The following is a 56,488-nucleotide window of genomic DNA, read 5'->3' as shown; positions in this document are numbered from 1 at the left end:
TCCAGGGACTCCAACGGGCGTCCACGGTCCGGGGTGAAGCCGGTCAGCAGGATCCTGTCCAGCGTGCGCAGGTCCCGCCCCAGGGCCGCACAGGCGTCCGTGAGCTTCTCCAGCTGGCCGCGGAGGGCCTGCACCGACTGTTCCGGGGTGCCGCTCTCGTACAGCTTGGGGTCGCCGGTGGTCACCCATGCCTGACCGTGGCGGGCCGCCAGCTTCAGCCCGCGCGGCCCGGTGGCGGCTACGGCGAAGGGCAGACGCGGACGCTGGACGCAGCCGGGGATGTTGCGCGCCTCGTGCGCGGCGTAGAAGTCGCCTTCGTACGACACGGAGTCCTCGCTGAGCAGCCGGTCGAGCAGTGGCACGAACTCGGCGAAACGGTCGGCCCGCTCGCGCGGGGTCCACGGCTCCTGGCCGAGAGCGGTGGCGTCGAAGCCGGTGCCCCCGGCGCCGATGCCGAGAGTGACGCGGCCGCCGGAGACGTCGTCGAGCGAGATCAGTTCCTTGGCGAGCGTCACCGGGTGGCGGAAGTTCGGCGAGGTCACGAGGGTGCCCAAGCGCAGCCGGTCGGTGACGGCCGCGGCGGCGGTCAGTGTGGGGATCGCGCCGAACCACGGGCCGTCACGGAAGGAACGCCAGGACAGGTGGTCGTAGGTGTACGCGGTGTGGAAGCCGAGCTGCTCGGCGCGCGTCCAGGCCGAACGGCCGCCGTCGTGCCAGCGGCGGTACGGGAGGATCACGGTGCTCAGTCGCAGACTCATGTCATCGAGCGTATGCGGCCGACCGTGTTTCACGTGAAACGGTCACCGGACGCGGTCGGTCAGCCACGGACCGAGGCCGACCAGGATGAACTCCTTGTGCACCAGGTCACCGGGCGGCGGCACATCAGGAACTCGCTCGGCGGGAACCAGTGGGTTTCAGTGGGACTCGGGGAAACGCAGGTACTGCGGCGGCACGGCTCGCGTCAGCCACACTCCGTTGGCACTGACGTGGAAGACATGGCCGTCGCGGTGCATGGCGCCCGCGTCCACGGACAGCACCACGGGGCGTCCCCGGCGGGCTCCGACCCGGGTCGCGGTCTCCCGGTCGGCCGAGAGATGTACGTCGTGCCGGTTCATCGGCCGCAGCCCCTCGGCCCGGATCGCGTCCAGAGACCGGGCCACGGTCCCGTGGTAGAGGTACGGCGGCGGAGTCGCCGGGGGCAGACCCAGGTCCACCTCGATGCTGTGGCCCTGGCTGGCACGGATGCGGGTGCCCTCGATCGCGAAGCGTTTCTTGTCGTTTGCGGCGACGACGTGGTCCAGTTCCTCCCGAGTGAAGGGGAACCCGTGCGCCGTGGCGGCGGCGATCAGTGTCTCGATCTCCACCCAGCCACCCTCGTCGAGGGTGAGGCCGATGCGTTCGGGCTGGTGGCGCAGATGCTTCGAGAGGTACTTCGACACCTTCACGGTGCGTCGTTCGTCCATCCGCACAGCATGGCGGGAGAGACACGGATCACGCATTTTCTTTTGCCGCGCATGTTTGATCCACAACCAACTGAGGTTATCCACAGGGCGACTTGGCGTCTCTGTGGACAACGAGCCGCGCGGTCAGGAGTGTTGATCAACCTCCATAAGAATAAAAGGACTTACGTCATCCCTGCCCAAGCATCCGATCGGCGGTGGGTGTTCAAGCATCACAAGCCCGCAAGGTTCAAGTGCGTTCACAGCGGCGGCTTCATGCGTGCCAGTCGCCGCAACACCCCTGGCGCCAGGCGTGACAGAAGATGCGCGCCACGAGCCTCCGGGGTCACCGTGACGACCGCCTCGTCGCGGACCACGGCGCGCAGGACCGCGCGCGCGACCTTCTCCGGTGGGTAGTTGCGCAACCTGTACAGGCGTGCCGAGCTCTGCTGCCGACGTCGCTCCTCCTCCGGATCGACGCCGACGAACGACGCCGTGGACGTGATGTTGGTGTTCACCAGGCCCGGGCAGATGGCGCTCACCCCGATGTCCTGGCCCGCGAGTTCGGCGCGCAGGCACTCGCTCAACATCAGGACCGCCGCCTTCGACGTGCTGTAAGCGGGCAGGGCCCTCGACGGGAGGAAGGCCGCCGCCGAGGCGATGTTGACGATGTGGCCCCCCTGGCCGCGCTCGGCCATCTGCCGGCCGAAGAGGCGGCAACCATGGATGACACCCCACAAGTTGACGTCGAGAACCTTGCGCCAGTCGTCGGGCGTCGTGTCGAAGAAGGGGCCGGAGAGGCCGACGCCCGCGTTGTTGACCAGCACGTCGACCACGCCGTACTCGGCGGCGACCTTCTTCGCGAAATCCTCCATGGCCTGCTCGTCGGAGACGTCGACCGTCGCCGCCCAGGCCGTCCGCGCGCCACTCAGACGGGACAACTCGGCTGTATGGGAGGCGGCTTCGCCGTCCCGGTCGACGGCCACCACGCGCGCGCCGGCCTTCGCGAACGCCAGCGCCGTGGCGCGCCCGATGCCGCTGCCGGCCCCGGTGACCAGCACCAGCTGCCCGCCGAAGCGGTCGGCGTACGGCGCCTTCCGAGCGGAGACCGCGTTCGACTTCACGGCGCCACCCACGGCACCGTTCTCGGGTTCGACCGAGGTGACGAAGTCGGCGATCCAAGCGGAGACTTGGTCGGGACGGGTGCGGGGGATCCAGTGCTTCGCGGCGAGCGTCCGCCGCGTCAACCGCGGCACCCACCGCTCCAGTTCGTCGTACAGCCGCTCCGACAGGAACGCGTCACCCAAGGGTGTGATGAGCTGCACCGGCACGCGCGCGTGGGCGTCGGGGCGTAGACTGCGCAGCCGGGCGCGGACTTTGTCGCGGTACAGCCATGCGCCGTGGGCCGCGTCGGTGGGCAGGGAGGAGGTCGGGTAGTCGCCGCCGGGCACCTTCTCCATACGGCGCAGCATGGCCGGCCAGCGCTTGCCGAGCGGGCCCCGCCAAGCGAGTTCGGGCAGTGCGGGTGTGTGCAGCAGGTAGACGTACCAGGACTTGGCTCCTTGGCCGAGGAGTTGAGCGACCCGGCGTGGAGTGGGGCGCTTGAGGCGCTTGTTGATCCAGTGACCGAAGTGGTCGAGCGACGGTCCGGACATGGAGGTGAAGGACGCGATACGGCCCTCGGTGCGCTCGACCGTGACGAACTCCCATGCCTGCACGGATCCCCAGTCATGGCCGACGAGATGGACCGGGCGGTCCGGACTCACCGCGTCCACGACCGCCAGGAAGTCGTCCGTCAGCTTCTCCAGCGTGAAACCCCCGCGCAGCGGCTGCGGCGCCGACGACCGGCCGTGGCCCCGGACGTCGTACAGCACCACGTGGAAGCGGTCGGCGAGACGGACGGCGATCTCCGACCACACCTCCTTGCTGTCCGGATAGCCGTGCACCAGGACGACGGTCGGCCGCTGCGAATCGCCCAGTTCGGCGACGCACAACTCGATCCCGCCCGTACGCACCCAGCGCTCTCGCGCGCCCTCCAGCACGGTCACTTCCCCTCCGCCCAGCGCCGCACGTGCGGCAGATCGTCGTCCAGCCAGAAGGCGCTCTGCCGTGGACCCCGGGAGTCGGTGACCACGCGGAGCTCCTCGAACGTCGCGCCCGTACCGCGGAAGTCGGGATGGGGTTCGACCGCCCACAGGACCGGCCGCGGCGGATGGTCGGAGAAACGGTACGGCGACCACCGGCACGCGCGAAGGCGAAATACGCGCAGGTCGGCGGAGAGTTCGCGTGTCACTGCCGTTGTCATGGCACCTCGGTCCCGGTGGTCGCGGTACGCGATCGTCAGGTGACTCGCCCGAATCTCGCACTTGTTAGAGAAGGCGTCAATAGGGCGCACCCCAGGCCCGCCGATCACCGCCCGTAACTCTCAAGCAGGGCATCCCCTACGGACCCCTACGTCTGAGGTCTGACCCGAAGACGGCTCTGAGGTCTGACGCATTCCATGGTGTGCGTCACTACCGTCGAAGACGTGACTGTGATCGCGACCGAAAGCCTGAGCAAGCGGTTCCCCCGGGTGACCGCTCTCGACCGGCTGTCCGTGGACATCGGGCCGGGTGTGACCGGACTCGTCGGTGCCAACGGCGCCGGCAAGTCCACCCTGATCAAGATCCTGCTGGGTCTGTCCCCGGCCACGGAGGGCCGAGCCGAGGTGCTCGGCCTCGACGTCGCCACCAAGGGCGCCGCCATCCGCGAGCGCGTGGGCTACATGCCGGAGCACGACTGCCTGCCGCCCGACGTCTCGGCCACCGAGTTCGTCGTGCACATGGCCCGCATGTCCGGCCTGCCGCCCACCGCCGCGCGCGAGCGCACCGCGGACACCCTGCGCCATGTCGGCCTGTACGAGGAGCGCTACCGACCCATCGGCGGCTACTCCACCGGCATGAAGCAGCGCGTGAAGCTCGCCCAGGCCCTGGTGCACGACCCGCAGCTGGTCTTCCTCGATGAGCCGACCAACGGCCTCGACCCGGTCGGCCGCGACGAGATGCTCGGCCTCATCCGCCGTGTCCACACCGACTTCGGCATCTCGGTCCTGGTCACCTCCCACCTGCTGGGCGAACTCGAACGCACCTGCGACCACGTCGTCGTCATCGACGGCGGCAAGCTCCTGCGCTCCAGCTCCACCACCGACTTCACCCAGACCACCACCACCCTCGCGATCGAGGTCACCGACACCGACACCCACCCCGACGGCACCCGCGCGGTCCGCGAGGCGCTCCACGCGCGCGGGGTGGACGTCCTCGACACCGACAGCGGCCTGCCGGGCGCCGGCCACATCCTGCTGCTGACCGCGCAGAGCGAGGACACCTACGACGTGGTGCGGGACGTGGTCGCCGACCTCGGCCTGGGCCTGGTCCGCATGGAGCAGCGCCGGCACCACATCTCGGAGGTCTTCACGGACAGCGACGCGACGAGGAAGGAGGCCGTCGGCCATGGCGGTTGAGCACCCCCTGGCGCCCGCGCAGGGCGACCAGACCCGCATCCACAACATCGGCTACCGCAGCTACGACGGCCCGCGCCTGGGCCGCTCCTACGCCCGCCGCTCCCTCTACTCGCAGTCCCTGCGCGGCGCCTACGGCCTCGGCCGCTCGGTGAAGTCCAAAGTGCTGCCCATGCTGCTCTTCGTGGTGATGTGCGTGCCCGCGGCCATCATGGTCGCCGTCGCGGTCGCCACGAAGGCCAAGGACCTCCCCCTGGACTACACGCGGTACGCGATCGTCATGCAGGCCGTCATCAGCCTGTACGTCGCCTCGCAGGCACCCCAGTCCGTCTCGCGCGACCTGCGCTTCAAGACCGTGCCGCTGTACTTCTCACGGCCGATCGAGACCGCCGACTACGTACGCGCGAAGTTCGCGGCGCTGGCGTCGGCGATGTTCATCCTCACCGCGGCCCCGCTGCTGGTGCTCTACGTGGGCGCCCTGCTGGCCAAGCTCGACTTCTCGGAACAGACCGAGGGATTCGCTCAAGGGCTCGTCTCCGTGGCACTGCTCTCCCTGCTCTTCGCCGGCATCGGCCTGGTCATCGCCTCGGTGACCCCGCGCCGCGGCTTCGGCATCGCGGCCGTCATCGCCGTCCTGACCATCTCCTACGGTGCGGTCTCCACGCTCCAGGCCATCGCCGACGCGCAGGGCAGCACCGACGCCACCCCCTGGATCGGCCTGTTCTCGCCGATCACCCTCATCGACGGAGTGCAGTCCGCGTTCCTGGGCGCCACCTCCGCCTTCCCCGGCGGAATCGGCCCGTCCCAGAGCGAGGGCGTGGTGTATGTCATCGTCGCCCTGGGCCTCGTCGCCGCCAGCTACGGCCTCCTGATGCGCCGCTACCGGAAGGTGGGCCTGTGACCACGCTCTCCCTCGACCACGTCTCGCGCTGGTTCGGCAACGTGGTCGCCGTCAACGACATCACCATGACCATCGGCCCTGGCGTCACCGGCCTGCTCGGTCCCAACGGCGCCGGAAAGTCCACCCTCATCAACATGATGGGCGGCTTCCTCGCCCCCTCCACCGGCACCGTCACCCTCGACGGCCGGCCGGTGTGGCGCAACGAGGCGATCTACAAGCACATCGGCATCGTCCCCGAGCGCGAGGCGATGTACGACTTCCTCACCGGCCGCGAGTTCGTCGTCGCCAACGCCGAACTGCACGGCCTCGGCGCCAAGGCCGCCCAGAGGGCCCTGGCCACGGTCGAGATGGAGTACGCGCAGGACCGCAAGATCTCCACCTACTCCAAGGGCATGCGGCAGCGCGTGAAGATGGCCAGCGCCCTGGTCCACGACCCCTCGCTGCTCCTGCTGGACGAACCCTTCAACGGCATGGACCCGCGCCAGCGCATGCAGCTCATGGAGCTGCTGCGGCGCATGGGCGACGAGGGCCGCACCGTGCTGTTCTCCTCGCACATCCTCGAAGAGGTCGAGCAACTCGCCTGGCACATCGAGGTCGTGGTCGCCGGCCGGCACGCGGCCAGCGGCGACTTCCGCCGGATCCGCCGCCTGATGACCGACCGCCCGCACCGCTACCTGGTGCGCTCCAGCGACGACCGCGCCCTCGCGGCCGCGCTGATCGCCGACCCGTCGACATCCGGCATCGAAGTCGACCTCGCCGAGGGCGCGCTGCGCGTCCAGGCCGTCGACTTCGGCCGCTTCACGACCCTGTTGCCGAGGGTGGCGCGCGACCACGGCATCCGGCTGCTCACGGTCTCGCCGTCCGACGAGTCCCTCGAGTCCGTCTTCTCGTACCTGGTCGCGGCGTAGGAGGCCGAAGATGTACGACCCCACTGTCGCCCGGCTCACCTATCGGGCTCTGCTCGGCCGTCGCCGAGCCCTCATCCTCGGCGCGCTGCCGCTGCTGCTGATCGCGATCTCCGTCGTCGTGCGCGCCCTGACCGGCGCCGACGACCAGACGGCGTCGGACCTGCTGGGCGGATTCGCGATCGCCACCATGGTGCCGATCATCGGCGTCATCGCGGGCACGGGCGCGATCGGCCCGGAGATCGACGACGGCTCCGTGGTCTACCTGCTGTCCAAGCCGGTCAAGCGACCCACGATCATCTACACCAAGCTGATCGTGGCGATCGCGGTGACGATGGTGTTCTCGGCGCTGCCGACCCTGATCGCCGGGTTCATCCTCAACGGCAACGGCCAGCAGATCGCCGTGGCCTACACGGTCGCCGCGCTGGTCTCCTCCATCGCCTATGCCGCGCTCTTCCTGCTGCTGGGCACGGTGTCCCGGCACGCGGTGGTCTTCGGCCTCGTCTACGCCCTTGTCTGGGAGGCCCTGTTCGGCTCCCTGGTGCCGGGCGCGCGGACCCTCAGCGTCCAGCAGTGGTCGCTGGCCGTCGCTCACAAGGTGGCCGGCGGTGACCTGGTCACCTCGGACGTCGGGCTGACCACGGCGACGGTGCTGCTGGTCGCGGTGACGGTCCTGGCCACCTGGTACGCCGGGCAGAAGCTGCGGGCGCTGACGCTGGCGGGCGAGGAGTAGGCGCCGACGAAGGGTTCTTGACGGGGGCTTCACCTCCGTCCGGGCACACTGGGCAAAGCGGATACGACGGGAAGGTCGGCCGGGAGGACGGCGATGGCGGACGAGGCGGCGCGGTACGACGGCCGGGAGCGCGAGGGCGGCGGGCCGTCCGGGGACGGGACCTCGGACCCGGCTGCGGGCCGGGCCTCGGACGGGACCTGGGACGACCTCGTCCTGGACGAGGACTTCATACGGGCCGCCGAGACATCCGAACCGTCCGCCCGGGCCCGGATGCTCGCAGCCCGCTGGCGCGGCAAGGAGCCCGAGCCGCAGCCGTGGCGCTCCGACGAGCCGCCCGCGGGCTGGTTCTTCAGCAAGGCCCGCCGCCGCCGGTGGCGCCGCCGGTAACCCGGCACGGACTCGACGCGGGGACCGCAATTCCGTACGGCGTCGGCGGCGGCGTCCGCATCGGCATCCGAGGGGATGCGGGCGCGGCGTCGACGGGGAAGGGGCGCGGCGTCGGCGGGCGGGGGACTTCGACAAGCGCCCCGCCCCAGCCCCCGAAGCGCCCACAACGCTCAAGCCTGCCGGTGCTCCCCCTGCCGGCCGTCGTCTGTCGGCCGTCATCTCCCGGCCGTCGGGCGGCGTCTGTCGGCCGTCGTCCCCTAAGCCCCCGCACACCCGTTTTATTCGGTGGCGCCCAACTCGTCCGGCGGGCACAGTTGTTGTGTCCGCAGTGCCGGGGAGGAACCGGCGTCACAGACCGGGAGAGGAGCGGGGCGATGCCCATGCACGGCAGTTCGTTCCGCTTCCGTCAGGGCAGCCCGTGGCGGGCTCCGGAGTAGTTACCCCTCCGTCGAGCCCGCCCCGCACGGGGAGCTGCCCGGGGCGGCCGCTTCGAGCACGTGAGCACTGCGCTCGCGTGGGCCGCCTTCCCGACTTCCGCCTCTGAGCAGAGGCGACCCGCGCTGGGGTGGGCGGGCGAGTGTGCGGTGATCCGGCACCTGCGGAGTGCCGCTGCGCCCACCGCCCCCCGCCCCGGCGGCACGACGATCCGCGGTCAGCCCAGCAGGCGCTCCACCACCACGGCGATCCCGTCCTCCTCGTTGGAGGACGTCACCTCGTCGGCCACCGCCTTCAGTTCCGTGTGGGCGTTGGCCATGGCGACGCCGTAGGAGGCCCAGGCGAACATCGGTAGGTCGTTGGGCATGTCGCCGAAGGCGATCGTGTCGGCGGCCTTCAGGCCCAGCCGGCGGGCGGCGAGGGAGAGGCCGGTGGCCTTGGAGAGGCCGAGGGGGAGGAGCTCCACGATGCCCTCGCCGGCCATCGCCACCGTGACGAAGCCGCCCGCGGCCTGGCGGGCCGCCTCGGCCAGCTGGTCGTCGGACAGTTCGGGGTGCTGTATGTAGATCTTGTTCAGCGGGGCCGACCACAGGTCGGACGCGTCCGTGAACGGGGTCGCCGGGAGCCTGCCGGTGACGGCGTAACCGGGGCCGACCAGCACCTCTCCCTCCAGCCCGTCCCGGCTCGCCGCCAGGTACAGCGGACCGACCTCGGCCTCGATCTTGGCCAGGGCCACGCCCGCCAGCTGCCGGTCCAGGGTGACCGAGGTCAGCAGGCGGTGCTCGCCGGCGTCGTAGACCTGGGCGCCCTGGCCGCAGACCGCGAGACCGTCGTAGCCGAGGTCGTCGAGGATGTGACGGGTCCAGGGGACCGCGCGGCCGGTGACGACGATATGGGCGGCCCCCGCCGCGGTGGCCGCGGCGAGGGCGTCACGGGTGCGTCGCGATATCGACTCGTCGGAGCGCAGCAGCGTCCCGTCGAGGTCGGTCGCGATCAGCCGGTAGGGGAATCCCGCGGCGGCCTCGCTCACCGGGCCACCGGCTCCAGGACCTCCCGGCCGCCGAGGTACGGGCGCAGCACCTCGGGCACACGCACGGAACCGTCGGCCTGCTGGTGGTTCTCCAGGATCGCCACGATCGTGCGCGGAACGGCGCACAGGGTGCCGTTGAGCGTGGCCAGCGGGCGGACCTGCTTGCCCTCACGGACGCGGATCTGGAGGCGGCGGGACTGGAACTCGGTGCAGTCCGAGGTCGAGGTCAGCTCGCGGTACTTGCCCTGGGTCGGGATCCACGCCTCGCAGTCGAACTTGCGGGCCGCGGACGAGCCCAGGTCGGCCGACGCGACGTCGATGACCCGGAACGGCAGCTCCAGCGACGTCAGCCACTGCTTCTCCCACTCCAGCAGGCGCTGGTGCTCGGCCTGCGAGTCCTCGGGAGTGACGTACGTGAACATCTCGACCTTGTCGAACTGGTGCACGCGGAAGATGCCCCGGGTGTCCTTGCCGTGCGAGCCGGCCTCGCGGCGGAAGCAGGGGGAGAACCCGGCGTAGCGCAGCGGCAGGCGCTCGGCGTCGATGATCTCGTCCATGTGGTACGCGGCGAGGGGGACCTCGGAGGTGCCGACCAGGTACAGGTCGTCCTTGTCGAGGTGGTAGACGTCCTGGGCCGCCTGGCCGAGGAAGCCGGTGCCGGCCATCGACTGCGGACGCACCAGCGCCGGGGTGAGCATGGGCGTGAAGCCGGCGGCGGTGGCCTGCGCGATCGCCGCGTTCACCAGGGCCAGCTCCAGCAGGGCGCCGACACCGGTGAGGAAGTAGAAGCGGGAGCCGGAGACCTTCGCGCCGCGCTCGACGTCGATCGCGCCGAGGAGCTGGCCCAGCTCCAGGTGGTCCTTGGGCTCGAAGCCCTCGGCGGCGAAGTCGCGGATCTCGCCGTGCGTCTCGAGCGTGGCGAAGTCCTCCTCGCCGCCGACGGGCACGTCGGGGTGGACGAGGTTGCCCAGCTGGAGCAGGAGTTCCTGGGTCTCGGCGTCGGCGGCGTCGCGCTCGGCGTCCGCGGCCTTGACGTCGGCGGCGAGCTGGCTCGCCTTCTTCAGCAGCTCGGCCTTCTCGTCCGCGGAGGCCTTGGGGATGAGCTTGCCGAGGGACTTCTGTTCGGCGCGCAGCTCGTCGAAGCGGACGCCGGACGACCTGCGCCGCTCGTCGGCAGACAGGAGAGCGTCGACGAGCGCGACATCCTCTCCACGGGCGCGCTGGGAGGCGCGCACACGGTCGGGGTCCTCACGGAGCAGGCGAAGGTCAATCACGCGGTCAAGGCTACCCGTGCGGGGTTGCCGCCCACGACTCGCTATTTCAGGCCGCGCCTTACCTGCCGTTATGGGTGAATTGCGTAGCGTGTCAAGGGAAAGTGTCTCACCCCCTGGGACGGAGCAGCGGTGTGGCGCCGAGTTGACCCGTTTCCTATCGCTTCTCGCCGATTCCCTTGTGGAGAAAGGGACTTGGCGGGCCGGTTGTCCACAGGGGTGCACCGCTCCAGAAAAGTTATCCACAGGGTGTGTGGAACATCTGTGGACTTCGGAATTGATCACTCCGGATGGTCTGGCCGGAGTGAGGAATGCCTGGCTCAAACCTGTCTCGCGCCCACTTTCGGTGGAAAGGGGTCATCCCAAAGGATTGTTCAAAGGAAAAGAGTGGACGAAGGGCGAGTGACGGGGTGAGCGCTCCCCTTCCGCCCTGTAGGGCGATTTGTCGACCGACCGACCCTTCCTTGTCGACTTGTCCCCAGGTCGAGAAGCCGCCCTGTGGATAACTTCTGTGGACAAGGAAGATATGCAGGTAGGACCGAAGACATGTACGACCGCAGGGAGGCAGACCTACGGAGCCGAGGACCGGCTAGAAACGGCCGTCCTGGCAGCGCGCCACCCAGTCCGCCGCCGCCACGAACTCCGCGTCCGACGTTCCGGCCGGCGGAGCCTCGACGTCTCCCGCGATCACGCCCGCACGTGGGTAGGAGCCGAGGAACCGCACATCACGGCAGATCCTCTTGAGCCCCATGAGCGCGTCGGCCATGCGCCGGTCGGAGATGTGGCCGGCGGCGTCGATGCAGAAGCAGTAGTTGCCGATACCGGCGCCGGTCGGCCGCGACTGGAGCACCATCAGGTTGATACCGCGCGTGGCGAACTCGGCGAGCAGATCGCGCAGCGCGCCCGGGTGGTCGTCGCGCTGCCACAGCACGACGGACGTCTTGTCCGCGCCGGTCGGCGCGGCGGGCCGGGCCGGACGGCCCACCAACACGAACCGCGTCTGCGCGTTCTTGGCGTCGTGGATCTCGGTCTCCAGGGCCTCCAGGCCGTACCGGGCGGCCGCGAACTCGCCCGCGAAGGCGGCGTCGTAGCGGCCCTCCTGGACCAGGCGGGCGCCCTCGGCGTTCGAGGCGGCCGACTCCCAGACGGCGTCCGGGAGGTTCGCCTTCAGCCAGTTGCGCACTTGCGGCTGTGCGGCCGGGTGGGCGGTGACCGTCTTGACGTCCGACAGCTTGGTGCCGGGCCGGACCAGCAGCGCGAAGGTGATCGACAGCAGCACCTCGCGGTAGATCATCAGCGGCGCGCCCGCGACCAGCTCGTCGAGGGTGGCGGTGATCCCGCCCTCGACGGAGTTCTCGATCGGCACGAACGCGGCCTCGGCCTCGCCTGCGCGTACGGCGTCCAGCGCTGACTGCACGGACACGTACGGGATCAGCTGACGGGTGGCCGTCTCCGGAAGCGTGCGCAGGGCGACCTCCGTGAAGGTGCCCTCGGGGCCGAGATAGGCATAGCTCGCTGGCATGACCTCACCCTAATGGGCCTTGTGAAACCAGGAGCCGTGTTTCCCGCCCACCCCTCACGCGAGTGAACCCGCGTGACCTGAAGCCGCTGCTCGACGTGCCACGGCCGTCCCGTGTGTCTCATCCCTCCAGCAGCCGCTGGCCCACGTACTCCCCTTCCGCCGCCCCGCCCGGCACCGCGAACAGGCCGCTCGCCTCGTGGCGGATGTACTGCGAGAGGGCGTCCCCGCGGTCCAGCTTGCGCTGCACCGTGACGAAGCTTCGCAGCGGGTCGGCCTGCCAGCAGATGAACAGCAGACCGGCGTCCGGGACGCCGTCGGCGTCGATGCCGTCGTGGTAGGAGAACGGCCGCCGCAGCATCGCCGCGCCGCCGTTCTGGTCGGGGCGGGTGATCCGGGCGTGCGCGTTGAGCGGCACGACGAGATCGCCGTCGGCGTCGGTCTTCTCCAGGTCCATCTCGGTCGTCTCGGTGCCCCCGCTCAGCGGCGCCCCGTCGGACTTGCGACGCCCGATGACCTGTTCCTGGGCCTTGACCGACAGGTTCTCCCAGTCGTCGAGGAGCATGCGGATGCGGCGTACGACGGCGTAGGAGCCGTTGGCCATCCAGGCGGGGTCGTTCGAGCCCGAGGCCGGGACGAAGATCCGCTGGTCGAAGTCGGCGTCCGTCGGCTTGGGATTGCGGGTGCCGTCCATCTGGCCCATCAGATTGCGGGCCGTCATGGGATGGGCGGTGGCGCCCGGGGTCCGGTTGAAGCCGTTCATCTGCCAGCGGACCTTCGCCGCGCTGCCCGCGTCCTTCTGGATCGCGCGCAGGGCGTGGAAGGCGACCAGGGCGTCGTTCGCTCCGATCTGCACCCACAGGTCGCCGTCGCTGCGCCTCTTGTCGAGCCGGTCGGAAGAGAAGTCCGGCAGCGGGTCGAGGGCGACCGGGCGCTGCTTCTCCAGGCCGGTACGGGCGAAGAAGCTGTGGCCGAAGCCGAAGGTGATCGTCAAGGACGAGGGGCCGGCGTCCCGGGCCACGTCCGTGTCGTCGTGCGGCGCGGCCTCGCCCGCCATCAGCCGCCGGGCAGTCTCCGACCAGCGGCGCAGCAGGGCGGCGGCCTCCTTGCGGCCCGCGCCGGCGGCGAGGTCGAAGGCGACCAGGTGACCTCGGGCCTGGAGGCCCTGGGTGATGCCGGGCTGATGTTTCACGTGGAACATCACCCGGTCGGCACCGATCGAGGAGAGCGGGGTCGCCTGGGTGGGCGCGGCGGCGTACCCGGCGGCGGCGCCCGCCGCCCCGAGGACGAGGCCGGTGGCGCCGGCGGTGCCGAGCAGCGTGCGCCGGGTCAGCCCCCCGGGAGCGGACGGCTCCCCGGGGACGACCTCGGCGTCAGGGGCCTCAGAAATGGACTGGTCAGGCATGGTGCGGTTCAGCCGATCTGCGCGTTCTTGGAGACGGTCACCTGGTCGATGTCGGAGGTCCGCACGGTGACGGCGATCTTCCACTCGCCGGCCATGGGGATCTGCACTCCGTTCGCCGACCAGTGGCCGGTGGTGATGTGGTCGGGGACGACGGGCAGTGGCCCGATGTCCTTGGTTTCGAGGGTGAAGGCGATCTTCACCTCGGGGACGTCGAAGGCGCGGCCGTTGGGCCGGGTGACGTAGACGTGCATCTCGTTGGCGCCGGTCCGCGCCGGGTCGAGGTCGACGCTGACGACGCCCTTGCCGTCGGTGCCGCCCGTGTCGAACGACATGTCGAGGGTCAGGGCGCCCGAGGCGCCCGTCGACGACGAGGACGACGAGGCAGCCGTGGCCGCCTTGGCCTCCTGCTCGGTACGGCCCGGCTCGGTGGATGTCAGCGCGGTGGTGACGGCGAGCAGCACGACGGCGACACCGGCCTCGGCGAGCACGGAGCGGCGCAGGCCGAGGCGGTGCGGGTCGGCGTCCCGGAGCCGTTTGCGCCGCGCGGTGTCCACGGCGGCACGCTGCCGGGCGAGCTGCGCGGCCCGCTCGGAGTCGGCGGGGTCGGAGCCGTCGGCTGCCTGCCGCGTACCACCGCCCGACGCGGACACCGACGCCGACGCGGACGCCGACGCCGACGCGGACGCTGGCCTCGACCCCGACGCCGGCCCCGCCCCCGCACCCGGGCCTGACACCGAACCCGAGTCCGAGTCCGAACCCGAGTCCGAGCCCAGTGCTGCGGTAGCGGCAGCGATCGTGGCGGCCGACGTCTTGGCCTCGGCCGTCGTCTCCTCGGCTGTCTCTGCCTCGGCCTTGGCCTCTCCAACCGGCTCGGCAGCGGCTGTCTCGGCCTCGGCCCTGGCCTTTCCGACCGGCTCGGCAGCGGCCGTCTCCCCAGCCGGCGTCTCCCCAGCAGCAGCCTCCGCGGCGGTCGTCCGCCCAGCAGCAGCCGCAGCGGCCGGACTCCCAGCAGGCGACTCGACACCCGCCGCCCCCACACCCGCCGACTCGACCGTGGGCACCCCCGTCAGCCGTGCCGTCCACCGACGGGAGATCCAGGCGACGCCGACGAGCAGCGCCACCAATCCGATCTTGACGAGCAGGAGCTGCCCGTAGCGGGTGTCGGTGAACGCCGACCAGGAGCCCAGCTGGCGCCACGACTGGTAGACGCCGGTCGCGACGAGCGCGACGACGCTGCCGAAGGCGACCTGCGAGAACCGGCGGACCGCAGCCGCCTCCACCGGGGGGTTCGCCCGGTAGAGCGCCACGAGCAGCGCGCACAGCCCGCCCAGCCAGGCGGCGACGGCCAGCAGATGCACGACGTCGACCGGCATCGCGATGCCCGCCTGGACTCCGACCGAGGCGTGCTCGGACATCGCCCAGCTGGCGGCGAGCCCGGCGGCCACGACGGTTCCGCCGAGGGAGAGCCCGAAGGTGAGGTCCCGCTTCTCCTCGTCCTCGCGCTTGTCGTAGGCGCCGAAGAGCACGGCGATGAACAGCGCGGCCGCGGCGAGCAGCAGCAGCCGGGAGACCAGCGCGGCGCCCGTCTTGGTCTGGAGCACCTGGCCGAGGAGGTCGAGGTCGAAGATGTCACCGACCTTCCCGGAGCCGGTGTAGGAGCCGCGCAGGAGCAGCAGGAACAGGGTGGCGGCGGTGAGCGCGACCCAGCCGGAGACGACGAGCCGCTGCACGGCCCGCACCCCGGTGCCGCGCGGCCAGCAGGCCAGTACGAAGGCGCCCGCGCCGACCATGACGATGAACCCGCCGTACGACACGTACCGTCCGAACCCGTACAGCCCGCCGACGACACCGCCGCCGGCCTGCTGGTCGGAGACCGAGACGCTGGTCTTGGAGGGGGCGCCGATGGAGAAGGTGTAGGCGCCGGCGACGGGGTGGCTGTCGGCGGAGACCACCTGGTAGGTCACGGTGTAGGTGCCGTCGGGCAGCCCGGAGTGGAGCCGCACGGCGTAGGTGGTGCCGCTGACGTTGGACGGCTCGCCGGTGTCGACGCGGGTGCCCTTGGGATCGAGGACCCGCAGCGAGTCGCCGTTCGTGGAGACCTGCTCGGAGAAGGTCAGCGACACCTGCGCGGGTGCCTTGTCGACCACCGCCCCCTGCGCGGGGTCGCTGCCGGTCAGCGCGGCGTGCGCGGAGGCGGGCGAGGCACCGGCGAGCAGCGCGCCGGTGACCGCCAGGAACAGCAGCAGCAGGATCCGTACGCGGGGGGCGATGGCCTGCGTCAAGGTGGTTCCTCCTCAGTGCCCGGTCTTGGGCGTGTATGTGGCGGATTCCACCGGCATCTCGACCTTGACGGTGCCGGACTCGGCGAAGTGCAGTTCCACGGTCACCTTCTCGCCCTGCTTCGGCTTGCGCTTCAGGTTCTCGAGCATCAGGTGGTTCCCTCCGCTCTCCAGCACCAGCCGGCCGTGCGCCGGGACGTCGAGGGAGTCGACCTCCTCCATCGACCCGCCGGCGGTCCGGTGCACGGTGACGCTGCCCGCGACGGTGCTGGTGACGGAGGTCAGTTCGTCCTTCGTACCGCCCTCGTTGGTGATCGTCAGGAAGCCCGCCGCCATGGAGTCGGAGACCGGCTGCGGTATGTAGGCGGAGCTGACGGACAAGTCGGCGCCGGAGGCCTCGTCGGAGCCGCAGCCCACGAGGACCAGGGCGCCGGTCAGGGCCAGGGCCGCGGGGGCGAACCGCCTCACGGGTTCTGCCCCTTCATGATCTTCGGGAGGTCCTTGGTGTACTGGTCGACCGTGACGCCCTCGCCGTAGAGGAGGTATCCGCCGTTCGTCTTCGGGGAGAAGGCGATGACCTGGGTGCCGTGGGTGGAGACGAGCTTGCCGTTCTTGTCCTTGTGCGGCGGCTCGATGGAGATGCCGACGGTGCGCGCGGCGGTCTGGATAGTGGCGAAGTCGCCGGTGAGACCGACCACCTCGGGATCGATGCCCTTGAGCCAGGTGCCGAGGGCGGCGGCGGTGTCCCGGGCCGGGTCGGTGGTGACGAACACGACGCGCAGCTCGTCCTGCTCCGCCTTGGGCAGCTGCTTCTTCGCGACGGCGATGTTGTTCATCGTCAGCGGGCAGACGTCGGGGCAGTGGGTGTAGCCGAAGTAGAGCAGTGTGGGATGGCCCGCGGTCTCCTTACGGAGGTCGTACTGCTTGCCCTGGGTGTCGGTCAGCACCAGGTTCGGCTTGGTGAAGGGCTGGTCCAGCACGGTCGCGCCCTCTTGTGAGGAACTGCCGCCGGAGACGGCGGCGACCGGGTCGGCGCTGTCGGCTCCGCTGCCGCAGGCGGAGAGGGTGAGGGTGGCCGCGGCGAGCAGGGCGGCCGCGGCGAGCGTCTTCTTGCGCATAGGGAAATGTCCTGGATGTGGGAGATCCGGCGCGTACCGGGTGCGGGGCGCAAGGGCCCCGCACCCGGTACGCGCCCTGGTGGAGCGAGCTTCGGTGGTCAGGAGGCGTCGGCGCGGCGGCGACCCGCGAGCACGCCGTACGCCACTCCGGCGGCGCCGATGACGATGCCGACCACGCCCAGCACACGGGCCGTGGTGTCACTGCTGTCGGTGTCGGAGGCGGCCTCGGTCGTGGCGGAGGCCGCCTTGGCGTCGTCGGAGTCCTCGTGGGAGTCCTCGGCGGCCGTGGAGGCGGTGGAGCCGTGCGCGTGGCCGTCCTCGGCGTCCGACAGCGCGAGCACCGGCGCCGGGTTGTCGGGCTCCTCCGCGCCCTTCTGCTGCACCTCGATCCAGCGCACGACCTCCTTGTTGGAGTACGTCTGGATCGCCTTGAAGACGATCTCGTCGCTGTCCTCGGGCAGCATGCCCAGGGAGACCGGGAACTGCTGGATGAAGCCGGGCTGGATGCCCTTGCCCTCGGCGGTCCAGGTGACCTTGGAGACGGCCTCGGAGATCTGTCGTCCGTGCACCTCGAGCGGCTTGGCGAGCTTGCTCTTGGTGACGGCGATCTTCCAGCCGGGGATCTGCTGCGGCAGGACCGAGGACAGCGGCTGGTCGGTCGGGAAGTTGATCTCCAGCTTGGTGGTCGAGGCGTTGTCGCGCTCGTTGGGCACGCGGAAGTCCACCACCGCGTAGCCGCCCTTGGCGGCGGTGCCCTCCGGCTGCACGGTGACGTGCGCGAAGGCGGGAGCGGACACGAGGAGGACGGTGGAGCCGGCGACGGCAGCGGCGGCGGCGAGACGAGAGATCTTCATTTCAGCGAACACTCCACTGGTTGTTCGAGTGATTCCGACGGTGAGGACGGCGTGGGCACGACGAAGGTGCGCACGCGCGTGTGCCGCACGACGGCGGCCTCTCCCGTGGGTGGTGGAGTGCTGGTCGCGTCGCGTCAGGCAGCGAGGACGAGGGCGGCGGCCGGCGGGCCGCGCCTGATCACCGTGTGCTGGAGTGCGCCCGTGCTGGGCATGGCCGGCGCGAGCAGGGCGGTGCGCGGGGTGCGCGGACCCGCCTCCGGCACGGCAGGCAGCCCCGCGAGCAGCGCCCGCACCAGCGCGAGCGCCCCGCGCAGGGACCGGACGAGGGCCGTCTCGGCGACGCCGTGCGCCGACAGTTCCACCAGCCGCCGCAGAGCCGCGTCGCCGTGCCGCAGCAGCCATCCGACGGCGACGGCCGCGAGGACATGGCCGAGCAGCATCGGCAGGGAGGGCAGCAGGGAGGCCGACAGCGACGTCGACGCGCCGGCGGCGGGGAGGGCGTCCGCAGCGTGGTGCGCGGAGCCCGAGGAAGCCATGTTCATGCCGCCGCCGGCGCCCGGGTTGTAAAGCCGCGCGTCGATGAGGAGTTTCTGCGCCTGGGCTGGGCTGATCGCGGCCGCCGTGGCCCCGCACAGCAGCCGGGCGGCCCGCTCGACCAGCGCGGCGTCGGAGAGGACCGTCGTCGACGAGGCCGACGAGACCGACGAGGCCGCTGCGGCCGACGAGGACACCGCGGCCGCCGTGCCGTGCTGTCCCAGGCCGAACAGCGTGTGCAGCACGGTCTGTCCGACGGCGAGCAGCGCCGCGATGCCCGGCAGTGACCGCTCGCGCCCGGCGAGCGGCACCACGACCGCCAGAACCCCCAGGAACCCGGCGCCGAGGGTCCACAGCGGAACCGTGGCGCAGGAGGCCGTCGTGTGACCGGCCGCAGCCAGCACGACGCAGACCGCGGCGAACACCGCGGCCCGCAGCAGCCGGAGATCACCTCCGGAGCGCGCCGTGCGCTGGTGGGGGTCAGTCATGGCGGGCTCATCATCGCACTGGCCTCACTACACCCATACGGCAGGTCCACAAGATTCCGTGCCGGAGGGAAGATCACTCTCTGGTGGGACTGGTGTGACTGATTCACATCGGTCCCACATACACCCTTTCCGGCCTGCCGTGCATCCCCCATATGGGCGGCATCACGCGGAATTCACGCTTACTCACGGCGTGTGGTGGCAATACGTATCGGTATGTCGAGCCGCGGCCTGGAGGCTGGAGCATGAGCATCTGGTGGTCACTCCATTTGCGGCGCGAGGCCGCGAGCGTGCCGCTCGCCCGGCGCCTGCTGCTCGGCGCCATGGAGACGGCGGGCGTCGACCCCGATGTCTCCTACGACCTCTCGGTGGCCCTGAGCGAGGCCTGCGCCAACGCCGTGGAGCATGGCGGGGACGGCGGGATCGGCGGCTGTTCGGAGGCGTACCGCGTCACCGCCTACCTCGATGGCGAGATGTGCCGCATCGAGGTCGCGGACTCCGGCCCGGGCTTCGACGCCGATCGCCCCGCGCCGGAACCGGTCCGTGTGGGCGCCGACGCCGAGGAGGGGCGCGGCCTGTTCCTCATCCGGGAGCTCGCCGACCATGTGCACGTCGGCAACAAGCCGGGGCGCGGCGGGGCCGTGGTGAGCTTCGACAAGATCCTCAAGTGGCGCAAGGACGCGCCGCTGATGGCGGTGTGACGCGCCGCTGACGGCGGTGCAGGGACGCCTCGCCGGGCCCGCGGCCGATTCGGGTTCCTCACCGATCTCCACGCACGCGTGGAGCCCACGGGGCAGCGCGGGGCTGCTGGCGGGAGCGCTGTTCGTCGCCTCGCCGCTGCCGCTCACGCCACCGGCGAGGCCGGTGGCCTGATGACCGGGCGCCGATGACGGGGCTCCCACTTCAGAGCCCTGTCCGTAGGGCTGGGCCCATCTCAGAGCCCGTCCCTAGCGTGCGGCTTCCGTCCGGAGCCCTCTCACACTGCCCATAGGACCCACCCCCTCCACCCCGACCCCGACCTCGGCCTCCCGCCGCCCCGCCGCCGCCCATCGGGCCGCCGGCCCCACCCCGTACGACGCCGCCAGCGTCACCCCGCCCAGCAGCAGCCAGCCCGGCGTCCCCCACTCGACCAGCAGCCAGGTCAGCATCAGCGGCCCGAGGGTGCGGGCGACCGTGACGCCCGTCCCGAAGAAGCCCTGGTACTCGCCGACCCGGTCGGCCGGGGCCAGCTCGAACGACAGCTGCCAGGAGCCCGCCGACTGCCCCATCTCCGCCACCACCTGAAGCACCGCCCCCAGGACCAGGACGCCCGCCGCGACCCAGGGCGAGGCGCCCGCGGAGAGCGCGAACACCGCGCACGCCGCGGCCATCACCCACCCCGAGCGGCGCAGCACGCGCGAGGCGCTGTCCACACCGGTCACACCCCGTGCCGCCCGGACCTGGAACACGGTCACCGCGGCGGTGTTGAGCACGAACAGCGCGGAGACCAGCCACGCCGGTGCTCCGGTCCGTGATGTGATCCACAGCGGCAGCACCAGGCTGAGCAGCGGCAGCCGCAGCAACAGCACGGTGTTCAGCAGGGCGACGACCGCGTACGGCCGGTCCCGCAGCACGCCCAGCCGCCCACGCGGCCGCACCGGACCCGCCGCCACCGCCGGCAGCCCGGCCAGCAGCAGCGCGCACACCAGGAAGCTCACCGCGTCGGCCACGAACACCGCGAGGTACGCCTCCCGCGTCCCGGCGTGCAGCGCGAGCCCGCCGAGCCCGGCCCCCACCGCGAGACCGGCGTTGAGCGTCGCCTGCAACCACGCCAGCAGCCCCGTCCGCTCCCCGGCGGGCACCAGCCCCGCCAGCAACGCCTGCCGGGCCGCCGCGAGTCCCGACTGCGCGGCCGCGTACCCGCAGGCCACCAGCACGAACGGCAGGAACCCGCGCACGAGCGTGAACGACGCCACCGCGAGCGCGGTCGCCAGCGCCAGCAGCACCGCCGTACCGCGCGGGCCGCGCCGGTCGGCCAGCCGGCCCAGCGGCACCCCGGCCAGTGAGCCGACCGCCCATCCGAGGGTCAGCCCGAGCCCCACGCGCGCGGGGGCGAGTCCGGCGACCTGGGTGAAGTACAGGGCCGACGTCGTGTAGTAGGCGCCGTCCCCGACCGAGTTGCTCAACTGGGCCAGGGCGAGCAGCCGCTGCGGGCGGGTCTTTGTCATGCCTACGACGCTAGGGCCGTATTGGACCCGCCAGAAGCACCAATCACCCGCCCCGCGAATGGCCCAATCACGATCCCTGCGCAGCCCCGTCAGGCCCCGCCCAGCACCTTCACCAGCACGTCCAACGCCTGCGGATAGGCCCGTTCCCGGGGCGTCCCGTAGCCGACCACCAGCCCCTGCGGGCGCCCCGCCGGCCGGTCGCCGTGCCAGTGCTCGCCCAGGTGTCCTACGGCGAGCCCCTCCGCCTCCGCGCGGGCCAGCACCTCCGCCTCGTCGCCGACCTCGACCAGCGCGTGCAGCCCGGCCGCGATCCCGCGCACGCCCCGCCGCGCGCCCAGCCGCTCCAGCAGCAGGTCCCTGCGGCGCCGGTAGCGCAGCCGGCACGCGCGCACATGCCGGTCGTAGGCATGGCTGTCGATCAGTTCGGTGAGGGCGAGCTGCCCGATGGTCTCGGTGTGGTGGTCGCTGTGGAGCTTGGCGTCGGCGACGGCGTCGACGAGCCGTGGCGGCAGCACCATCCAGCCGAGCCGCAGCGCGGGCCCGAGGGTCTTGGAGGCGGTGCCGAGGTAGACGACCTGCCCGGGCGCCATTCCCTGGAGCGCGCCCACCGGCTGCCGGTCGTAACGGAACTCCCCGTCGTAGTCGTCCTCGACGATCAGCGCGTCACGCGCGCGTGCCCAGTCCGTCAGCGCCCGCCGCCGCTCCGGGTGCAGGGTCACCCCGGTCGGGTACTGGTGCGCGGGGGTGACGACGACGGCGGCCGAGTCCCCCAGAGCGTCCACGCACACCCCCCGCCCGTCGACGCCGACGGGCACGACCCGCCCGCCGTTGCGGCGCACGACCTCCCGGTGGAACGGCAGCCCCGGATCCTCCATGGCCACCGGCGCACCCTCCAGCACCCGTGTGAGCAGCGCGAGCCCCTGCACGTACCCGGAGGTGATCACGATCCGCTCCGGCGGCGCGATCACCCCGCGCGCCCGCCCCAGATACCCCGACAGCGCCGTCCGCAGCTCGATCCGCCCGCGCGGATCGCCGTAGTCGTACGCCAGGGAGGGTGCCGTCGCGATGGCGCGGCGCAGCGCCCGCAGCCAGGCCGCCGCCGGGAACGCCCCGACGTCGGGGCTGCCGGGCCGCAGGTCGAACCGGGGCTCACGGGCGCGCGTGGCCGTTCCCGGCGTCTCGGAGGCGACGGACGGCAGCGCGGCGACCCGGGTCCCCGATCCCTGCCGCGCGGTGAGGTATCCCTCGGCGACGAGCTGGTCGTAGGCGGCCTTCACGGTGTTGCGCGAGATGCCCGTCTCGGCCGCGAGTCGCCGGGTGGCCGGCAGCCGCGTCCCGGGCGCGAGCCGCCCGTCGCGCACGGCGTCGCGCAGGGCACGCTCGAGCCCGGCGCGACGCCCTTCTGCGGGGTCCGCCTCCAGGTGCAGGTCCACACCGACGCCCTCGGGGGCGTGATCAGCCATGGACCGCGGCACTCAGCCCTGGGACCCCTTGAGCGAGGCCATCCAGGTCTCGACCTCGTCGGACCGCCTCGGAAGGCCCGCCGACAGGTTCCGGTTCCCGTCGTCCGTCACCAGGATGTCGTCCTCGATCCGCACGCCGATCCCCCGGTACTCCTCCGGGACGGTCAGGTCGTCGGCCTGGAAGTACAGCCCCGGCTCGACCGTCAGGACCATGCCGGGCTCCAGGACTCCGTCCACGTACGACTCCACCCGCGCGGCGGCGCAGTCGTGGACGTCCATGCCGAGCATGTGCCCGGTGCCGTGCAGCGTCCAGCGGCGCTGGAGGCCCAGCTCCAGCACCCGCTCCACCGGTCCCTCGACGAGCCCCCACTCGACGAGCCGCTCGGCCAGCACGCGCTGCGCCGCGTCATGGAAGTCGCGGTACTTCGCGCCCGGCCTGACCGCCGCGATGCCCGCCTCCTGCGCGTCGTACACGGCGTCGTAGATCTTCTTCTGGATGTCGCTGAACCGCCCGTTGACCGGCAGCGTGCGGGTGACGTCCGCGGTGTAGTACGTGTGCGTCTCGACGCCCGCGTCCAGCAGCAGCAGCTCACCCGAACGCACCGGGCCGTCGTTGCGCACCCAGTGCAGGGTGCAGGCGTGCGGGCCGGCGGCGGCGATGGTGCCGTAGCCGACGTCGTTGCCCTCCACGCGCGCGCGGAGGAAGAACGTGCCCTCGATGTAGCGCTCGGAGGTCGCCTCGGCCTTGTCCAGCACCCGTACGACGTCCTCGAAACCGCGCACCGTCGAGTCGACGGCCTTCTGCAGCTCACCGATCTCGAAGTCGTCCTTGACGAGACGGGCCTCGGAGAGGAAGACGCGCAGTTCCTCGTCGCGTTCGGCGGTGACCTTGTCGGTCAGCGCGGCCTCGATGCCGGCGTCGTGGCCCCGCACGACCCGCACCGGGCCGGTCGCCTCGCGCAGCGTGTCGGCCAGCTCGCGCACGTCGGAGGCGGGGATGCCGTACAGCTTCTCGGCCTCGGTGAGCGAGTGCCGGCGGCCGACCCACAGCTCGCCGTGGCCGGAGAGCCAGAACTCGCCGTTCTCACGGTCGGAGCGCGGCAGGAGGTAGATCGTCGCGGCATGGGCGTCGCCCTTGGGCTCCAGGACCAGCACGCCGTCCTCGGTCTGGTTGCCGGTGAGGTAGGCGTACTCGACGGAGGCGCGGAAGGGGTACTCGGTGTCGTTCGAGCGCGTCTTCAGGTTGCCCGCGGGGATCACGAGGCGCTCACCGGGGAAGCGCGCGGAGAGCGCGGCGCGGCGGGCGGCCGTCTCGGCGGCCTGGGCGATCGGCTCCAGGTCACGCAGCTCGGTGTCGGCCCAGCCGGACTTCATGTTCTCGGCCAGCTCGTCGGACACGCCCGGGTACAGGCCGTTCTTGCGCTGCTTGATCGGCTCTTCTTCAGCGGTCTCCGGGGTCTCCGGGAGCTCTTCCGCCACGGTCATCCTCCTCGATACGGCACTGGACCCCCTCCATCGTACGGTCGTGCGTACGGGGAGCCCGGGGCGCGAGACCGCCGCCGTCCTCGGCTCGGAACCGTGCCGTGAGCTACTCGAACCGTGCCGCGAGCAGGACGACGTCCTCCGTGCCGTCGGTCGCGTCCAGCCCCTCCGGCAGCATCGTGCGCAGCACATGGTCGGCGAGCGCGCCCGGGTCGTGGCGGACCGCCTTGGGTACGCCGGCGGCGGCCGCGTGCAGCCGGGCGAAGGCGCGGTCGGTGGGGGCGCCGGTGCGGTGCAGCAGTCCGTCGGTGTACAGCAGGACCGTCTCGCCGGGCTCGGCCTGGAGCTCCACGCTCGGCGCCTCCCAGCAGGCGAGCATTCCCAGCGGCGCGGAGACCGAGGTCTCCACGAACTCCGTGCGCCGCGCGCCGACCAGCAGCGGCGGGCAGTGCCCGGCCCCCGCCAGGGTGATCTTGCGCAGCGCGGGCTCGCAGTAGGCGAACAGGGCGGTGGCGGAACGGGCGGGCTCGGTCAGCCGCAGCAGCAGCTCCAGGTCGGACAGGACGGCGACCGGGTCCTCGCCCTCCATCACCGCGTAGGCGCGCAGGGAGGCGCGCAGCCGGCCCATCGCGGCGATCGCGCTGGCCCCGGAACCGGTGACCGAGCCGACCGCCAGGCCCAGGGCGGCGTCCGGCAGCGGCAGCGCGTCGTACCAGTCGCCACCGCCGCGCGGGCCGGTGCGGTGCCGGGCGGCCAGCTGGACGCCGTAGACGCGGGGGAGCCGGGACGGCAGCAGTTCCTCGGAGATCGTCGCCATGCACGCGCGTGTGCGCTCGATCTCCACGAGGCGGGCGAGGTGCTCGGCGGCGTAGCGGACGTACAGGCCGGCCAGGTGGCGCTGGCGCTCGACCGGCTCGGCGGGATCGTCGTAGAGCCAGACGGCGGCGCCCAGGCGGCCCGCGCCCTCCCCGGCGAGGGGCAGGGCGTAGCTGGCGGCGTAGCCGAGACGGGCGGCGACCTCGCGGTGGCGGGGGTCGAGGCCGTCCTCGGCGAACAGGTCGGGCTCGGCGATCTCGCCGTCGCCGCCGGGCAGTCCGTCGAGGATCCGGCCGTAGGACAGGGCGCTGCGCGGCACGGTCTCGATGTGGCCGAGGTCGGCCCGGCCGAGACCGAGGCCGATGGTGGTGTCCGGGCCGAGTCCGTCGGCCGGTTCCAGGACCACGAGACCGCGCCGGGCGCCCACGAGGGCGGCACCGGCGTGCAGCAGTTCCTGGAGGGCGTCGGCCAGGGTGTCCGTTCGGGCCAGGCGTTCGGTGAGTTCGTGGAGGGTCGTGAGATCGGACACCCAGCCGGCGAGACGGTCCTGGAGGAGGGCTCCTGCGGCGGGAGGGACCGGTGGGGCGGCTGGGGCGGCGGACGCGGGCGCGACAGTGTGTGTGGGCGAGGGAAGCGTTGAATCGATTCCGGCCACTTTCGGGGGGTGCGGGGCGTTCATGGTGTCCGGCTCTCGGACCGGTGCGTATTGCGCAAAAGCATCGCAAACCCCCATGTCGTTCTGCGCCGCTAGCAGTGTCTCCACATGTACACGCACTCGTGATGGGATGTCCAGCATTGTCCTGCGAAGATCGCTGGTGTCCGTGGGGCCTGCGGTGTTGTCGCGCACGATGGTCCGGCTCCCTTGCGAAAAAGCAAAGTTGGCTTAAAACTGCCTCGGGTAACAGGTGATTGCGGTCGACTGGGCTTGCTCCACGGAGCGTCACAGCGGTCGTGATGGGTACGTACTCGGTAAGGACCAGGGGTCGTTGGGAGCCACCCGGAACCTGGTGACCGGCCCGGGCGTCTTAGCCACCGACGACCGTGCCCCATCCTCCCGTGGTGGAGGCGGAGAGAACCACGCGCACGGCAAAACGCCAGACTTCGCCACCCCACGCCAGGCCCACGCACGAGGTGGGCGCAGTATGGACGGAGTGGCCGCGCAAGCAGCCGACGAACGAACCCGAGGGGTTCCCCTTGTCCATGACAGGGGTGTGATGCGCCAACAGGTACGCCCAGTGAAGTGATCGACACATGGTGTGATGTGGCCCACGGTGTTGCCAGCGGTGCAACGGAAAGGAACGAGCGCTCATGCGCGAGATCCTCGGAAGGCGACGCAGGCTCCTGTCCCAGCGCAGCGACGGGGGGCCTGAGTTGATCGACGCGGCCCTGGCCTTCGCGACGGAATGGCAGTGGCCCGTACTCCCGGGCGTGACGGCGGACCCGCAGGGGCGTTCCCGTTGCGGCTGCCCCGACCCGGAGTGCTCGGTGCCCGGTGCCCACCCCTTCGACCCCGGCCTCCTCGCGGCCACCACCGACGCGCGCATGGTGCGCTGGTGGTGGACCAACCGGCCGGCCGCCCCGATCGTCCTGGCCACGGGGGGCAGCGCGCCCTGCGCGGTCAGCCTGCCCGCCCTCGCGGCCTCCCGCGCGCTCACCGCGCTCGACCGCCAGGGCATGCGCCTCGGCCCGGTGGTCGCCGCGCCCACCCGCTGGTCGATCCTCGTGCGGCCGTACGGGATGGAGCAGTTGGGCGAACTGCTGTACGCCAAGGACTTCGTCCCCGGCTCCCTGCGCTTCCACGGCGAGGGCGGCTATCTCGCCCTGCCCCCCTCCGAGACCGGCCAGGGGGAGATCCGCTGGGAGCGGGCGCCGCTGCCCGGCTCGGCCTCGCCCTGGGTGCCCGACGTGGAGGCCGTGGTGGACGCGGTCGTCGACGCCCTCACTCGTACGGGTGTGAGCGCGCCCGAGTTGTAGGGGTGTCGGGCGCGCGCGGGCGGGATACCCGCCCGCGCTCGTTATCTTCCGCCCTATGAACCTTCGTCTCCTCGCCCTCGGGGGCGTCGTGGTGTGCGTGGTCGCACTGCCTCTTGCCATGGCGTCCGCGGGGTCCGTGGACGACGAGAGGCGACCGGACGCGTCCTCGTCCGCGCGCTCGCGGTCCCTGGTCGACACCGTGTTCCCCTCGGCCGCTCCCGGTACGGACCCCAAGGCCCCGTCCGGGCAGCCCGCGCGGCCCTCCGGCTCGCCCGGGCTGCTCGGGCTGGGCCTCGCCACCGCCGCCCGCTGCGGACCCGAACTCACCTCTCCCGACGGCGTCGAGGCGCAGACCTGTGTGCTGACGCAGGGCGAGGAGACCTGGGCGCGCACCTACTACCGCAACGCCACCGGCCGCGCCCTGGAGGCCGTCCTGAGCTTCATGGGGCCCAAGGGGCACACCGTGCGGATGCGCTGCGCCGTGGGCTCCGACGACGAGCCGGCGGCCTGCGAGACGCCCCGTGAGCGCGGCCAGGGCCGGCCGGCCGCGTACACGGCGGTCGCGGAGTTCGCCGAGGCGGGCGGCGACGGGCCGCTGCTGCTGCGCTCCGGCAGCAACTCCGAGGCGGACTCGGGCAGTTGACGTGCGATGTCGGGGCGTGAACGGCGTCCGGCATGAAAAGACCCGGTTGCTGGCGACGGGGGATGCACCAGCAACCGGGCTACTCGAACGGTAACAAGAGATCGGCTCCAAGCAAATTCGATCTCTTGTTTTCATCGGCTTTCCGGACACCGGCAGAAGGTGGCCTTCTGGCTCCGACTCGCCTTGCGCACACGGGAGTTGTGAGCGGAGTCACGCCTTCCGCCGACCCGGAGACTGACCGGTCGGTCAGCCGGAACGGCCCCTCGGGCCGGTCCGTCAGCTGAGCGTCACCTGTCGGTTGGTGAGGCCGCCGCGCGCGCGTCGCTCGTCCGCGGTGAGCGGCGCGTCCGAGGCCAGAGCGGTGGCGAGGCGCTCGGCGAACTCGGCGGCCGGCTTCTCCACGTCCTCCGCCGAGACCCCGCTGGGCAGGTCCCAGACCGGCACCGTCAGGCCGTGCGCCCGGAAGGAGCCCACCAGCCGGGTGCCCTCGCCGAGGCTGGAACGGCCCGCCGCGTGCAGACGCGCCAGCGCGTCCAGAAGCTGCTCCTCCGGGTGCGGCATGACCCAGCGCAGGTGGTTCTTCTCCGGCGTCTCGCACCAGTAGGCGGCGTCCACGCCGGTCAGCTTCACGGTCGGGATCGCCGCCGCGTTGGCCCGCTCCAGGGAAGCGGCCACCTCCGGCGTCGCGTTCTCCGGGTCCGGCACCCAGAACTCGAAACCGCTGTGCACGACTGGCTCGAACGCGCCTTCCGGGTCGAGCAGATCCTGCATGCGCGGGCCGTCGGACGGGGCGCGGCGACCCTGTACGGGCGTGCCCGGCTCCGCCTCCAGGGCCCGCTGGAGGGTGTCGGCCAGATCGCGGCTGATGTCGCCCGAGGCCGTGTCGTTCTGCAGGCCGAGCAGGACCGAGCCGTCGTCGCGGCGCAGGGCGGGCCAGGCCATCGGCAGCACGGTGGCCAGCGTGACCGACGGGACGCCCTCGGGCAGGCCGTCCTTCAGCGTCAGCTCGACCGTGGCCGCCGGGACCAGCTCGCGCAGCGCCACCCAGTCGCACTCGCCCGGCAGGCCCTCGAACGGACGCTGCACCAGCTCGGTCGCGGCATGCGCGGCGGCCCGGCCGTGGCAGGCCTTGTAGCGGCGGCCGCTGCCACAGGGGCAGGGCTCCCGGGCACCGACGACCGGGATCTCACCGTCGGTGATCTGCGGCCGGCCGGCCTTCGTCTGGGATCGCTTCTTGGCCATCTGGGTGTCTCCCGGGTACGGCTCGTCTGGTACGGGCGGGAGCCTAGCCGTTCGTACGAGGAGTCACGGGAACCTGTGGACAACGGCCAGGTTTGTGACGACAGGTCCGTGGGGGGTCGGGCGGGTCTGTGGGTGAGGGGTCTGTGGGGAGTCGGGCGAGTCTGGGGTGAGAGGTCCGTGCGGTGCCGGACGGGTCTGTGTCACGCGGGGGACCGGAAACCGCTCCAGGACCTAGTCCAGGTCGTCGAACGCGTCCGTGAAGTCCAGGTCGGGCATCGACGACACCGCCGGGGCGGTGACCCGGGAGGCGAAGTCGTCGCGTCGGCATCCGGCGTCGGGGTCGTACACGTCCTCGTGCACGACGACCCAGACGGTGACCTCGCCCCGGGCGTCGTCCCGCACGCCCCAGTCGTCGGCCAGCGCCGTGATGATGTTGAGTCCCCGGCCGCCGTGCGCGGTGACCGAGGGGGTGGCCGGGGCCGGGCGGGTCGGGCCGCCGCCGTCGGTCACCTCGACGACCAGCCGGCCGCTCGGGTCCACGCGCCACGCGGCCAGCACCTCACCGTCCCCGGCGAGGCGGTCGCCCAGGGGCCGGCCGTGCTTGCACGCGTTGCTCAAGAGTTCGGAAAGGATCAGTACGGCATCGTCGATGACCGTTTCGGAGACCCCGCCCCTGCGCAACTGGTCGCGCATGCGGTGTCTCGCCTTGCCCACGCCCGCAGGGCCATGGGGTACGGCCATGCTCGACGACGTGGGCACCTCCTGTGCCACCACCAACGCCACCCCCGAGACCTCCTTCGCCCCACGCCACGGTGTGGATGCCCCATTGGCCTGTACCGGAAACCGGCCAATCCAGGTCCGGAGACGCATTCTTACCGTACGAACACGGACCGAACACGCCGGAGCACTCCCCGTGAGGGGACGGCCATTGTGTGGCTGAATTTCTTCGACTTGGCCGAGATCGGAGGATGCTTCAGGTGACCGGTCGGGTCAAGAGGTGTGCATGGGACCAGTGGGACTTCTGTGACTTCCTACGGCTCGGGCCGGGGTGCCGGGGTGCTGCGGCGCCGATGTGCCGGGGGTCTCAGCGGCCCAGCCGGCGCAGCACCGCGCGCGGGCGGTTGGTGATGATCGCGTCGACGCCGAGTCCGACGCACAGGTCGACGTCGTCGATCTCGTTCACCGTCCACACGTGCACCTGGTGGCCGGCCCGCTTCAGCCGCTCCACATATGTGGGGTGGTTGCGCACGATGCGGATCGACGGACCCGCGATGCCCACCCCCTGGGGCAGCCGCCCGTCCCGCAGCCGGGGCGAGACGAACTGCATCAGATAGACCGTCGGCAGGGTCGGCGCGGCGGCACGCACGCGATGCAGCGAACGCGCCGAGAAGCTCATGATCCGCACCGGCGACTCGGCCGCCGTGTCCGGCGCGTCCAGGCCGAACCGCTTCAGGAGCAGCAGCAGCCGCTCCTCCACCTGCCCGGCCCAGCGCGTCGGGTGCTTGGTCTCGATGGCCAGTTCCACACGCCGCCCCGAGTCCGCGACGAGCTCCAGCAGCCGCTCCAGGGTCAGGACGGAGGTCTCCTCGCGGTCCTCGGGCCGGACCTCCCAGTCGGGCTCCTCGTCGCGCCCGCTCCAGGCCTCCTTGGCCTCCCGCGACTTCCACGAGCCGAAGTCCAGGGCGGCGAGGTCGGCGAGCTCCAGGGCGGAGACGGCCCCGCGGCCGTTGGACGTACGGTTGACGCGGCGGTCGTGGACGCAGACGAGATGACCGTCCGCGGTCAGCCGCACATCGCACTCGAGGGCGTCCGCACCGTCCTCGATCGCCTTCTTGTACGCGGCCAGGGTGTGCTCCGGGGCCTCCTCGGAAGCCCCGCGGTGGGCGACGACCTGAATCGGGTGCTGCTGCCGTGCGTGGGTCACCGCGTCATGGTGCCACCCGGGCGGGGTACGCGTCCGGTCGGATCGGGTCAAGGGGCCGGGAGGGAGCGGGCGGAGTCTGAGAACCCTCTGAGAACCACCTGAGATGTTCCGGAGAACCGCCCGAATTGCACAAAAAGGAACGATGTAAAGAATGGCCATGGACCCACAGCCACCGCTTATGGTGCTCTGACGGCCCGTGGGAAAAGCTGAGACGTACAAAAAGCACACGCACAGCTGAAGCGCGCCCGGGTCGACGACAGCGCGTACGTGACCCAGTGCGACCGACAACAGCCGTGGATCGAGGAGAAGAGCTGTGAGCACCGAGAACGAGGGCACCAACGAGGGCACCACGGTCCCCCCGGCCCCGTCCGCACCCCCCGTGCCGGTGGAATCTCCCTCGGCCTCCCCGCGGACGACCGCGCCGGACGCCGGCGCGCCCACCACCCCGCTCCCGGCCACACCCCCGCAGACCCAGGACGCCCCGACCGGCCCCTACGCCGCCACGGGCAGCGCGCCCGACCCCGAGTGGCCGCCGCCCACCGCGCCCCAGGGACCGCCCGCGCCCGCTGCCCCCACCACGCCCCCGGCCTCCGCGCCGCAGGGTTCCACCGAGCCCCCGGCCTCCGCGCCTCAGGCTTCCGTGCCGCAGGGCGCGACCGCGGCCCAGGCCTCGGTGCCACAGGGTTCGACCGCGCCCGACGGCGCTTGGCCGCCCCCTCCGCCGGCCACCCCGTCGTACGAAGGCGGCTACGGCGCCAACCCGGCCGCCGGCGGCCACACCGGCTCCGCCTTCGGCGGTGACTCCGGCTTCGGCGGCGGCCACACCGGCTCAGCCTTCGGCGGCGACTCCGGCTTCGGCGGTGGCTCGGGCTCCGGCTTCGGTGGTGACTCCGGCGGCGAGCCGCCCGCCTGGGGCTCGTCCTACCAGCAGCCCACCCAGCCGAAGGCCCGCCGCGGCCGCGGCGGTCTCGTCGCCGCGGTCCTGATCGCCGCGCTGTTCGCCGGCGGTCTGGGCGGCGGCCTCGGCTACACCCTCGCCAAGAACGACGACGAGACCGGCTCGACCACCGTCTCCGCCTCCGACACCGGTGGCTCCGTCAAGCGCGACCCGGGCACGGTCGCGGCCGTCGCCGCCAAGGCGCTGCCCAGCACCGTCACCATCGAGGCCGAGTCCAGCAACGGCGAGGGCGGCACCGGCACCGGCTTCGTCTTCGACACCCAGGGCCACATCGTCACCAACAACCACGTCGTCGCGGAGGCCGTGGACGGCGGCAAGGTCACGGCCACCTTCCCGAGCGGCAAGAAGTACGACGCCGAGGTCGTCGGCCACGCCCAGGGCTACGACGTCGCCGTCATCAAGCTGAAGAACGCCCCCGCGGACCTGAAGCCGCTGACCTTGGGCGACTCCGACAAGGTGGCCGTGGGCGACTCCACGATCGCCATCGGCGCGCCCTTCGGCCTGTCCAACACGGTCACGACCGGCATCATCAGCGCCAAGAACCGCCCGGTCGCCTCCTCCGACGGCACCAGCAACAACGCCTCCTACATGAGCGCCCTCCAGACGGACGCCTCCATCAACCCGGGCAACTCCGGCGGCCCGCTGCTCGACGCCCAGGGCAACGTGATCGGCATCAACTCCGCGATCCAGTCCACCGGCAGCGGCGGCCTCGGCGGCACCAGCCAGTCCGGTTCGATCGGCCTCGGCTTCGCCATCCCGATCAACCAGGCCAAGTACGTCGCCCAGCAGCTGATCAAGACAGGCGAGCCGGTGTACGCCAAGATCGGCGCCTCGGTCTCCCTGGCGGAGTCCACCGCCGGCGCGGAGATCAGCGACGAGGGCGCGAACGGCGCCGCGGCGGTCGAGGCGGGCGGCCCCGCCGACAAGGCGGGCCTCAAGCCCGGCGACGTCATCACCAAGCTCGACGACACGGTGATCGACAGCGGCCCGACCCTCATCGGCGAGATCTGGACCCACCAGCCCGGCGACAAGGTCACGATCACCTACGAGCGCGACGGCAAGACCAACACGGTCGACCTCACCCTGGGCTCCCGCAAGGGCGACAGCTGACCGCGCCCCCTCAGCACAAGCGACCCACACGCGCGCGTGCCCACCCGTTACTCTTGTCCCCGCACCGCGCGTGATGTGATCGTGCGGCGCGGGGTGGGTTGCCCGAGCGGCCTAAGGGAACGGTCTTGAAAACCGTCGTGGCGCGAGCCACCGTGGGTTCAAATCCCACACCCACCGCGTAGAGGAACGGCCTCCGACCAGGCAGTACGGTCGGGGGCCGTTCTCGTGCGCGCCGGTCGGTGGTGGAAGGTGCCTCCGGGCGAGTGGGCCGGGTGTGGGCCGGGCGGGGGCCAGTCTGCTCACGTGAGTAGGGTGCCCCGGCCCTGTGTCATGCGTGAGGCCGAGGCGATCGTGGCGCGGGCCTCGTGGGCGGTCAGGCCGGTGCGGACGGCGGCGTCGGTGAGGGCGTCGGCCAGGGCGGGGCCGATGCCGTTCTCGTAGGCCCGGCAGGCCGCCCAGTACAGGCGGGTGTTGCGCTGGCCCTCGTGGGCGGCGAGGACGAACCGGACCAGGCCCCGGCCGTGTGCACCCGCCGCCGTCGCGCGGGGGGTGGAGCTTCTGCGGGGCGGCGGGAGCAGCAGGCGCAGGAGGGCGCGTGGGCAGGGGGCCGGGATGAGGTGCCCGGTGCCAGGTGCGGTGGTGTAGACGCCGTGGTCGGTGCGGGAACCGGGGCCGACCAGATAGCCGCCGGCGCCGCGGATGTCGATGCCGGGGGCGAGCCGGCCGGCGGAGTTGGGGACGACGACGTCCGGCGGGCCGGTGAACCAGAGGTGACGGCCGCCGGACGGGGTGAGGACGACGACCGTGGGCGGGATCGTGAACAGATGGCGCAGGGCCAGTTCCCGCAGGGCCGTCGAGGCGTCCGTGCCGGACTTGGTGTCGAGGTCGACGCCGATCAGGTGGTGCGGCGGCAGCCCGCAGGCGATGCCGTAGCCGGTGGCCCAGGGCGCGGCGGCGAACAGTGCGCGGACGCGGGCGGGGTCGGAGGAGGCGTCGTACACGCCGTGGCCGGGGCGGCCGCACGCGCCTCGGCAGGGCGGGCCGGCGGGGTCGGGGTCGTCGCGGTGGGGGGAGCGCAGGGCCGGAAGTTTCGTCCGGGACAGGGGGAGGACGGCCAGGCCGCGTTCGGCGGCCGACAGGGCGTGGGCGAGGGCCGGCGTGGTGGCCTGCCGGGGGTACCGGTCGGTGATGGCCATGAACCCATTTTCGTACTCACGTTCGAGTAAGGGAAGAGGGGGTCGCGGCCGACGCGCCGACGTGGAGCGATTGGCTGGAAATGTGACGGAACGCTTCGCCCCTTGGCGGGGCTGGAGACAGGGTGTCCGGCTTGCCGGGGGTTATGGGGTAGCGGGCAAGAAAAGTGGTGCAAGGGGTCCATGACGCAGCAGAACGCCTTCGGCTCCGGCGCCGCGAACCAGAGCAACACCGCGCAGCTCAACGGCGCCGAGTCCGGGGCCGTCAATCAGGGCAACAACGGCGCGGCGGTCGCCTTCGCCCCGCTGTGGTGGTGAGCTGAGGGGCGGGGCGGATGCCGGCACGGGACCGGCTTCGAAGTCGGCATCGCCCCCGCCTTCTGTCTTCTGTGCCGGGTGTGTTCTGTGGGGTGGCAACGCGTCTGCGCGGCGGAACTTCGGTGCCGCCGCGCAGACGTTTCTCGCCGGGGCGTACGGGGCCTGGGGCCTGGGGCCTGGGGGCTGCGTGACCTGAAGGGCACGCGGGCCCTGCCGGGTCTGTCGGGTCCGCCGACCTTGACAGTCCCCCGTATCTGACGGACAGTCAGAAATCTTCCGTCAGCGCGACGTGACCCGGGTCGAGGAGGGGGCGGTGGTGAGGGATGAGTGACGTGGAAGAGGAGCGGGAGGCAGGTACGGGTACGGCGGCAGCGCTGGAGGCGAGGCTGAAGGCCTATGAGGGCCGGCCGTCCGCGGTCGCCCGGGCCGGCCGGGACCCGGTGAACGCCCCCATGATCCGGCACTGGTGCGAGGCCATGGGCGACAGCCACCCGGCCTACTCCGGGCCCGACGCCATCGCCCCGCCCACCATGCTCCAGGTCTGGACCATGGGCGGGCTCAGCGGTCACGCGGGTCGCGCTCCGGCCTACGAGGAGCTGCTCGCCCTGCTCGACGACGCGGGCTGCACCGCGGTCGTCGCCACCGACTGCGAGCAGGAGTACCTACGCCCGCTGCGCCCGGGAGAGGAGATCACCTTCGACGCGGTGATCGAGTCGGTCTCCGGGCGCAAGACGACCAAGCTCGGGACCGGCTACTTCGTCACCACCCGTACCGACGTGCGCGTGGGCCGGGAACTGGTCGGCACACACCGCTTCCGGATCCTCAAGTACGTTCCCGCGCACCGGAAGCCGAAGGAACGCCGCCCCCGACCGGTGGTCAACCGGGACAACGCCGGTTTCTGGGATGGCGTCCGCGACCACCGCCTCCTCATCCAGCGCTGCGCCTCCTGCGCCACGCTCCGCTTCCCCTGGCTGCCCGGCTGCCCCTCCTGCGGCGCGCTTCGGTGGGACACGGTCGAGGCGAGCGGAGAGGGCACGGTCTACTCGTACGTCGTGATGCACCACCCGCCCTTCCCGGCCTTCGACCCGCCGTACGCGGTCGGCCTGATCGAGCTGGCGGAGGGCGTGCGCATCGTGAGCAACGTGGTCGGGGTGCCGTACGACAAGGTCCGCATCGGGATGCCGGTCAGGCTCGGCTTCCGGCGGTACGACGAGGAGCTGGTGCTGCCCGTCTTCGAGGCGGTGGCGGCATGAGGGCGCGAAGGGGCGGGGTCATCGTGTTCCGGAGGGCCGGCGGCATCGTGTTCGGTAGGGCTGGCGGCATCGAGCTCGGAAAGGCCGGCGGCTTCGTGTTCCGACGGCCTGGCGGCATGGTGGGTCGAGGGGGTGGCGTATGAGGGCCGGGGAGCGGCTGCGGTCGTTGGAGGTTCCGGTCACCCGCACGCTGATCGTCGCCGGCGCCCTCGCCTCGCGCGACTACCAGGACGTGCACCACGATCCGGAGGCGGCCCGCGCGAAGGGCTCCCCCGACGTCTTCATGAACATCCTCACCACCAACGGCCTGGTCGGCCGCCTCATCACCGACCACTTCGGACCGACGGCGGTGCTCCGCAGGGTCGCCATCCGCCTCGGCGTCCCCACCTACCCGGGGGACACCCTGGTGCTGACGGGGACCGTCGAGGAGGTCGACGGCGACACGGCCGTGGTGAGGGTCACCGGGGAGAACGGCATCGGACGGCACGTCACCGGCACGGTCACGGTCACCGTCCCGGCGGGGACGCGGGGCGGACCCGGGGACGGAGGTGCCGGATGAGTGTCCGGCAGCGGGACGCCCTCGGCGGCCGGGCGGCGATCACCGGGATCGGTGCGACGGAGTTCTCCAAGGACTCGGGGCGCAGTGAGCTGCGGCTCGCGGTGGAGGCGGTGCGCGCCGCGCTGGACGACGCGGGTCTCGGGCCGCGCGACGTGGACGGGCTGGTGACGTTCACGATGGACACCAGTCCGGAGATCACGGTGGCCCGGGCGTGCGGCATGGGCGAGCTGTCCTTCTTCTCCCGTGTCCACTACGGCGGCGGGGCGGCCTGCGCGACCGTCCAGCAGGCGGCGCTCGCCATCGCGACGGGCGTGGCCGAGGTCGTCGTCTGCTACCGGGCCTTCAACGAGCGGTCGGGCCGCCGCTTCGGCTCCGGCGTCCGTCGGCGGGAGCCCTCGGCGGAGGGGACGGCGCTCGGCTGGACGCTGCCGTTCGGGCTGCTCACCCCGGCCTCCTGGGTGGCGATGGCGGCACAGCGCTATCTGCACGCGTACGGGCTGACCCCGGAGGCGTTCGGGCCCGTGGTGGTCACCGCGCGCAGACACGCGGCGACCAATCCGGCGGCGTACTTCCACGGCAGACCCATCACCCTCGCCGATCACGCGGCCTCCCGCTGGATCGCCGAGCCGCTCAGGCTGCTGGACTGCTGTCAGGAGACGGACGGCGGCCAGGCGCTGGTGGTCACCTCGGTGGAGCGGGCCCGGGACCTGCCGCATCCGCCGGCCGTCGTCGTCGCGGCCGCCCAGGGCGCGGGCCGGGGGCAGGAGCAGATGACCAGCTTCTACCGTGACGATCTGACGGGCCTGCCGGAGACGGCCGTGGTCGCCCGCGGCCTGTGGCGGGCCTGCGGGCTCACGCCCTCCGACATCGACGTGGCGATCCTGTACGACCACTTCACCCCGTTCGTGCTGATGCAGCTGGAGGAGTTCGGCTTCTGCGCCCGGGGCGAGGCCACGGACTTCGTCGCCGAGGACCGCCTGCCGCTCAACACCCACGGCGGCCAGCTCGGCGAGGCCTACCTCCACGGCATGAACGGCATAGCGGAGGCGGTACGGCAACTGCGTGGCACGTCCGTGAACCAGGCACCGGACCCGGCCCACGCGCTGGTGACGGCGGGGACGGGGGTGCCGACCTCGGGGCTCGTCCTGGCCGCCGACGGGTGAGCCGTGTACGGCAGCACGGCACAGTACGGCGACGAGGCCCAAGCCCAGAGGCCCAAGCCTGAGTCCTGAGCCCTGAGCCGTGAGCCCCGAACCCTGAGCCCCGAACCCTGAGCCCCCGAACCCGGCCTGCTGCCCCTGCCGCACCCCCCAAGGGTCATCCCGCAGTACGGGCCGCCCCCTCGTCCACCTTCAGGAGGTGGAGGCAGTACCACCCCTACAACCTGAGACGGACTCTGCTTCGGCACCTGCGGCCGATCCGCCGCGCGGGGTCCGCTCCTAGCGTGGAGCCATGACCACACCCGTCTGCACCAGCGCTTCGAACGGCATGACGCGGCCCGCTCCGTACCCGTCCTTCTCGTCGTACGTCAGGGCCCGTCAGCCGGTGCTGCTGCGCACCGCCCGGTCGCTGACCGCGAACGCGAGCGACGCGGAGGACCTGCTGCAGACGGCGCTCACCAAGACGTACGTCGCATGGGAGCGGATCGAGGACCACCGGGCGGTCGACGGGTACGTCCGCCGGGCGCTGCTGAACACCCGCACCTCGCAGTGGCGCAAGCGCAAGGTCGACGAGTTCGCGTGCGACGAGCTGCCCGAGCCGGAGCCTCAGCCCGGCGAGGCCGACCCGGCCGAGCGGCAGGCGCTGCACGACGCGATGTGGCGGGCGATCATGAAACTGCCCGCCCGGCAGCGGGCCATGGTGGTCCTCAGGTACTACGAGGACCTCAGCGAGGCCCAGACGGCGCAGATCCTCGGCGTCTCCGTGGGCACGGTGAAGTCGGCGGTGTCGCGAGCCCTCGGAAAGCTCCGGGACGACCCTGAGCTGGACGTTGTTCGATAGCGTGCCTACCTGGGGATTTGGGGTGCGCTTTAACGTGACCTGATCGATCATCGCTCCCTAGTGACATACCACGCGGTATGTGCGCAGAATCAGCGCAACCGTTACCACCGCGTAGGCAATGTCGCCGCACCTGGGAGGACGCCGTGCTGAGCACCATGCAGGACGTACCGCTGCTGATCTCGAGGATCCTGACCCACGGGTCGACGATCCACGGCACATCGCAGGTGACCACCTGGACCGGCGAGGGCGAGCCGCAGCGCCGCTCCTACGCCGAGATCGGCGCCCGCGCCGCCCAGCTCGCGCACGCCCTCCGCGACGACCTCGGGGTGGTCGGCGACGACCGGGTCGCCACCCTCGCCTGGAACAACGCGGAACACGTCGAGGCCTACTTCGCGATCCCCTCCATGGGCGCGGTCCTGCACACCCTCAACCTCCGCCTGCCTCCCGAGCAGCTCGCCTGGATCGTCAACCACGCGGCCGACAGGGTCGTGATCGCCAACGGCTCCCTGCTGCCGCTCCTCGCGCCCCTGCTCCCGCACCTGAAGACGGTCGAGCACGTCGTCGTCACCGGACCCGGCGACCGCTCCCTCCTCGCCGGCGCGAGCGCGGCCGTGCACGAGTACGAGGAGCTGCTCGCCGGGAAGCCGACCAGCTACGACTGGCCCGAGCTGGACGAGCGTCAGGCCGCCGCCATGTGCTACACCTCCGGCACCACGGGCGACCCCAAGGGCGTGGTCTACAGCCACCGTTCGGTCTACCTGCACTCCATGCAGGTCAACATGGCCCAGTCGATGGGCCTGACCGACCAGGACACCTCGCTGATCGTGGTGCCGCAGTTCCATGTGAACGCCTGGGGGCTGCCGCACGCCACCTTCATGACCGGCGTGAACATGCTGATGCCGGACCGCTTCCTCCAGCCCGCGCCGCTCGCCGAGATGATCGAGAGCGAGAAGCCGACGCACGCGGCGGCCGTCCCCACCATCTGGCAGGGCCTGCTGGCCGAGCTGACCGCCAAGCCGCGCGACGTCTCCTCCCTCACCCAGGTCACCATCGGCGGCTCGGCCTGCCCGCCGTCCCTCATGCAGGCCTTCGACGAGCTCGGCATGCGGGTCTGCCACGCCTGGGGCATGACGGAGACCTCCCCGCTCGGCACGATCGCCCGCCCGCCGGCCCACACGATCGGCACCGACCAGGAGTTCGCCTACCGCCTCACTCAGGGCCGTTTCCCGGCCGGCGTCGAGGCCCGCCTCACCGGGCCCGGCGGCGAACGCCTCCCCTGGGACGGCGAGTCGGCCGGAGAGCTGGAGGTCCGCGGCAACTGGATCGCCGGCGCGTACTACAACGGCCCCGACGCCGAGCCCCTGCGCCCCGCCGACAAGTTCAGCGAGGACGGCTGGCTGAAGACCGGTGACGTGGGCACCATCTCGCCCGACGGCTTCCTCACCCTCACCGACCGCGCCAAGGACGTCATCAAGTCCGGCGGCGAGTGGATCTCGTCGGTGGAACTGGAGAACGCCCTGATGGCCCACCCGGCCGTCGCGGAGGCCGCGGTCGTCGCCGTCCCGGACGAGAAGTGGGGCGAGCGCCCGCTGGCCACCGTCGTCCTCAAGGAGGGCGCCAGCGCCGACTTCGAGTCCCTGCGCGCCTTCCTCGCCGACGAGGGCAAGATCGCCAAATGGCAGCTCCCGGAGCGCTGGACGATCATCGAGGCGGTGCCGAAGACGAGCGTGGGCAAGTTCGACAAGAAGGTGCTGCGCAGGCAGTACGCGGAGGGGCAGCTGGACGTCACCCAGCTCTGACGGACACGGAGTAACGGAGTACGGAGTACGGAGTACGGAGTACACGGAGTACACGGAATACGAGGCTGAAGCCGGCGTCGGCCGGGCAGGGTCCGCGGAGTTTCGCGGGAGCCCTGGCCGTCGGCGCCGGCGTCGTTGTCACTGCGGGGGACGGCCGCAACCGCCGCCGCCGTGCAGCGGTGACGCCGCCGTCGCCCCGCCGCATCAGGCGCCGTACCGCTGCCGTTGTCCCCGTGGCATCAGGCGCCGTACCGCTGCCGTTGTCCCCGTGGCATCAGGCGCCGTACCGCCACCGCTGCCCCGCGGAGATCACCGTCGTACCGCCGTCGTCCCCCACCCCAGCAGCAGCCAGACCCCCGCCACCGCGACTACCCCGCCCCAGCCCCAGTGGGTGAAGGCGAGGCCCGCCAGGGCCGAGGCGGTGGCGCCGCCGGCGAAGCCCGCGACGACGTAGGCGCTGTTGGCGGTGGCCGGGGCGGAGGTGGTGGTCAGGGCAAGGGTCTGGTTGGCGACGTGGGAGGCGACCAGGGCCGCGTGGATCGTGAGCGCGGCCACGAACAGCGCCGGCATCACCTGTCCGCCCAGCCAGAACAGCGGTACGGACACGGCGGCGAGCAGATACGCGTTGCGGACCACCTTCGCGGCGCCGAACCGGTCGACCAGGCCGCCGGCGAGGGGCGCCACGACGGTGGCGGCGAGCCCGAACAGGCCGAACAGCCCGGCGGTCGCGGTGGACAGGCCGTACCTCTCGCCCGTCAGCAGCAGCGCCAGCGAGGTCCACAGGGCGCTCCAGGCACCGAACATCCCCGCCTGTCGTACGGACGCCCGCCACAGGTCGGGCGAGCGGCGCACCAGCCCCGGCATGGCCCGCAGGCCCGCGAAGAGACCGCCCTCGCGGGACCGCCGGGGCTCCACGGGCAGGGCGGCGGCGGTGAGCAGGCCGAGCCCGGCGGTGAGGACGGCCGCGCCGACGAACACCGCGCGCCAGCCGAAGGCCTGCCCGGCGAGCCCGCCCAGGACGCGCGCGGCGACGATACCGGTGAACAGCCCGGCGATGACGGCGGCGACATGGCGGGCACGGCGGTCGGCCGGCGCGCGCTCGGCGATCAGCGGTACCAGCAGCTGCGGGACGACCGTCGCCGCCGAGGCGACGAGCACGGCGGCCGCGAGCGCGCCGGTGCCGCCGGCCATGGCGCCGACGACCAGGGCCGCAGCGGTGACCAGGGACAGCGCGGCGACCAGCCGGCGACGGTTCACCCGGTCCCCGAGCGGCGCGAAGAAGAGCAGTCCGGCCGCGTAGCCGAGCTGGGCGACCGAGGCGATCCAGGCCACGGCGGAGGGCACGGAGCCGAAGTCGTGGGCGATGAGGGGGAGCAGCGGCGCCGCGAGGTAGATGTTGGCGGCCGTGACGGCGGTGCACAGGGCGATGAGCGGGAGGAACAGACGGCTGGGGATCGTGGCCGACGGTTGGCTGTGCGCGAGCTGCTGACCGGTGGCGACGGGGGACGGCATGGCGGATGCTCCTTTGCCCGAATCCTTCGAGGCGATCCTTTTGAGGCGGCCCTTGGAGGTGACCCCTTCGAGGTGACCCTTCGCGTGAGGTGACCCTTGGAGGCGACTCCAACAACCAACCAGTTGGTTGGAACACGAGGTGGAACAGTCTGGGCCGCCCGTCGATTCCCTGTCAACCAACTAGTTGGTTAGCGGCTGGCTACCATGTCCCCATGGCAACGACCAGGACGCCCCGGGACCCCGAGGCCACCAAGGCGCGGATCTTCGACGCCGCGGTCGCGGAGTTCGCCCGGTACGGCATCGCGGGCGCCCGCATCGACCGCATCGCCGCCGAGGCCAGGGCCAACAAGCAGCTCATCTACGCGTACTTCGGCAACAAGGCGGAGCTGTTCACCCGGGTCCTCGGCCGGTGCATGGTCGACCTCGCCGCCGCCGTCCCCGTCGACCCGGACGACATCGAGGGCTGGCTGGACCGCCTGATGGACTACCACGCCGCCCACCCCGAACTGCTGCGCCTCCTCTATTGGGAGGGCATCGAGTACGGCACCGCCGAACTGCCCGACGAGACCGAACGGCAGGAGCACTACGCCCTCAAGGTCGCCGCCGTCCAGGACGGCCAGGACCGCGGGGTGATCAGCGACGCGATCCCAGCCCGTGACCTGCTGTTCCTGCTGGTCGCACTCGCCAACTGGGCCACCGTCGTACCGCAGATGAGCCGCATCCTGGTGGGCGCCGAGGACGCCGACCGTGCCCGCCTGCGCGCCTCGGTCAAGGAGGCGGCACGCAGACTGATCGCGGGCCGGGAAGTCGGCGCGTCGGCTGATCGCGGGTCGGGCGGTCGAGGCGTCGGCTGATCGCGGGCCGGGCGGCGGACGCGTCGGCTGATCGCGCATCTGACGGTCGGCCCGCAGGCTGAGCCGATGTCGGCCGGTCAGTTGGTCCCGATGCGGGCGAGCAGGTCCACGATCCGGCTCTGCACCTCGGCGCTCGTGGACCGTTCCGCGAGGAAGAGCACCGTTTCGCCAGAGGCCAGCCGCGGCAGGTCGGCCTGGTCGACGGCGGCGGTGTAGACGACCAGCGGGGTCCGGTTGAGCTGCTGGTTCGCCCGCAGCCAGTCGATGATCCCGGCCCGGCCCCGGTGCACCTGCATCAGGTCCATCACCACCAGGTTCGGCCGCAGCTGCCCGGCGAGCGTGACGGCGTCCGCGTCGCTCGCCGCCCGCGCGACCTGCATCCCGCGCCGCTCCAGCGTCGCGGTCAGCGCCAGCGCGATCTCCGCGTGCTCCTCGACCAGCAGCACCCGCGGCGGGTGCTGCTCGCTGTCACGCGGCGCGAGCGCCTTCAGCAGGACGGCGGGGTCGGCACCGTACGCCGCCTCGCGCGTCGCCTGTCCGAGACCGGCCGTGACCAGCACGGGCACCTCGGCGGCCACCGCCGCCTGCCGCAGCGACTGCAACGCGGTGCGCGTGATCGGCCCGGTCAGCGGGTCCACGAACAGCGCGGCCGGGAACGCGGCGATCTGCGCGTCGACCTCCTCGCGCGAGTGCACGATCACCGGCCGGTATCCCCGGTCGCTGAGCGCCTGCTGCGTGCTGACGTCCGGCGCCGGCCACACCAGCAGCCGACGCGGGTTGTCCAGCGGCTCCGGCGGCAGTTCGTCGTCCAACGGCTGCGGACGCGGCGGATCCGCCACCTCCACGGCCCCACCCGGCCCGTCGAGCGGCTCGGGCCCCTCGGCGGCGTTCTCGTCCGGGGCGCCTATGGCGTACGAACGTCCGGCCCCCTCGGTCCCGGGAGCGAGCCGCACCTGCCCGGCCGACGACTGCCCGGGCAGCGGCTGACCGGCGAGCGAGGGCTGCGGCACGGGAGGAGCGACCTGCGGCACCCCGGCCGCGGGCGTCTGCGGTACGGCGGGCTGCTCGGCCTGCGGGTGCGGACGGGCCGTCTGCTCCGGTCGCGTGGCCGGGTCGGGCGGCGTACCCAGCTTGCGCCGCCGACCGGAGCCGCCCGGGGTGTGCGGGGCGGGGGTGCCGCCGGCGGGCTGGGGAGCCTGCGGGGCTTGCGGGGCCTGAGGAGTCCGTGGGGCTGCCGCCTGCTGCACCTGCGCGGCCTGCCGGGTGAAGGGCACGCCCTGGCCCAGCGTCCGCACGCTGATCGCCCGGCCCTGCGTGGAGTTGGGGTCCACGGGCACGGAGGCGGAGGCGGCGCTCTCGGCGGGCAGCGGCTGCGCCACGCGCGGCTGTGCGACGGCTTCGGGGGGCAGCGGGGTGCCTCCGCCCGGGGTCGTCGTCACCGGAGCGGCGGTGTCGGGTGCGGGCGCCGGGGGCGCTTCCGCGGGCAGGGGCTGACCGGGAGCGGCGGCCGGGGCGGGCACGCCGACCTGGCCGGAGGCGTTCGGCTGAGCGGGCAGCGGCTGACCGGGGGCCTGCGGCGCGGGCATCGCCTGCCCACCGTCGGCCTGAGGCTGCACCGGAGCCGGAGCCGGAGCCGGAGCCGGGGCCGGAGCCGGAGCCGGAGCCGGGGTCTGCGGCTGCGCCTGCGCCTGAGCCGATGCGGGAGTCTGAGCCGGGATCTGCGCCTGGGCCGGTACGGCACCCGGCGGAACCGGACCGGCCGCCGCGGCCGCTCCTGCTGCTCCGGTCGCTCCGGTCGCTCCGGTCGCGTCCGCCGCGGGCGGGGCCACCGCCCGGCGTCGACGGCCCGTGGGGGCGGTCGTCGGATGCGGCTGCGGCGGGGTGTGGTCGTCGGCCTGGTCATGCGGAACGGCGTCATGCCGACCGTGATCGACGAGCGCGTCGTCGGCCACGCCCTGCCCGGCCACCTGAGCCTGCCCGGGTACTTGAACCTGGCCGGGCACCTGAGCCTGCCCGGGAGTCTGAGCCTGCCCGGGCGTCTGCGCCTGTCCGGGAACCGGCATCTGTCCGGGAGCCGGCATCTGCCCCGGAACGGGAACGACCGGCTGGGCCTCCCCGGACGCCGGTACCGGCTGCCCCGACAGGGGCATCTGCCCAGGAATCGCAACCGACTGCCCGGGCACGGGCATCTGCCCCGGAACCGGAATCTGCCCCGGAATCTGCCCCGGAACCGGAACCGGAATCTGACCGGGAACCGAAACCGCACCAGCACCCGCACCCGCACCCGGAGTGGGAACAGGGGAAACCGGAATCGAAGGGGGAAGCGCGGCCGGAACGGGCTGCCCCGCAGCGGGAACCGCGACCTGCCCCACTTCCTGCGCGCCACCTCCGCCCGCTCCAGCGCCCGCACCGGCGCCCGGGTCGGTCGACCCCGTCCGGTCCGCCTCCGCCGGCGGCAGGGCGAACACGGTCCGGGGCCCCGCCTCCTGCGCGGCGGCGCGCTCCGTCGCGGCGGCGAGAGCACGCCGACGACGTCCCGTCGGCTGCCCGTTCTCCACCGAACCGGACGCCTCGCCCCCGCCCGCCGCGTCGGCGTCGTGGTCGGTGTCGGCCGGTGCCGCGGGCAGCGCGGCCGGCAGAGCCTGAGGTTCGTCGACGGCGCGCCGTGCCCGCCGACCCGTGGGAGCGGGCATGCCCTGCGGCGGAACCGTGCCGCCGAGTCCCGTGCCCGAGGCGGCGGTCCCCGCCGCGTGCTCGGCGGCCGTGACGACGGCCCCCTCGGCCACCCCCTCGACCACGGCACCCGCGGCGCCGCCCGGGCCGGCGGCCTGTTCGGCCGGCCGTCCACGCCGCCGCCCGGTCCCGCCGGAGGCATCCGTGTCGTCCACCGGCGCCGCGACCGGCGTCTCCTCGGCGGCAGCGGCCGCCCGCCTGCGACGCCGTCCGGTCGGTGCCGTGGCCTCCGCCTCGGCGCCACCGTCACCCGCGCCCGGAACCTCACCCTCCAGGAAGGCGTCCACGGAGGACCGCCGAGCCCGTCGCCGGCCCGCACCAGCCCCCGCACCGGGACCCTGCTCGTAGGCGCCCCCGTCTTCGGGAGCCGCACCGTCCTCGCCGCCGTGACCGCCGTCCGAATCCGCCGAAGCCGAAGCCGGAGCCGGAGCCAAAGCCCCTCCGTCCGACCCGGCCGGCAGCGCGAACGCCGATCCGGGCACCGCCGCCGGAGCGGCGATCGCGGTCGTCCCCGCGCCCCCGCCCAACGGCACTTCGAGGACGTAGGCGCTGCCGCTCATGCCCGGCACCTCGTGCGTCTGGAGCACACCCCCGTGCGCGCGCACGATCCCGCGCACGATCGGCTCGTGCACCGGGTCGCCACCGGCGTACGGCCCGCGCACCTCGATGCGGACGACCTCGCCGCGCTGCGCCGCCGCGACCACGACGGTGTTGTCCATGTAACCGCCGGCCGAGACGGGCGCGTTGCCGGTCGCGTCCACGCCGGCGACGTCCGCGACGAGGTGCGCCAGCGCGGTCGCGAGGAGCCGGGCGTCGACCTCGGCCTCGATGGGCGGCGCGTGCACGGCGAACTGCACCCGCCCCGGCCCCACGAGCTCCACGGCCCCGTCGACACCGGCGGCGACGACGGCGTCCAGCATCACCTTCGTCCGGTTGATCTCCGTGCCGTCCGCGTCGAGGCGCTGGTAGCCGAGGACGTTGTCGATGAGGGTGGTGATGCGGGCGTAGCCGGCCGACAGGTGGTGCAGCACCTGGTTGGCCTCCGGCCACAGCTGCCCGGCGTCGTCGGCGGCCAGCGCCGACAGCTCGCGGCGCAGTTCGTCCAGGGGGCCGCGCAGGGAACGGCCGAGCAGCGTCAGCAGCTGCTCGTGCCGGGCGGCGAGAGCCTCGTACCGGTCCTTCTCGCGCTCGCCGAGCGCCGCGTAGCGCTCCTCGCCGGCCGCGAGTTCCTCCTCGTGCTGCTCGCGCAGCTCCTCCAGCTCGGTGACGTGCTGCTGGCGCAGCGCGGTGAGGTCGGAGGCGTGCTCCTCGGAGAGCCGCTCCAGTTCCTCCGCGTGCCGCTTCTCCAGCGCTGCCTTCTCCTCGGCGAGCGTGTCGTACGGCCGCCGGTCGGTGAAGGTCATCACGGCGCCGACGAGCTGGTCCCCGTCCCGCACGGGCGCGGTCGTCAGGTCGACGGAGACCTTGTCCCCCGCCTTCGACCACAGCACCTGCCCACGCACCCGATGCTTGCGCCCCGAGCGCAGGGTGTCGGCGAGCGGCGACTCGTCGTACGGGAACGGCGAGCCGTCGGCGCGCGAGTGCAGCACCAGGGTGTGCAGCTCCTTGCCGCCCAGGTCGCTCGCCCGGTAGCCCAGTATCTGCGCGGCGGCCGGGTTGACGAGCACGATCCGCCCGTCGGTGTCGGTCCCCACCACGCCTTCTGCCGCAGCCCGCAGGATCATCTCGGTCTGCCGCTGAGACCGCGCCAGCTCCGCCTCGGTGTCGACGGTGCCCGACAGGTCGCGGACGACGAGCATGAGCAGCTCGTCGTTGGCATAGCCGTAGCTGTCGTAGGCCTGCTGGCCGTTCTCCAGGTTGGCGCTGGTGACCTCGACGGGGAACTCGCTGCCGTCCGTCCGCCGGGCGACCATCCGGGTCGGCTTGGTCCGCCCGCGCGGATCCATGTGGTCGGGCCGCCGCATGGACCCGGGGATCAGCTTGGAGTCGAACTGCGGAAGCAGGTCCAGCAGCCCCCGCCCCACCAGAGCGGTCCCCGGAGCCTCGAAGGCCTCCAGGGCGATGGTGTTCGCGTTGACGACCGTCCCGTTGGCGTTGACCAGCACCAACGCGTCGGGAAGTGCGTCGAGTATGGCTGCGAGGCGAGCAGCGCCTCGGGATGGCCTGCTGCTCACGAGTCGCTTCCTCCCTGTTACCGCACCTTGCCGACCGCTCGGGCCATCTTGCCAACCGTCCCGCAGCGTGTCACGCGAGGGAGTCTAAGGGCTCATTCCGGGCTCGGGGCCCCGGATGAGAGCGAGCTCGCACGACGAAGTGACACAGAACATGTGACCGCCTGCTCAGGCTTCGCGGGACCTTCGCGCGACGTTTACGGGACAAGTGCTTTTGCCATGCGGCATCTGTGTCCCCGCTGAGCGTGGGGTTCGGGGCCGGGCCGAACGGAACCCGGGCGACCGCCCCCGGCTCAGCGGGCGTCGTCGCGCGGCACGGGCAGCAACGGCACGAAACGGTCCCAGCGCTCGATCTCGCACCCGTTGCCGCGGTCGAAGGTCGCGTCGACGGGCCGCCCGGCCCACCAGCCGGTGACGCGCGCGGTGGCGGGCCCGCCGTACCGCATGGTGCACACACTGCCCTCCGGGACGGGCCCGAAGGTGTCCCGCCCCCACCGTGTGTTCCGCTCCACCGCCCGACAGGCCCCGGCCACGTCCGGGTGACTCCCACGCCCCGCACGGCAGGACACCTCGAACCTCCCGTCCACCCCCCGCCCCGCTCCCCGGACGATCACGACGAGCCGATCCTCCCGGTCCTCGCCCCGCACGGGCGACGGCGCGAGAGCCGTCTGTGACGGCTGGGCCATCTGTGACGGCTGGGCTACCTGTGACAGGTGGGCCGCTTGTGACGACGAGTGGGCCGTCTTTGACGGGTGGGCCCTCTGTGCCGACTGAGGCGTCTGTGACAGCTGGGCCGAAAGGGCCTGCGCCGCACCCTGCGCCGGACCGGCGACCGCCGGACTGGCGACTGCCGGACCGACGAGAACGGCGACGGCGACGGAGGCGAGAGTGGCCACGGCGGACACGCCGGCGAAGGACACGGCGGGCGCGGCGGACACGGCGGGCGCGGCGACGAGGGGCCGCCGCGGCGGGATGACCTGGACCATGCCCTGCCCAACGCCACGACACCGGCGACGTTCCGCCTCGGCAATGCCTTTGCCCTGCGGCCCGCCTGCCTAGTACCGTGGAGGCCGATTGGTGACGCAGCGCTCGCCTGTGTCATCATCTGCACGCACCACTCGCACACACGCGAGCGGCTGTGCTGGAGGCGTCGCCTAGTCCGGTCTATGGCGCCGCACTGCTAATGCGGTTTGGGCCTTAAAGCCCATCGAGGGTTCAAATCCCTCCGCCTCCGCTCTCACCGAAGCCCCGGTCCCCAGGACCGGGGCTTCGTCGTTCCCCCTCGTCCTGCCCCGATCCGGACGTTTCCGCAGGTCACAAGGGGTATACGAATCGGATTTCACATGGCGGCGGCAGTCATGTAATGTTCTTCCTGTCGCCGCGAGCGGGCCGAAAGGGCCGGGAGCGAAGACAGAAACAACAGAAAAGACAAGCACTCGTAGCTTAACGGATAGAGCATCTGACTACGGATCAGAAGGTTGCAGGTTCGAATCCTGCCGAGTGCACAGCACGTCAAAGGCCCTGTGGATCACTCCACCGGGCCTCTGGCTTTTGTGTTGACGGCAGTGGTCGACGGCAACCGTCTTTGCGTGGCGAGCGCCGCCGGGCGAACCGGGCTCTAGAGGCAGCTCAGGGCCTTACCCACCTCGTAGATGGTCGGTCGGTCTTCGGGAGCAGGGCAGAGCATCGCCTCGATCACCTCGCCCAGCTCACCGCCCGCTTTGACGGGGCGGCGTCTGCCGTTGGCCACGGCCTCCCTCTGGACGGGGCGTGGAGCGTCGTCCGGGTACTCGACGGCCCGCCAACCGGTGGCCGAGATGAGCAGGGAGGCGCCGAGGGCGTAGATGTCGGCTTCCGGCGTGGGCTCGGCCTCACCAGTGGCGAGTACGCTGCGCGCGATCTCCGGCGCCTCGTAGTGGACGAGGCAGCCGCGGAACGGGAAGTCGTACCCCTCGGGGACGTGCCCACCTCGGGCTAGAGCCAGATCGATGAGATGCGTCCGCTCCGGCCCGACGATGAAGTGGGCGGGCTGTACGTCGCCGTGGGCCCAACCCTTGGCGTGCAGTTCGGCCAGCGCCTCGACACAGCCCAGTGCCACGCTGGAGTGCGGTGCGACGGACAAGTCTTTGCTACGGCAGGGCTCCCACAGGCGGTACAGGTCCGGCCCTTGATGCCACGGCTGGAAGTTCCACGTCCCGTGCTCCCATTCCCCGTACGCGAAGTCGTCGCATCCGAGGCGATGCAGCACGGCACCCTCGCGTGCGGGCGCGAGGGCGGTCCAGGGCTGGGCGGGCCAGTCGGCCGTAGCCTCGATCGGATAGCCGACCTTGACGGCGTAGTGACCTCGATGGCTCTGCACCTCCCAGACCATGGAGCCCCGGCGGTTCAGGACGAGGCGCTGAGACGTGGGCACGAGGGCGTCGAGCACCACGATCGGCAGTTCAGAGGGTGAGCCGGACAACGTCTGTCTCCTTCCGAGCGAACGCGGCCGGCCACGGGTCGAGGCCGGCCGCGTTCGCTGCTGTCTGTGCTACGCCTGGCCGTACGGGCGGCCGCAGTCGGAGTCGCACTGGGCGAGGTTCGTGCCGTCCACGGTCCACAGGTCGTCGAAGACCATGAAGCCCGCAGTCTTCATGGCCCGTGCCGAAGCGGTGACCTGCTTCGGATCACGGGCGCCACCACCGGGCTTCGGGTTGTGGTGCAGGAAGCGGCCCGCGTACCGCTCGCACAGCTCGGCGTACTCCTTCGTGTGCAGGATGAGCGCGTGAAGGCCCAGGTCCACGTCGTCCGACGGGACCATGGGGACGATCGCGGTGGCTGCGGTGACCACGAAGGCCAGCGCCTGGTCCGCGATCCGCTCGGCACGCTCGGGTGACTGCCCGTTGTGGACGACCACGAAGTGGGCGAGGCTCTGGAACAGCTCCTCGCCGGCCACCGCGCGGCCGGTCTTCTGGTCGTTCGCCGTTGCCGTCATGCGAGTACTCCCTTTTTGGGTAGTGGAGCGTGGCACTTTCAGGGTTGGGAGGCCGCCCCGAACGGGCGTGGGGGAAACCAGGGAATGAGCACCCGCCTGGGGCGGCCGGTCTACTGGCCGACAGCGAGAGCCATGCCGATCACCAGGCCGCACGACCCGCTGATCATGATGATGAAGAGGACTCCCGCGTATCGGCCGATGGCGCAGATCACAGGCCGTCCCTGCTGTTGCCGTTCTTGATGGCCAGGCGTGCGCTCAGTTTCTCCCGAGCACTCGGCTGCACCACCTTGTCCGGCATGGCATCCCACTCCCGGCCGCCGCCGATGGGCCGTATCTGCACTCGGCCGCCGAGCTCACCCATGACGATGCCGATGCGTCCCTTGGCGGTGTCCTTCGCCAGTTCACCGATGCCTGGTCTGGTCTGCTGGTTGCTCGCCATGCAAGGGAGGCATCGCGATCGGAAGGCCGTCGGTAGAAGGTCAGGCTGATTACCCAACCTGGGTAACATCGCGGGAAGTAGAGAACCAGCGACGTTGCGTAGCCCTCGCAGTGTGGGAGCTTGCCGATGCCCGACCCGGACCGGCCGCAGGAACTGCCGGCCAGGCTGCTCACCGATCCGGAGATGATCGATGCGTGTCGGGTCCGGGACTTCGCCAGAGTCTTCCGGCTGCTGAAGGTCAGGGCGGGCATCTACCCCTCGATGATCGCCCGGCGTTGTGACCTGACGCCGAGCCGTGTGGGCGAAGTCATCGCAGGCCGACGCCACTTGCGGCACATGGACGTCATCGAGCGAATCTCAGACGGCTTGCGCATCCCAGGAGGCATGCTCGGGCTCGCCCGCCGGGCGTGGGAGACGCCCCAGGCTCTCGTGGTCGACGAGCGCGAGGCGCCCCAGATATCGGAGCCGGAGCAGCAGGCCCCCGCGTCGCTGCCAGGTCCCGATGTGGACAGCATCTTGGCGCTGGCCACGCGAACCAGCTTGAACAAGGCCACTCTTGAAGCTTTTCGCTCCTCCATCGAGGACTACTGGCGACGAGACGACCAGCACGGCGGAGAAGCACTGCGGCCTGCCATTGTCGGCCAGCTCCGTTATGTCGTCGGACTCTTGAAGGAGAGCCGACCGCCGTCCATCCAGAACGGCCTGTATGGCATCGCGGCCGAGCTGGCCCGCCTGACTGGCTGGACCTACTTCGACGCCCGCCAGTACAACCAAGCCCGCGCGTACTTCACCGAGGCCTTGCACCTGGCGAAGGAGATCGACGACCGGCAGTTCATGGCCAACGTCCTCGCCTGCATGAGCTTGCAGGCGACCTACCAGGACAAGCCAGCGGACTCATTGGCACTCGTCACCGCCGCCCAGGACCAGGCTCGGTCAGCACTCGGCAGTACGCCGCGCGTCATGTCGATGCTGGCCATGCGGGAAGCATTCGCCCATGCCACCCTCGGCAACCGTGATGACACGCACCGGGCGATCGGGGAAGCACACAGCCAATTCGAGCAGATCGGGGCGAGCGATCCGGACCCCTCATGGGTGACCTACTTCGATGAGCCGAAGCTCATCGTGGACACGGGCATCGCCCATGGCCGACTGGGCGAAGCGGCAACCGCCGAACCTTTGATCGCCGATGCCCTGCGGCGGGAGCAGCAGACGAACCAGCGAGGCCGCGCGTTTCACTCGTTCTGGCTGGCTCGTACACAGCTTGACCAGGGCAAGCTTGACCAGGCGTGCCATACCGCCACGCCAAGCCCTTGAGCCCGCATCGGCGGTGGCCTCGGAGCGTGTATCAGGGCATCTCAGGGAGTTCTACGACCAGTTGGCCCCACACAGGCAGGAGCCCGTAGCCCTTGCCTTCGAGGCGCGGCTACGGGAACTCCTCCCGCCGGTCAGCGGATCGCTTCGTCCATGAGCAGGTAGAGCAGGCCGACGAGAGATCCACTACTCACGACCTCGCGGCGGTCTATCATCCCGCGTACCTCCGAGAGGGGGATCCACTCGATGCGGTCGGACTCGTTCTTCTCCGTGGGCGGACCGGCGTACGTGGCGCCGTCGATGCGGAAGACGTGGTGCTGCGAGTCGGTGATGCCGTTCGCCGGCTCGGCATAGATCAGGGGCTTGATGGGGCCGGGGCGCCAGCCGGTTTCTTCCAGGACTTCGCGGGCTGCCGCTTCCTCCGGCGTCTCGCCGTCCTCGACCAGGCCCATGGGCAGCTCCCAGGCCCATGAGTCCGTGATGAAGCGGTGCCGCCACATCATCAGGACCTCTTGGCGCTCGTTGACCACGGCGGCAACGGCCAGGTGCCGGAGGCGGACGACGTGGTACTCCCACCTGCGCCCGTCAGGCTGCTGGACGTCGACCAGACACAGATTCACCCACTTGTTCGTGTAGACCTGTCGCTCACCGTGGGTCTTCCACTCCATACCTGCGGCCCCTCTCGATCGGTCTCCAGGGTCTCAGACCGGCTGGAAGGGGGGCGCAGGTTCGGTCCTTTTTACGTCACTCTGACGAGATGTCCAGTGCGGGCAATGCTTCCAATTGGAAGCGGCCGAGTGCCAGGACGTGGAGTTCAGTGAGTAGCGACCTGTCGTCGAGCCGACGGGCTGACGAGTCAGCAGGAGGCCCGGGGCCGAGGCTTGGGCGCAGTTGCGCAGTGTCTGCTACAGGCAGTGGTGGCGGGCAGTGGGCGTTGGTCGGCCACTGCCCGTCTGCGCATGGTGTGTCGCTGTCAGTCCTTGGTCTGTGTGGCCGGATGCGACGTGTGCCGGCCGTGGTCGGCCCTGGGGGCGGGGGTCCGGTGGGTCGCCGCTCGGGCGGCCCCTTCGTCCAACGTCAGGAAGAGCACGGCGAACAGCAGCAGGGCCGTGCCGGTGAGGACGACCGCGTTGGGCCGCTCGTCGAAGACCAGGACGCCGATGACCGCCGCGGTGAGTGGCTCGACCAGGGCGACCACGGAGGCGGTGGTCGCCCGTACGGCTCCGAGGCCGACGAAGAACAACGTGTACGCCAGCGCCGTCGGCACCGCTCCCACGTAGAGGATCAGGCCGAGGGTCCAGGCCGCACGCTCCATGTCGGGCAGCAGGCCCTCCAGCAGAGCCATCGGCAGAAGGCAGACTGTGCCCACCGCGAAGCCGGTCACCGTCGCTTCGAACGCGCCACCGGCGTTCTTCCGGCCGGTGAAGCGGCCCAGCAGCGTTACGCCCGCGTAGCCGGCTGCGGAGAGCAGCGCGTACCCGATGCCCAGGAGGGGAGCCGGGCCGGTGCTCCCGTCCGCGCCGCCCATCAGCAGCACCAGGCCGATGACGCCGCTCACCACGGCGGCGGTTCCGGCGGCGCCGGTGCGCTCGCCCAGGGTGAGCCGGGCTCCGACGGCGACCAGTACGGGGCCCGAGCCCAGGGTCACCACCGTGGCTACGGTCAGTCCGGCCTGTTGCACGGAGGCGAAGTAGGCCGTCTGGTACACGGCCAGCCCCAAGCCTGTGACCAGGGCTCGCCGTGGGTTCGCCGCGTAGGTTGCGCGCAGCGAGAGCGCCGTCTCCGGCCGCCGGGTCCGCCGTACCAGATGAGCGGTCAGGAGTAGTCCGAGTCCGGTCAGGAATCGCCAGAAGGAAACGGAGACGGGGCCGATCCCGCCGACGTCGTACAGTTCGGCGGCTACAGCACCGCCAGTGCCCCACGCTGTGGCCGCAATCGCGACGTAGAGAACACCCTGCCGAACGGACAGGGCAGAAGAGGACTGCAACTGAGGTCTCCTCGAGTGGTTGCCGGCACGATCTCTTCCGTGGGCAACCCACACAGCCATCCCGGCACCTCGGGATGGCTCTGCACGACTGCCCGCCTCAAGCGGCGGGCGGCGGAGGCGTCAGAAACAGCTGCATGTGATCACGCTACCCGGCAACGGGGCAGGCGTCCCGGAACAGGTCGCGAGCGGCCGGCCACCTTGCGGATCTTCCCCTTGGTCTCCGGGGAAGGGTTCGGCTTTTCCATCACTCCACCTCGTCTCCCGGGGCTGCGTCTCGTCGCCTTGTGCGAGGAGGCGCCCCCTCTCGGAGATGAGGCCCGGTCAGGCTGGCGGCCCCCGGTGGATTGATCACCGGCTGTGGGTGAGGGCGCTCGGGGTCTGGCGGCCGACGATGGCGGGGGCCTCCTGGACGAGGGTGTCGTCGGTGAGGGCTTCGACCATGAACAGGGCGAAGTCGACGCGGCGGGTGAGGTTGCTGGAGAGGACGGGGTCGCCGACGTGCCGGCTCCAGACGGGGAGGCCCTGGCTCTCGCCCTCCTCCAGGCTGCTGCCGCGTACGACGGTCCAGCGGGTGTCGCTGGCGAAGACGCGGCGGCAGGCCTCCACCTGGTCGTCTATCTCGACGGCGCGGACGAGCCTGCCCAGCACGGCGGCGATCCGCAGGGCCGCCCGGAACGTCCACGAGTACCTGTCCTTGCCGTCGCGGGTGATGTGCCAGCCGCAGGAGAAGATCAGGCGGGCGCCCGGCCGGGCGTGGTCGAGCACCGCCTGGGCCGTGCCCGACGCGTACTGCCGCACGCCCCAGGGCACCAGCACCGTCAGCACCCCGTCGCACCCGGCGACCGCCCGCCGGATCACCTCCGGGTCGTCGGTGGGTCCGGGGACGACGGTGATCCGGCCCTCGAACGCGGCCAGTTTCGGCACGCTGCGCTCGCGGCACACCCCGACCACCTCGTAGCCGCGGTCCAGCGCGTGCCGGACCATGTACTGCCCGAGCTTCCCCGAAGCCCCGATGACGCAGACCTTCCTGATGTGATCCGTGCCCATGGCGCAGCCCTTCGCCGGAATGTCCACCTTATGTTGTAAGGCAAGCTAGCCTTATGCTGTAAGGCGGTCAAGGGAAGGGAAAGGAGCAGTCCGTGAGCGAGGGAGGCAAGGGGGGACGGCGGCGGGCGTCGGCGCGTATCCCGCTCAGTCGTGAGCGGGTGATCCGTACGGCGGTGGCGGTGGCGGACGCCAAGGGGACGGCCGCGCTGACCATGCGGGCCATCGCCGAACCCCTCGGTGTCGAGGCGATGTCGCTCTACCACCACGTCGCGGGCCGGGAGGAGATCCTCGACGGCATGGTGGACGCGGTGTTCGCCGAGATCGACCTGCCACCGCGCGACACGGACTGGAAGAGCGCCATGCGCCACCGGGCGGAGTCCGCCCGTGCCGCGCTCCGGCGCCATCCCTGGGCCGTCGGCCTCATGGACTCCCGCAGCCGGCCCGGCCCCGCGACCCTGCGCCACCACGACGCCGTCCTCGGCGCCCTGCGCACCGGAGGGTTCTCCGTCCCCATGGCCGCGCACGCCTTCTCGCTCGTCGACAGCTACCTGTACGGCTTCGTGCTCCAGGAGCTGAGCCTGCCGTTCGCCAACTCCGCGGAGCTGGACGAGGTCGCGGGCGCCATGCTGCGCGACATGCCCGCCGACGCCTATCCCCACCTCACCGAGCTCGCCGTCGAGCACGCGCTCAAGCCCGGTTACGACTACGCCGACGAGTTCGAGTTCGGCCTCGGCCTCATCCTCGACGCCCTGCGTCCGGACGAGGTCTGATGGCCGGTACCTGGGAGCGCCTTCGAGGGCTCGCGGCCGTGCTCGCCGGGTCCGAGGGGGCGGGCCTGGGCCGTCAGGCGGGGTTCTCGTCGGTGCGGAGTTCCTCGCGGTAGGCGCGGGCCAGGGTCGTCGCGCGGGTGAACCAGTCCGTCAGGACGGCCCGCTCCTCGGGGGAGTAATCGGCGAAGAGGGCGCCCAGGCGGTCGTAGTAGGGCTGGTAGAGGGCGTAGGCGCGGGCCACGGCGTCGGGTACGGCGGCCACGCGGACGCGTCGGCGGTCCTGGGGGTCGGGGCGGCGGGTGACGTAGCCGGCGCGTTCGAGGCGGTTGAGGATGCCGGTCACCGCGCCCGTGGTGACGTGCACGCGGGTCGCGAGGTCACCCGCGGTCAGGAGGTTCTCGCCGGCCTGGAGGACGTAGGCGAAGCAGGTCAGGTCGGTGACGTTCAGGCCCAGGCGCTGGGCCATCTCCTGCTGGCCGAGCAGATGGGTCGCGATGAGGTCGTCCATCGCCGCGATCGCTTCTGCGGGGGTGGCGGCGGGACGGGGCGGCGGCTGGGCGGTCATCGCGGGGTGCTCTCTCCTCGGTACGGATCCCCTGCCGGACGGCGCCGGGTTTCCGTCGGTTCTTCTTCGTCCTGCTGGGTCCTTGTTATCTGCTTTCCTCTTCTCTTACCTTGTAAGAGGTTTGGTTCATCAACCTCTTAGGCTGTGAGGGATTCGGATGGCGCTGTACGACGAGGGGCACACGGTCGCCGGCTGGACCGGCGTGGGCATCGTGGCGGTCGGGGGGTCCGTGGCGGGGGTGGGGGTGTGCACCGGCTCCGCCGCGCTGGTGGCCGGGGGGCTCGCGATCGTCGTCCTGGCGGGACTGGTCACCTGGGCGCTGCACCTGGCCGGGTGGGGCAAGCCGCCCGGGGTGCGGCCGCGGGCCGAGTGGGGGATGGGGGTGCGGGACC

48 protein-coding genes, 3 tRNA genes and 2 pseudogenes (1 of these 53 running past the window's edge) are annotated in these 56,488 nt (G+C 71.7%); 22 read left to right on the top strand and 31 right to left on the bottom strand.

Annotated elements, in window-relative coordinates:
- From ALMP_RS26250 to ALMP_RS26235, 4 genes and pseudogenes are all read right to left on the bottom strand, one after another.
- Nucleotides 1–758: the 5' portion of an LLM class flavin-dependent oxidoreductase gene (locus tag ALMP_RS26250; RefSeq protein ID WP_264932453.1), read on the bottom strand. Its footprint begins 145 nt before the window's first position; only the first 758 of its 903 coding nucleotides appear in the window; it begins with the start codon at nt 756–758; the stop codon falls past the left edge of the window.
- Between the two features lie 156 nt (nt 759–914).
- Nucleotides 915–1,463, bottom strand: coding sequence for an RNA 2'-phosphotransferase (locus ALMP_RS26245; protein WP_264932451.1), 549 nt, complete (start codon nt 1,461–1,463; stop codon nt 915–917).
- Between the two features lie 236 nt (nt 1,464–1,699).
- Nucleotides 1,700–3,487: an SDR family oxidoreductase gene (locus tag ALMP_RS26240; protein ID WP_264932449.1), complete on the bottom strand. Its 1,788-nt coding sequence runs from the start codon at nt 3,485–3,487 to the stop codon at nt 1,700–1,702.
- Nucleotides 3,484–3,678, bottom strand: a pseudogene (locus ALMP_RS26235) (Xaa-Pro aminopeptidase); the annotation flags it as partial. The pseudogene ALMP_RS26235 and the gene ALMP_RS26240, both read right to left, overlap by 4 nt.
- A gap of 294 nt (nt 3,679–3,972) precedes the next feature.
- Here ALMP_RS26235 and ALMP_RS26230 point away from each other — a divergent pair.
- From ALMP_RS26230 to ALMP_RS26210, 5 genes are all read left to right on the top strand, one after another.
- Entirely contained in the window at nt 3,973–4,938 is a 966-nt protein-coding gene (locus ALMP_RS26230) for an ABC transporter ATP-binding protein (protein ID WP_264932898.1), read from the top strand.
- Entirely contained in the window at nt 4,928–5,836 is a 909-nt protein-coding gene (locus tag ALMP_RS26225) for an ABC transporter permease (protein ID WP_264932447.1), read from the top strand. The genes ALMP_RS26230 and ALMP_RS26225 overlap by 11 nt, the downstream gene beginning before the upstream one ends.
- Nucleotides 5,833–6,744, top strand: a complete 912-nt coding sequence (locus tag ALMP_RS26220) for an ABC transporter ATP-binding protein (RefSeq protein WP_264932445.1) — start codon at nt 5,833–5,835, stop codon at nt 6,742–6,744. Before ALMP_RS26225 ends, ALMP_RS26220 begins: the two co-directional genes overlap by 4 nt.
- Nucleotides 6,745–6,754: 10 nt before the next feature.
- Nucleotides 6,755–7,474, top strand: coding sequence for an ABC transporter permease subunit (locus ALMP_RS26215; protein WP_264932443.1), 720 nt, complete (start codon nt 6,755–6,757; stop codon nt 7,472–7,474).
- A gap of 93 nt (nt 7,475–7,567) precedes the next feature.
- Entirely contained in the window at nt 7,568–7,861 is a 294-nt protein-coding gene (locus ALMP_RS26210) for a hypothetical protein (protein WP_264932441.1), read from the top strand.
- A 652-nt stretch (nt 7,862–8,513) separates the two neighbouring features.
- Here the strand turns inward: ALMP_RS26210 and ALMP_RS26205 are convergent.
- The 9 genes from ALMP_RS26205 to ALMP_RS26165 form a co-directional block, all read right to left on the bottom strand.
- Nucleotides 8,514–9,326, bottom strand: coding sequence for an HAD family hydrolase (locus ALMP_RS26205; RefSeq protein ID WP_264932439.1), 813 nt, complete (start codon nt 9,324–9,326; stop codon nt 8,514–8,516).
- On the bottom strand, nt 9,323–10,600 hold the full coding sequence (gene serS, locus ALMP_RS26200) for a serine--tRNA ligase (RefSeq protein WP_264932437.1): 1,278 nt from the start codon (nt 10,598–10,600) through the stop codon (nt 9,323–9,325). Before serS ends, ALMP_RS26205 begins: the two co-directional genes overlap by 4 nt.
- Before the next feature lie 586 nt (nt 10,601–11,186).
- Nucleotides 11,187–12,119 (bottom strand): prephenate dehydratase, encoded by a 933-nt coding sequence (pheA, locus tag ALMP_RS26195; protein WP_264932435.1) that lies wholly within the window; start codon nt 12,117–12,119, stop codon nt 11,187–11,189.
- Between the two features lie 118 nt (nt 12,120–12,237).
- Complete coding sequence (gene efeB / locus ALMP_RS26190; protein WP_264932433.1) at nt 12,238–13,521, bottom strand: iron uptake transporter deferrochelatase/peroxidase subunit; 1,284 nt, start codon at nt 13,519–13,521, stop codon at nt 12,238–12,240.
- Nucleotides 13,522–13,529: 8 nt separating this feature from the next.
- Nucleotides 13,530–15,803, bottom strand: coding sequence for a copper resistance CopC/CopD family protein (locus tag ALMP_RS26185; RefSeq protein ID WP_264932431.1), 2,274 nt, complete (start codon nt 15,801–15,803; stop codon nt 13,530–13,532).
- A 12-nt stretch (nt 15,804–15,815) separates the two neighbouring features.
- Nucleotides 15,816–16,268 carry a copper chaperone PCu(A)C gene (locus ALMP_RS26180; RefSeq protein ID WP_264932429.1) on the bottom strand — a complete coding sequence of 151 codons (453 nt, stop codon included), beginning with the start codon at nt 16,266–16,268 and terminating at the stop codon, nt 15,816–15,818.
- Complete coding sequence (locus tag ALMP_RS26175; RefSeq protein ID WP_264932427.1) at nt 16,265–16,918, bottom strand: SCO family protein; 654 nt, start codon at nt 16,916–16,918, stop codon at nt 16,265–16,267. Before ALMP_RS26175 ends, ALMP_RS26180 begins: the two co-directional genes overlap by 4 nt.
- A gap of 98 nt (nt 16,919–17,016) precedes the next feature.
- Nucleotides 17,017–17,772 carry a YcnI family protein gene (locus ALMP_RS26170; protein ID WP_264932425.1) on the bottom strand — a complete coding sequence of 252 codons (756 nt, stop codon included), beginning with the start codon at nt 17,770–17,772 and terminating at the stop codon, nt 17,017–17,019.
- A gap of 134 nt (nt 17,773–17,906) precedes the next feature.
- Complete coding sequence (locus ALMP_RS26165; RefSeq protein ID WP_264932423.1) at nt 17,907–18,794, bottom strand: hypothetical protein; 888 nt, start codon at nt 18,792–18,794, stop codon at nt 17,907–17,909.
- A gap of 242 nt (nt 18,795–19,036) precedes the next feature.
- Here ALMP_RS26165 and ALMP_RS26160 point away from each other — a divergent pair, with 242 nt between their 5' ends.
- Nucleotides 19,037–19,492, top strand: a complete 456-nt coding sequence (locus tag ALMP_RS26160; protein WP_264932421.1) for an ATP-binding protein — start codon at nt 19,037–19,039, stop codon at nt 19,490–19,492.
- A 246-nt stretch (nt 19,493–19,738) separates the two neighbouring features.
- Here ALMP_RS26160 and ALMP_RS26155 read toward each other — a convergent pair whose 3' ends face one another.
- From ALMP_RS26155 to ALMP_RS26140, 4 genes are all read right to left on the bottom strand, one after another.
- On the bottom strand, nt 19,739–20,998 hold the full coding sequence (locus ALMP_RS26155) for an MFS transporter (protein WP_264932419.1): 1,260 nt from the start codon (nt 20,996–20,998) through the stop codon (nt 19,739–19,741).
- Between the two features lie 89 nt (nt 20,999–21,087).
- On the bottom strand, nt 21,088–22,461 hold the full coding sequence (locus tag ALMP_RS26150) for a PLP-dependent aminotransferase family protein (protein ID WP_264932417.1): 1,374 nt from the start codon (nt 22,459–22,461) through the stop codon (nt 21,088–21,090).
- A 12-nt stretch (nt 22,462–22,473) separates the two neighbouring features.
- The gene (locus ALMP_RS26145; RefSeq protein WP_264932415.1) at nt 22,474–23,946 is read right to left on the bottom strand and encodes an aminopeptidase P family protein; all 1,473 of its coding nucleotides are present in this window, start codon (nt 23,944–23,946) and stop codon (nt 22,474–22,476) included.
- A gap of 103 nt (nt 23,947–24,049) precedes the next feature.
- Nucleotides 24,050–25,555 carry a PP2C family protein-serine/threonine phosphatase gene (locus ALMP_RS26140; protein ID WP_264932897.1) on the bottom strand — a complete coding sequence of 502 codons (1,506 nt, stop codon included), beginning with the start codon at nt 25,553–25,555 and terminating at the stop codon, nt 24,050–24,052.
- A gap of 512 nt (nt 25,556–26,067) precedes the next feature.
- Here ALMP_RS26140 and ALMP_RS26135 point away from each other — a divergent pair.
- Both ALMP_RS26135 and ALMP_RS26130 read left to right on the top strand, forming a co-directional pair.
- The gene (locus tag ALMP_RS26135) at nt 26,068–26,733 is read left to right on the top strand and encodes a bifunctional DNA primase/polymerase (RefSeq protein WP_264932413.1); all 666 of its coding nucleotides are present in this window, start codon (nt 26,068–26,070) and stop codon (nt 26,731–26,733) included.
- Between the two features lie 55 nt (nt 26,734–26,788).
- A complete protein-coding gene (locus tag ALMP_RS26130; RefSeq protein WP_264932411.1) occupies nt 26,789–27,376 on the top strand; it encodes a hypothetical protein in 588 nt (195 codons plus the stop codon).
- Between the two features lie 276 nt (nt 27,377–27,652).
- Here ALMP_RS26130 and ALMP_RS26125 read toward each other — a convergent pair whose 3' ends face one another.
- The 3 genes from ALMP_RS26125 to ALMP_RS26115 form a co-directional block, all read right to left on the bottom strand.
- Nucleotides 27,653–28,618: an SEC-C domain-containing protein gene (locus ALMP_RS26125; protein ID WP_264932409.1), complete on the bottom strand. Its 966-nt coding sequence runs from the start codon at nt 28,616–28,618 to the stop codon at nt 27,653–27,655.
- 231 nt (nt 28,619–28,849) lie between these two features.
- A complete protein-coding gene (locus ALMP_RS26120) occupies nt 28,850–29,488 on the bottom strand; it encodes an ATP-binding protein (protein ID WP_264932407.1) in 639 nt (212 codons plus the stop codon).
- 214 nt (nt 29,489–29,702) lie between these two features.
- Nucleotides 29,703–30,542 (bottom strand): glycerophosphodiester phosphodiesterase, encoded by an 840-nt coding sequence (locus ALMP_RS26115; RefSeq protein ID WP_264932405.1) that lies wholly within the window; start codon nt 30,540–30,542, stop codon nt 29,703–29,705.
- 313 nt (nt 30,543–30,855) lie between these two features.
- On the opposite strand from ALMP_RS26115, the gene ALMP_RS26110 reads away from it, so the two are divergent.
- Complete coding sequence (locus tag ALMP_RS26110) at nt 30,856–32,610, top strand: S1C family serine protease (RefSeq protein ID WP_264932403.1); 1,755 nt, start codon at nt 30,856–30,858, stop codon at nt 32,608–32,610.
- A gap of 92 nt (nt 32,611–32,702) precedes the next feature.
- Nucleotides 32,703–32,787: transfer RNA gene (locus ALMP_RS26105), tRNA-Ser, on the top strand.
- A 122-nt stretch (nt 32,788–32,909) separates the two neighbouring features.
- Here the strand turns inward: ALMP_RS26105 and ALMP_RS26100 are convergent.
- Nucleotides 32,910–33,806 carry a bifunctional DNA primase/polymerase gene (locus ALMP_RS26100; protein WP_264932401.1) on the bottom strand — a complete coding sequence of 299 codons (897 nt, stop codon included), beginning with the start codon at nt 33,804–33,806 and terminating at the stop codon, nt 32,910–32,912.
- A gap of 180 nt (nt 33,807–33,986) precedes the next feature.
- Between ALMP_RS26100 and ALMP_RS26095 the strand changes: the two genes are divergently transcribed.
- The 6 genes from ALMP_RS26095 to ALMP_RS26070 all read left to right on the top strand — a co-directional run bounded on the left by ALMP_RS26095 (nt 33,987) and on the right by ALMP_RS26070 (nt 39,733).
- On the top strand, nt 33,987–34,121 hold the full coding sequence (locus ALMP_RS26095; protein WP_264932907.1) for a hypothetical protein: 135 nt from the start codon (nt 33,987–33,989) through the stop codon (nt 34,119–34,121).
- A gap of 323 nt (nt 34,122–34,444) precedes the next feature.
- On the top strand, nt 34,445–35,374 hold the full coding sequence (locus ALMP_RS26090; RefSeq protein ID WP_264932399.1) for a bifunctional MaoC family dehydratase N-terminal/OB-fold nucleic acid binding domain-containing protein: 930 nt from the start codon (nt 34,445–34,447) through the stop codon (nt 35,372–35,374).
- A 139-nt stretch (nt 35,375–35,513) separates the two neighbouring features.
- Nucleotides 35,514–35,933 (top strand): MaoC/PaaZ C-terminal domain-containing protein, encoded by a 420-nt coding sequence (locus tag ALMP_RS26085; RefSeq protein WP_264932397.1) that lies wholly within the window; start codon nt 35,514–35,516, stop codon nt 35,931–35,933.
- Nucleotides 35,930–37,096 (top strand): lipid-transfer protein, encoded by a 1,167-nt coding sequence (locus tag ALMP_RS26080; protein ID WP_264932395.1) that lies wholly within the window; start codon nt 35,930–35,932, stop codon nt 37,094–37,096. Before ALMP_RS26085 ends, ALMP_RS26080 begins: the two co-directional genes overlap by 4 nt.
- Before the next feature lie 289 nt (nt 37,097–37,385).
- Nucleotides 37,386–37,934, top strand: coding sequence for a SigE family RNA polymerase sigma factor (locus tag ALMP_RS26075; protein WP_264932393.1), 549 nt, complete (start codon nt 37,386–37,388; stop codon nt 37,932–37,934).
- Nucleotides 37,935–38,077: 143 nt separating this feature from the next.
- Nucleotides 38,078–39,733 (top strand): long-chain fatty acid--CoA ligase, encoded by a 1,656-nt coding sequence (locus ALMP_RS26070; protein ID WP_264932390.1) that lies wholly within the window; start codon nt 38,078–38,080, stop codon nt 39,731–39,733.
- Between the two features lie 309 nt (nt 39,734–40,042).
- On the opposite strand, the gene ALMP_RS26065 is transcribed toward ALMP_RS26070, so the two are convergent.
- Complete coding sequence (locus ALMP_RS26065; RefSeq protein ID WP_264932388.1) at nt 40,043–41,245, bottom strand: MFS transporter; 1,203 nt, start codon at nt 41,243–41,245, stop codon at nt 40,043–40,045.
- A gap of 212 nt (nt 41,246–41,457) precedes the next feature.
- On the opposite strand from ALMP_RS26065, the gene ALMP_RS26060 reads away from it, so the two are divergent.
- Complete coding sequence (locus ALMP_RS26060) at nt 41,458–42,099, top strand: TetR family transcriptional regulator (protein WP_264932385.1); 642 nt, start codon at nt 41,458–41,460, stop codon at nt 42,097–42,099.
- A 77-nt stretch (nt 42,100–42,176) separates the two neighbouring features.
- Here the strand turns inward: ALMP_RS26060 and ALMP_RS26055 are convergent, their stop codons facing one another.
- Together ALMP_RS26055 and ALMP_RS26050 are read right to left on the bottom strand one after the other, a co-directional pair.
- On the bottom strand, nt 42,177–47,006 hold the full coding sequence (locus tag ALMP_RS26055) for a PAS domain-containing protein (RefSeq protein WP_264932384.1): 4,830 nt from the start codon (nt 47,004–47,006) through the stop codon (nt 42,177–42,179).
- A gap of 290 nt (nt 47,007–47,296) precedes the next feature.
- A complete protein-coding gene (locus ALMP_RS26050; protein ID WP_264932381.1) occupies nt 47,297–47,689 on the bottom strand; it encodes a subtilase-type protease inhibitor in 393 nt (130 codons plus the stop codon).
- 457 nt (nt 47,690–48,146) lie between these two features.
- Between ALMP_RS26050 and ALMP_RS26045 the strand changes: the two genes are divergently transcribed.
- Both ALMP_RS26045 and ALMP_RS26040 read left to right on the top strand, forming a co-directional pair.
- A tRNA-Ser gene (locus tag ALMP_RS26045) sits at nt 48,147–48,237 on the top strand.
- A gap of 198 nt (nt 48,238–48,435) precedes the next feature.
- A tRNA-Arg gene (locus tag ALMP_RS26040) sits at nt 48,436–48,508 on the top strand.
- A 113-nt stretch (nt 48,509–48,621) separates the two neighbouring features.
- Here ALMP_RS26040 and ALMP_RS26035 read toward each other — a convergent pair.
- The 3 genes from ALMP_RS26035 to ALMP_RS26025 all read right to left on the bottom strand — a co-directional run bounded on the left by ALMP_RS26035 (nt 48,622) and on the right by ALMP_RS26025 (nt 50,416).
- Entirely contained in the window at nt 48,622–49,464 is an 843-nt protein-coding gene (locus tag ALMP_RS26035) for a protein kinase (protein WP_264932379.1), read from the bottom strand.
- A 69-nt stretch (nt 49,465–49,533) separates the two neighbouring features.
- On the bottom strand, nt 49,534–49,977 hold the full coding sequence (locus tag ALMP_RS26030; protein ID WP_264932377.1) for a hypothetical protein: 444 nt from the start codon (nt 49,975–49,977) through the stop codon (nt 49,534–49,536).
- 208 nt (nt 49,978–50,185) lie between these two features.
- On the bottom strand, nt 50,186–50,416 hold the full coding sequence (locus ALMP_RS26025; protein ID WP_264932375.1) for a hypothetical protein: 231 nt from the start codon (nt 50,414–50,416) through the stop codon (nt 50,186–50,188).
- A gap of 126 nt (nt 50,417–50,542) precedes the next feature.
- Between ALMP_RS26025 and ALMP_RS26020 the strand changes: the two are divergent.
- Nucleotides 50,543–51,884 (top strand): annotated as a pseudogene (locus ALMP_RS26020) (hypothetical protein).
- Here the strand turns inward: ALMP_RS26020 and ALMP_RS26015 are convergent.
- The 3 genes from ALMP_RS26015 to ALMP_RS26005 form a co-directional block, all read right to left on the bottom strand.
- Nucleotides 51,862–52,395 (bottom strand): NUDIX hydrolase, encoded by a 534-nt coding sequence (locus tag ALMP_RS26015; protein WP_264932373.1) that lies wholly within the window; start codon nt 52,393–52,395, stop codon nt 51,862–51,864. The pseudogene ALMP_RS26020 and the gene ALMP_RS26015 sit on opposite strands and share 23 nt — an antisense overlap.
- A 305-nt stretch (nt 52,396–52,700) precedes the next feature.
- Entirely contained in the window at nt 52,701–53,774 is a 1,074-nt protein-coding gene (locus ALMP_RS26010) for a DMT family transporter (protein ID WP_264932371.1), read from the bottom strand.
- 288 nt (nt 53,775–54,062) lie between these two features.
- Nucleotides 54,063–54,761: an NAD(P)-dependent oxidoreductase gene (locus tag ALMP_RS26005; protein WP_264932368.1), complete on the bottom strand. Its 699-nt coding sequence runs from the start codon at nt 54,759–54,761 to the stop codon at nt 54,063–54,065.
- Between the two features lie 92 nt (nt 54,762–54,853).
- Here ALMP_RS26005 and ALMP_RS26000 point away from each other — a divergent pair, with 92 nt between their 5' ends.
- Nucleotides 54,854–55,531 (top strand): TetR/AcrR family transcriptional regulator, encoded by a 678-nt coding sequence (locus ALMP_RS26000; protein ID WP_375803536.1) that lies wholly within the window; start codon nt 54,854–54,856, stop codon nt 55,529–55,531.
- A gap of 73 nt (nt 55,532–55,604) precedes the next feature.
- On the opposite strand, the gene ALMP_RS25995 is transcribed toward ALMP_RS26000, so the two are convergent.
- Nucleotides 55,605–56,096, bottom strand: a complete 492-nt coding sequence (locus ALMP_RS25995) for a MarR family winged helix-turn-helix transcriptional regulator (protein ID WP_264932366.1) — start codon at nt 56,094–56,096, stop codon at nt 55,605–55,607.
- A 157-nt stretch (nt 56,097–56,253) separates the two neighbouring features.
- Between ALMP_RS25995 and ALMP_RS25990 the strand changes: the two genes are divergently transcribed.
- Nucleotides 56,254–56,488: HGxxPAAW family protein (locus tag ALMP_RS25990; protein ID WP_309299539.1), on the top strand; the 235-nt coding region annotated here is incomplete at its 3' end.

Origin of the sequence: Streptomyces sp. A012304 (assembly GCF_026008495.1) — a bacterium.
GTDB lineage: Bacteria > Actinomycetota > Actinomycetes > Streptomycetales > Streptomycetaceae > Streptomyces.
The sequence above is the reverse complement of the archived record's forward strand: the minus strand, read 5'-3'. Positions and strand labels throughout refer to the sequence as shown.

Coding starts and splice junctions, on each gene's coding strand:
- ALMP_RS26120 (WP_264932407.1), bottom strand. CDS start 29,488: ATGCGTCTCCGGACCTGGATTGGCCGGTTTCCGGTACAGGCCAATGGG.
- ALMP_RS26015 (WP_264932373.1), bottom strand. CDS start 52,395: ATGGAGTGGAAGACCCACGGTGAGCGACAGGTCTACACGAACAAGTGG.
- ALMP_RS26065 (WP_264932388.1), bottom strand. CDS start 41,245: ATGCCGTCCCCCGTCGCCACCGGTCAGCAGCTCGCGCACAGCCAACCG.
- ALMP_RS26150 (WP_264932417.1), bottom strand. CDS start 22,461: ATGGCTGATCACGCCCCCGAGGGCGTCGGTGTGGACCTGCACCTGGAG.
- pheA (WP_264932435.1), bottom strand. CDS start 12,119: ATGCCAGCGAGCTATGCCTATCTCGGCCCCGAGGGCACCTTCACGGAG.
- ALMP_RS26060 (WP_264932385.1), top strand. CDS start 41,458: ATGGCAACGACCAGGACGCCCCGGGACCCCGAGGCCACCAAGGCGCGG.
- ALMP_RS26145 (WP_264932415.1), bottom strand. CDS start 23,946: ATGACCGTGGCGGAAGAGCTCCCGGAGACCCCGGAGACCGCTGAAGAA.
- ALMP_RS26025 (WP_264932375.1), bottom strand. CDS start 50,416: ATGGCGAGCAACCAGCAGACCAGACCAGGCATCGGTGAACTGGCGAAG.
- ALMP_RS26160 (WP_264932421.1), top strand. CDS start 19,037: ATGAGCATCTGGTGGTCACTCCATTTGCGGCGCGAGGCCGCGAGCGTG.
- ALMP_RS26080 (WP_264932395.1), top strand. CDS start 35,930: ATGAGTGTCCGGCAGCGGGACGCCCTCGGCGGCCGGGCGGCGATCACC.
- ALMP_RS26130 (WP_264932411.1), top strand. CDS start 26,789: ATGAACCTTCGTCTCCTCGCCCTCGGGGGCGTCGTGGTGTGCGTGGTC.
- ALMP_RS25995 (WP_264932366.1), bottom strand. CDS start 56,096: ATGACCGCCCAGCCGCCGCCCCGTCCCGCCGCCACCCCCGCAGAAGCG.
- ALMP_RS26155 (WP_264932419.1), bottom strand. CDS start 20,998: ATGACAAAGACCCGCCCGCAGCGGCTGCTCGCCCTGGCCCAGTTGAGC.
- ALMP_RS26090 (WP_264932399.1), top strand. CDS start 34,445: ATGAGTGACGTGGAAGAGGAGCGGGAGGCAGGTACGGGTACGGCGGCA.
- ALMP_RS26140 (WP_264932897.1), bottom strand. CDS start 25,555: ATGCTGGACATCCCATCACGAGTGCGTGTACATGTGGAGACACTGCTA.
- ALMP_RS26005 (WP_264932368.1), bottom strand. CDS start 54,761: ATGGGCACGGATCACATCAGGAAGGTCTGCGTCATCGGGGCTTCGGGG.
- ALMP_RS26010 (WP_264932371.1), bottom strand. CDS start 53,774: ATGGCTGTGTGGGTTGCCCACGGAAGAGATCGTGCCGGCAACCACTCG.
- ALMP_RS26245 (WP_264932451.1), bottom strand. CDS start 1,463: ATGGACGAACGACGCACCGTGAAGGTGTCGAAGTACCTCTCGAAGCAT.
- ALMP_RS26210 (WP_264932441.1), top strand. CDS start 7,568: ATGGCGGACGAGGCGGCGCGGTACGACGGCCGGGAGCGCGAGGGCGGC.
- ALMP_RS26165 (WP_264932423.1), bottom strand. CDS start 18,794: ATGACTGACCCCCACCAGCGCACGGCGCGCTCCGGAGGTGATCTCCGG.
- ALMP_RS26075 (WP_264932393.1), top strand. CDS start 37,386: ATGACCACACCCGTCTGCACCAGCGCTTCGAACGGCATGACGCGGCCC.
- ALMP_RS26175 (WP_264932427.1), bottom strand. CDS start 16,918: ATGCGCAAGAAGACGCTCGCCGCGGCCGCCCTGCTCGCCGCGGCCACC.
- ALMP_RS26135 (WP_264932413.1), top strand. CDS start 26,068: ATGCGCGAGATCCTCGGAAGGCGACGCAGGCTCCTGTCCCAGCGCAGC.
- ALMP_RS26215 (WP_264932443.1), top strand. CDS start 6,755: ATGTACGACCCCACTGTCGCCCGGCTCACCTATCGGGCTCTGCTCGGC.
- efeB (WP_264932433.1), bottom strand. CDS start 13,521: ATGCCTGACCAGTCCATTTCTGAGGCCCCTGACGCCGAGGTCGTCCCC.
- ALMP_RS26030 (WP_264932377.1), bottom strand. CDS start 49,977: ATGACGGCAACGGCGAACGACCAGAAGACCGGCCGCGCGGTGGCCGGC.
- ALMP_RS26125 (WP_264932409.1), bottom strand. CDS start 28,618: ATGGCCAAGAAGCGATCCCAGACGAAGGCCGGCCGGCCGCAGATCACC.
- ALMP_RS26050 (WP_264932381.1), bottom strand. CDS start 47,689: ATGGCCCAGCCGTCACAGACGGCTCTCGCGCCGTCGCCCGTGCGGGGC.
- ALMP_RS26100 (WP_264932401.1), bottom strand. CDS start 33,806: ATGGCCATCACCGACCGGTACCCCCGGCAGGCCACCACGCCGGCCCTC.
- ALMP_RS26085 (WP_264932397.1), top strand. CDS start 35,514: ATGAGGGCCGGGGAGCGGCTGCGGTCGTTGGAGGTTCCGGTCACCCGC.
- ALMP_RS26225 (WP_264932447.1), top strand. CDS start 4,928: ATGGCGGTTGAGCACCCCCTGGCGCCCGCGCAGGGCGACCAGACCCGC.
- ALMP_RS26170 (WP_264932425.1), bottom strand. CDS start 17,772: ATGAAGATCTCTCGTCTCGCCGCCGCCGCTGCCGTCGCCGGCTCCACC.
- ALMP_RS26095 (WP_264932907.1), top strand. CDS start 33,987: ATGACGCAGCAGAACGCCTTCGGCTCCGGCGCCGCGAACCAGAGCAAC.